Annotated in this window: 56 protein-coding genes; 21 read left to right on the forward strand and 35 right to left on the reverse strand. The window is 57.9% G+C overall.

Annotated features, from left to right (window positions below; genetic code table 11):
- Positions 1-171: 171 nt before the first annotated feature.
- The 7 genes from B3M52_RS09045 to pilG form a co-directional block, all read right to left on the reverse strand.
- Positions 172-1,224 (reverse strand): chemotaxis protein CheB, encoded by a 1,053-nt coding sequence (locus B3M52_RS09045; protein ID WP_036211392.1) that lies wholly within the window; start codon positions 1,222-1,224, stop codon positions 172-174.
- Positions 1,224-8,738 (reverse strand): Hpt domain-containing protein, encoded by a 7,515-nt coding sequence (locus B3M52_RS09050; protein WP_075194697.1) that lies wholly within the window; start codon positions 8,736-8,738, stop codon positions 1,224-1,226. The genes B3M52_RS09045 and B3M52_RS09050 overlap by 1 nt, the downstream gene beginning before the upstream one ends.
- A gap of 11 nt (positions 8,739-8,749) precedes the next feature.
- Positions 8,750-9,649, reverse strand: a complete 900-nt coding sequence (locus B3M52_RS09055) for a CheR family methyltransferase (protein WP_036211386.1) — start codon at positions 9,647-9,649, stop codon at positions 8,750-8,752.
- A gap of 27 nt (positions 9,650-9,676) precedes the next feature.
- Positions 9,677-11,752 carry a methyl-accepting chemotaxis protein gene (locus tag B3M52_RS09060; RefSeq protein WP_036211383.1) on the reverse strand — a complete coding sequence of 692 codons (2,076 nt, stop codon included), beginning with the start codon at positions 11,750-11,752 and terminating at the stop codon, positions 9,677-9,679.
- Positions 11,753-11,843: 91 nt separating this feature from the next.
- Positions 11,844-12,389 (reverse strand): chemotaxis protein CheW, encoded by a 546-nt coding sequence (locus B3M52_RS09065; RefSeq protein ID WP_007154226.1) that lies wholly within the window; start codon positions 12,387-12,389, stop codon positions 11,844-11,846.
- 20 nt (positions 12,390-12,409) lie between these two features.
- Complete coding sequence (pilH, locus tag B3M52_RS09070) at positions 12,410-12,772, reverse strand: twitching motility response regulator PilH (RefSeq protein WP_007154227.1); 363 nt, start codon at positions 12,770-12,772, stop codon at positions 12,410-12,412.
- Between the two features lie 32 nt (positions 12,773-12,804).
- Complete coding sequence (pilG, locus tag B3M52_RS09075) at positions 12,805-13,197, reverse strand: twitching motility response regulator PilG (protein WP_007154228.1); 393 nt, start codon at positions 13,195-13,197, stop codon at positions 12,805-12,807.
- 295 nt (positions 13,198-13,492) lie between these two features.
- Between pilG and gshB the strand changes: the two genes are divergently transcribed.
- From gshB to B3M52_RS09115, 8 genes are all read left to right on the forward strand, one after another.
- Positions 13,493-14,440, forward strand: a complete 948-nt coding sequence (gene gshB / locus B3M52_RS09080; protein WP_075194698.1) for a glutathione synthase — start codon at positions 13,493-13,495, stop codon at positions 14,438-14,440.
- A 39-nt stretch (positions 14,441-14,479) separates the two neighbouring features.
- The gene (locus B3M52_RS09085; RefSeq protein ID WP_075194699.1) at positions 14,480-15,346 is read left to right on the forward strand and encodes an energy transducer TonB; all 867 of its coding nucleotides are present in this window, start codon (positions 14,480-14,482) and stop codon (positions 15,344-15,346) included.
- Positions 15,343-15,909 (forward strand): YqgE/AlgH family protein, encoded by a 567-nt coding sequence (locus B3M52_RS09090; protein ID WP_036211379.1) that lies wholly within the window; start codon positions 15,343-15,345, stop codon positions 15,907-15,909. The genes B3M52_RS09085 and B3M52_RS09090 overlap by 4 nt, the downstream gene beginning before the upstream one ends.
- The gene (ruvX, locus tag B3M52_RS09095) at positions 15,902-16,342 is read left to right on the forward strand and encodes a Holliday junction resolvase RuvX (protein ID WP_041333003.1); all 441 of its coding nucleotides are present in this window, start codon (positions 15,902-15,904) and stop codon (positions 16,340-16,342) included. The genes B3M52_RS09090 and ruvX overlap by 8 nt, the downstream gene beginning before the upstream one ends.
- Positions 16,343-16,374: 32 nt before the next feature.
- Positions 16,375-16,884 (forward strand): bifunctional pyr operon transcriptional regulator/uracil phosphoribosyltransferase PyrR, encoded by a 510-nt coding sequence (gene pyrR, locus B3M52_RS09100; protein ID WP_036211374.1) that lies wholly within the window; start codon positions 16,375-16,377, stop codon positions 16,882-16,884.
- A gap of 31 nt (positions 16,885-16,915) precedes the next feature.
- A complete protein-coding gene (locus B3M52_RS09105) occupies positions 16,916-17,929 on the forward strand; it encodes an aspartate carbamoyltransferase catalytic subunit (protein WP_075194700.1) in 1,014 nt (337 codons plus the stop codon).
- Positions 17,926-19,197: a dihydroorotase gene (locus B3M52_RS09110; protein ID WP_075194701.1), complete on the forward strand. Its 1,272-nt coding sequence runs from the start codon at positions 17,926-17,928 to the stop codon at positions 19,195-19,197. The genes B3M52_RS09105 and B3M52_RS09110 overlap by 4 nt, the downstream gene beginning before the upstream one ends.
- A 321-nt stretch (positions 19,198-19,518) precedes the next feature.
- Complete coding sequence (locus tag B3M52_RS09115; RefSeq protein ID WP_226910031.1) at positions 19,519-20,442, forward strand: putative solute-binding protein; 924 nt, start codon at positions 19,519-19,521, stop codon at positions 20,440-20,442.
- Between the two features lie 41 nt (positions 20,443-20,483).
- On the opposite strand, the gene B3M52_RS09120 is transcribed toward B3M52_RS09115, so the two are convergent.
- The gene (locus B3M52_RS09120) at positions 20,484-20,756 is read right to left on the reverse strand and encodes an HU family DNA-binding protein (RefSeq protein WP_036211361.1); all 273 of its coding nucleotides are present in this window, start codon (positions 20,754-20,756) and stop codon (positions 20,484-20,486) included.
- 290 nt (positions 20,757-21,046) lie between these two features.
- Between B3M52_RS09120 and B3M52_RS09125 the strand changes: the two genes are divergently transcribed.
- Positions 21,047-22,111, forward strand: a complete 1,065-nt coding sequence (locus B3M52_RS09125; RefSeq protein ID WP_075194702.1) for a hypothetical protein — start codon at positions 21,047-21,049, stop codon at positions 22,109-22,111.
- A 25-nt stretch (positions 22,112-22,136) separates the two neighbouring features.
- Positions 22,137-24,197, forward strand: a complete 2,061-nt coding sequence (locus tag B3M52_RS09130; RefSeq protein ID WP_075194703.1) for a TRAP transporter large permease subunit — start codon at positions 22,137-22,139, stop codon at positions 24,195-24,197.
- Positions 24,198-24,207: 10 nt separating this feature from the next.
- On the opposite strand, the gene B3M52_RS09135 is transcribed toward B3M52_RS09130, so the two are convergent.
- Positions 24,208-25,167: an AraC family transcriptional regulator gene (locus B3M52_RS09135; protein WP_036211352.1), complete on the reverse strand. Its 960-nt coding sequence runs from the start codon at positions 25,165-25,167 to the stop codon at positions 24,208-24,210.
- 415 nt (positions 25,168-25,582) lie between these two features.
- Here B3M52_RS09135 and B3M52_RS09140 point away from each other — a divergent pair, with 415 nt between their 5' ends.
- From B3M52_RS09140 to B3M52_RS09150, 3 genes are read left to right on the forward strand one after another with little or no spacing between them, the layout of a single operon-like run.
- Entirely contained in the window at positions 25,583-26,773 is a 1,191-nt protein-coding gene (locus B3M52_RS09140) for an efflux RND transporter periplasmic adaptor subunit (protein ID WP_075194704.1), read from the forward strand.
- Positions 26,770-29,973: an efflux RND transporter permease subunit gene (locus tag B3M52_RS09145; RefSeq protein WP_075194705.1), complete on the forward strand. Its 3,204-nt coding sequence runs from the start codon at positions 26,770-26,772 to the stop codon at positions 29,971-29,973. Before B3M52_RS09140 ends, B3M52_RS09145 begins: the two co-directional genes overlap by 4 nt.
- Complete coding sequence (locus tag B3M52_RS09150; protein WP_075194706.1) at positions 29,966-31,360, forward strand: efflux transporter outer membrane subunit; 1,395 nt, start codon at positions 29,966-29,968, stop codon at positions 31,358-31,360. Before B3M52_RS09145 ends, B3M52_RS09150 begins: the two co-directional genes overlap by 8 nt.
- An 18-nt stretch (positions 31,361-31,378) precedes the next feature.
- Here B3M52_RS09150 and nfsA read toward each other — a convergent pair whose 3' ends face one another.
- The 4 genes from nfsA to B3M52_RS09170 all read right to left on the reverse strand — a co-directional run bounded on the left by nfsA (position 31,379) and on the right by B3M52_RS09170 (position 34,550).
- The gene (nfsA, locus tag B3M52_RS09155) at positions 31,379-32,116 is read right to left on the reverse strand and encodes an oxygen-insensitive NADPH nitroreductase (RefSeq protein WP_041336492.1); all 738 of its coding nucleotides are present in this window, start codon (positions 32,114-32,116) and stop codon (positions 31,379-31,381) included.
- A 124-nt stretch (positions 32,117-32,240) separates the two neighbouring features.
- Positions 32,241-32,858, reverse strand: a complete 618-nt coding sequence (locus B3M52_RS09160) for a PEP-CTERM sorting domain-containing protein (protein ID WP_083637149.1) — start codon at positions 32,856-32,858, stop codon at positions 32,241-32,243.
- A 165-nt stretch (positions 32,859-33,023) separates the two neighbouring features.
- The gene (gene bla, locus B3M52_RS09165) at positions 33,024-33,881 is read right to left on the reverse strand and encodes a class A beta-lactamase (RefSeq protein WP_075194707.1); all 858 of its coding nucleotides are present in this window, start codon (positions 33,879-33,881) and stop codon (positions 33,024-33,026) included.
- On the reverse strand, positions 33,882-34,550 hold the full coding sequence (locus B3M52_RS09170) for a DNA-3-methyladenine glycosylase I (RefSeq protein ID WP_041333014.1): 669 nt from the start codon (positions 34,548-34,550) through the stop codon (positions 33,882-33,884).
- Between the two features lie 81 nt (positions 34,551-34,631).
- Between B3M52_RS09170 and B3M52_RS09175 the strand changes: the two genes are divergently transcribed.
- Both B3M52_RS09175 and B3M52_RS09180 read left to right on the forward strand, forming a co-directional pair.
- Positions 34,632-34,811, forward strand: coding sequence for a DUF2897 family protein (locus tag B3M52_RS09175; RefSeq protein ID WP_036211340.1), 180 nt, complete (start codon positions 34,632-34,634; stop codon positions 34,809-34,811).
- 157 nt (positions 34,812-34,968) lie between these two features.
- Entirely contained in the window at positions 34,969-36,249 is a 1,281-nt protein-coding gene (locus B3M52_RS09180; RefSeq protein ID WP_158498352.1) for an MHYT domain-containing protein, read from the forward strand.
- On the opposite strand, the gene B3M52_RS09185 is transcribed toward B3M52_RS09180, so the two are convergent.
- From B3M52_RS09185 to B3M52_RS09215, 7 genes are all read right to left on the reverse strand, one after another.
- The gene (locus B3M52_RS09185; protein WP_052479407.1) at positions 36,213-36,893 is read right to left on the reverse strand and encodes a hypothetical protein; all 681 of its coding nucleotides are present in this window, start codon (positions 36,891-36,893) and stop codon (positions 36,213-36,215) included. The genes B3M52_RS09180 and B3M52_RS09185 overlap by 37 nt on opposite strands.
- A 23-nt stretch (positions 36,894-36,916) precedes the next feature.
- Positions 36,917-37,402 (reverse strand): hypothetical protein, encoded by a 486-nt coding sequence (locus B3M52_RS09190; protein ID WP_127401941.1) that lies wholly within the window; start codon positions 37,400-37,402, stop codon positions 36,917-36,919.
- 20 nt (positions 37,403-37,422) lie between these two features.
- On the reverse strand, positions 37,423-37,782 hold the full coding sequence (locus B3M52_RS09195; RefSeq protein WP_075194708.1) for a VOC family protein: 360 nt from the start codon (positions 37,780-37,782) through the stop codon (positions 37,423-37,425).
- Positions 37,783-37,786: 4 nt separating this feature from the next.
- Complete coding sequence (locus tag B3M52_RS09200) at positions 37,787-37,987, reverse strand: hypothetical protein (RefSeq protein WP_036211335.1); 201 nt, start codon at positions 37,985-37,987, stop codon at positions 37,787-37,789.
- Positions 37,988-38,032: 45 nt separating this feature from the next.
- A complete protein-coding gene (locus B3M52_RS09205) occupies positions 38,033-38,410 on the reverse strand; it encodes a nuclear transport factor 2 family protein (RefSeq protein ID WP_041333026.1) in 378 nt (125 codons plus the stop codon).
- 117 nt (positions 38,411-38,527) lie between these two features.
- Positions 38,528-39,124, reverse strand: a complete 597-nt coding sequence (locus tag B3M52_RS09210) for a glutathione S-transferase family protein (RefSeq protein ID WP_075194709.1) — start codon at positions 39,122-39,124, stop codon at positions 38,528-38,530.
- 19 nt (positions 39,125-39,143) lie between these two features.
- On the reverse strand, positions 39,144-39,590 hold the full coding sequence (locus B3M52_RS09215; protein WP_075194710.1) for a VOC family protein: 447 nt from the start codon (positions 39,588-39,590) through the stop codon (positions 39,144-39,146).
- A 132-nt stretch (positions 39,591-39,722) separates the two neighbouring features.
- On the opposite strand from B3M52_RS09215, the gene B3M52_RS09220 reads away from it, so the two are divergent.
- Entirely contained in the window at positions 39,723-40,619 is an 897-nt protein-coding gene (locus tag B3M52_RS09220) for a LysR family transcriptional regulator (RefSeq protein ID WP_075194711.1), read from the forward strand.
- Between the two features lie 15 nt (positions 40,620-40,634).
- Here the strand turns inward: B3M52_RS09220 and B3M52_RS09225 are convergent, their stop codons facing one another.
- From B3M52_RS09225 to mutM, 14 genes are all read right to left on the reverse strand, one after another.
- Complete coding sequence (locus tag B3M52_RS09225; RefSeq protein ID WP_269400205.1) at positions 40,635-40,955, reverse strand: HigA family addiction module antitoxin; 321 nt, start codon at positions 40,953-40,955, stop codon at positions 40,635-40,637.
- A gap of 8 nt (positions 40,956-40,963) precedes the next feature.
- Positions 40,964-41,104: a type II toxin-antitoxin system RelE/ParE family toxin gene (locus tag B3M52_RS09230; RefSeq protein WP_228712267.1), complete on the reverse strand. Its 141-nt coding sequence runs from the start codon at positions 41,102-41,104 to the stop codon at positions 40,964-40,966.
- Between the two features lie 190 nt (positions 41,105-41,294).
- Positions 41,295-41,564 carry a type II toxin-antitoxin system BrnA family antitoxin gene (gene brnA / locus B3M52_RS09235; RefSeq protein WP_075194713.1) on the reverse strand — a complete coding sequence of 90 codons (270 nt, stop codon included), beginning with the start codon at positions 41,562-41,564 and terminating at the stop codon, positions 41,295-41,297.
- Positions 41,554-41,775: a BrnT family toxin gene (locus B3M52_RS09240; protein ID WP_075194714.1), complete on the reverse strand. Its 222-nt coding sequence runs from the start codon at positions 41,773-41,775 to the stop codon at positions 41,554-41,556. Before B3M52_RS09240 ends, brnA begins: the two co-directional genes overlap by 11 nt.
- 15 nt (positions 41,776-41,790) lie before the next feature.
- Positions 41,791-42,429 (reverse strand): hypothetical protein, encoded by a 639-nt coding sequence (locus B3M52_RS09245; RefSeq protein WP_075194715.1) that lies wholly within the window; start codon positions 42,427-42,429, stop codon positions 41,791-41,793.
- Positions 42,430-42,501: 72 nt separating this feature from the next.
- Positions 42,502-42,975 carry a hypothetical protein gene (locus B3M52_RS09250; RefSeq protein WP_075194716.1) on the reverse strand — a complete coding sequence of 158 codons (474 nt, stop codon included), beginning with the start codon at positions 42,973-42,975 and terminating at the stop codon, positions 42,502-42,504.
- Between the two features lie 93 nt (positions 42,976-43,068).
- Positions 43,069-44,406: a hypothetical protein gene (locus B3M52_RS09255; protein ID WP_075195803.1), complete on the reverse strand. Its 1,338-nt coding sequence runs from the start codon at positions 44,404-44,406 to the stop codon at positions 43,069-43,071.
- A 107-nt stretch (positions 44,407-44,513) separates the two neighbouring features.
- Positions 44,514-45,236: a hypothetical protein gene (locus tag B3M52_RS09260; protein ID WP_127401940.1), complete on the reverse strand. Its 723-nt coding sequence runs from the start codon at positions 45,234-45,236 to the stop codon at positions 44,514-44,516.
- A 297-nt stretch (positions 45,237-45,533) separates the two neighbouring features.
- Complete coding sequence (locus B3M52_RS09265) at positions 45,534-47,066, reverse strand: phosphoenolpyruvate carboxykinase (RefSeq protein WP_286749434.1); 1,533 nt, start codon at positions 47,064-47,066, stop codon at positions 45,534-45,536.
- Between the two features lie 175 nt (positions 47,067-47,241).
- Positions 47,242-48,096: an Hsp33 family molecular chaperone HslO gene (gene hslO / locus B3M52_RS09270; protein WP_286749437.1), complete on the reverse strand. Its 855-nt coding sequence runs from the start codon at positions 48,094-48,096 to the stop codon at positions 47,242-47,244.
- Between the two features lie 61 nt (positions 48,097-48,157).
- Positions 48,158-48,565: a ribosome-associated heat shock protein Hsp15 gene (hslR, locus tag B3M52_RS09275; protein ID WP_036211307.1), complete on the reverse strand. Its 408-nt coding sequence runs from the start codon at positions 48,563-48,565 to the stop codon at positions 48,158-48,160.
- 41 nt (positions 48,566-48,606) lie between these two features.
- Positions 48,607-49,296: a GMP/IMP nucleotidase gene (gene yrfG, locus B3M52_RS09280; RefSeq protein WP_286749438.1), complete on the reverse strand. Its 690-nt coding sequence runs from the start codon at positions 49,294-49,296 to the stop codon at positions 48,607-48,609.
- A gap of 77 nt (positions 49,297-49,373) precedes the next feature.
- Positions 49,374-49,706 carry a hypothetical protein gene (locus B3M52_RS09285; RefSeq protein WP_007154263.1) on the reverse strand — a complete coding sequence of 111 codons (333 nt, stop codon included), beginning with the start codon at positions 49,704-49,706 and terminating at the stop codon, positions 49,374-49,376.
- Between the two features lie 189 nt (positions 49,707-49,895).
- On the reverse strand, positions 49,896-50,720 hold the full coding sequence (gene mutM / locus B3M52_RS09290) for a bifunctional DNA-formamidopyrimidine glycosylase/DNA-(apurinic or apyrimidinic site) lyase (protein ID WP_286749439.1): 825 nt from the start codon (positions 50,718-50,720) through the stop codon (positions 49,896-49,898).
- A gap of 156 nt (positions 50,721-50,876) precedes the next feature.
- Here mutM and B3M52_RS09295 point away from each other — a divergent pair, with 156 nt between their 5' ends.
- On the forward strand, positions 50,877-52,055 hold the full coding sequence (locus B3M52_RS09295) for a DesA family fatty acid desaturase (RefSeq protein WP_286749440.1): 1,179 nt from the start codon (positions 50,877-50,879) through the stop codon (positions 52,053-52,055).
- 39 nt (positions 52,056-52,094) lie between these two features.
- On the opposite strand, the gene rsmD is transcribed toward B3M52_RS09295, so the two are convergent.
- Positions 52,095-52,700, reverse strand: a complete 606-nt coding sequence (rsmD, locus tag B3M52_RS09300; RefSeq protein ID WP_286749441.1) for a 16S rRNA (guanine(966)-N(2))-methyltransferase RsmD — start codon at positions 52,698-52,700, stop codon at positions 52,095-52,097.
- A 165-nt stretch (positions 52,701-52,865) separates the two neighbouring features.
- Between rsmD and ftsY the strand changes: the two genes are divergently transcribed.
- The 4 genes from ftsY (at position 52,866) to rpoH (ending at position 56,832) form a co-directional block, all read left to right on the forward strand.
- Positions 52,866-54,086: a signal recognition particle-docking protein FtsY gene (gene ftsY, locus B3M52_RS09305; protein ID WP_286749445.1), complete on the forward strand. Its 1,221-nt coding sequence runs from the start codon at positions 52,866-52,868 to the stop codon at positions 54,084-54,086.
- Between the two features lie 6 nt (positions 54,087-54,092).
- Positions 54,093-54,776 carry a cell division ATP-binding protein FtsE gene (gene ftsE, locus B3M52_RS09310; RefSeq protein WP_286749442.1) on the forward strand — a complete coding sequence of 228 codons (684 nt, stop codon included), beginning with the start codon at positions 54,093-54,095 and terminating at the stop codon, positions 54,774-54,776.
- Positions 54,769-55,767 (forward strand): permease-like cell division protein FtsX, encoded by a 999-nt coding sequence (gene ftsX, locus B3M52_RS09315; protein WP_286749444.1) that lies wholly within the window; start codon positions 54,769-54,771, stop codon positions 55,765-55,767. Before ftsE ends, ftsX begins: the two co-directional genes overlap by 8 nt.
- A 195-nt stretch (positions 55,768-55,962) precedes the next feature.
- Complete coding sequence (gene rpoH / locus B3M52_RS09320) at positions 55,963-56,832, forward strand: RNA polymerase sigma factor RpoH (protein WP_041333049.1); 870 nt, start codon at positions 55,963-55,965, stop codon at positions 56,830-56,832.
- Positions 56,833-56,883 lie beyond the last annotated feature (51 nt).

Genomic DNA, 56,883 nt, shown 5'->3' on the forward strand with positions numbered 1-56,883 from the left:
TCCGCCAATCAAGCTCGCCCACCAGCCACTCCGGTGAATGCGCAGCGGGGTCGGAGCTGGCGAAGTCCACCACTTCCGCAATCGACACGTTAGGCAGCAGCAATTGCTTCTCGCTCATCGGTATCATGACGCAGGGCAGGGTTTGGCTGTTATCGTTCATCACTCATTTCCTCAGGCGGAATCCCGTTTTTGCCGGCCCTTGAGCAGGCAGGATTCTTCAATCGTTTTGACGAGTTCGCGGGCGAGCTGTTCCGGTGTACCACAGTATACGGAACACCCGGTTGCTGCCACGGAATCCGGCATGGAACTGTTACCGCAGCTGCCGCTCTCCTGGACCCATATGCGGCTACCATAGGCTTTCAGCAATGGCGCGGCAATGGCACCATCGTTGCCCATACCGGAAAAGATGATGGCATGGCATCGGGCACCGTAATGGTCGCCGATGTTCAGCAGTACCTGGTCAATGGAGGGGCCATAGGGGCCGGGCCAGGGTGTTTCCCTTTCCCTGAGTGCACCGCTGTCGTCCAGAGTCCACTCTCGCTCCACCGGCATCAGCACAACATCGCCATTGTGAACACGATACCCGGTTTCAGCCCGTTTGAGCTGGTAGTGGGCGTGACGGCCCAGCACGCGAGTCAGCACGTCGGTGAAATTGTTGTCGATGTGTTGGGCATAGATAAAACCCACTGGTAATCCGGGCGGCAGGCTGTCCAGAAAGGTTTTCACCGCGGCCGGGCCGCCCAGTGACGCCCCCAGAATCCAGACCTCTTCCGCCGGCAGGTCCGCTGAGGCCGGCTGGATCCAGTGAGGCAGTTTGGGAGAGGTTTCCGATTGCGGTTGTTCGGTGGCCAGCTCTTCAATAGCGGCCGCGGAATCCAGCTTTTCCAGGTGCCCGAGGGACTGCTCCAGCTTGTCCAGCAACCGGCGTTCCCAGCGGAAGTACTCCGTGGTGCCCGGTTTTGGGGCCGGGTCGAGACCAAACAGTACGGGGGCTTCGGTGTTCTCCAACAGGTGGTCAAACAGCACTGGGTGATCGGCTTCGTCTTCCAGGGTAATCAACCACAGGCTGGCTTCCGGGAATTCAGGGTAGCCCTGCAGGCGATCCGGGTCTCCGGAAAAGCAAACGTCCAGGCCGAACCTGGACGAGGCTTCCTGCAGGCGATGACGCTGCAGGACGATATCCGAGACGATACCGACCGCTGGCCGTCCTGGCTGGCCGGTCATCACTGATTCCTGGTCAGCCGCGTGATGGTGTCAAGCAGCTCGGTTTCCTGGAAAGGCTTGCCGAGGTATTCATTGACGCCAATGGCCAGCGCTCGCTCGCGGTGTTTCTCACCGGTACGGGAGGTAATCATGCAGATCGGCGTGTCCCGCAGGTTGTCATCGTGGCGCACAAAGCTCGCAACCTCGAAGCCGTCCATTCGGGGCATCTCGATATCCAGCAGGATAATATCCGGCTTGTGATCCTGCAGCTGTGCGACCGCATCCAGGCCGTCTTTGGCCGTGATCACTTCCATGCCATTACGCTCCAGCAGGCGGGACGTTACCTTGCGCACTGTTACCGAGTCATCCACCACCATCACCACGGTGGACTGCTCCTCACGGCGGGAGGCTTCCTTTGCATTCTCAAGGTTCGCCAGGCGCTGGCGCTCGGAGAGAATATCGGAACGGATCATGGCCGGCAGATCGAGGATCACCACCACGTTACCATCACCCAGAATGGTGGCACCGGACACACCCCTGACCGTACTGAACTGCGGTCCGAGCGATTTAACCACGATTTCGCGGCTACCCATCAGGCTGTCCACCTGCAGGGCCATGGGCTGTTCGGCACCCCGCACCAGGATAACCGGTAACGGCAGGGCCTGACCCTGCAGCTTGGGATGGTGATCACTGTTCAGCAGGCTGCCGAGATACTGCAGGCGGTACTGTTGTCCTGCGTATTCGTACATCGGTGCGTCAGGCTTGTAGTATTCCTCAAGCTCGTAGGTACTGACCCGAACGATGCCCTCAATGGTGTTCAACGGAATGGCGTAGAAGTCCTCGCCGGTAGACACCATCAATGCCCGGTTGACCGATACGGTGAAGGGCAATCGAACGGTAAAGACGGTGCCCTTGCCAACGGTGGAGTCGATGTCCAGGCTGCCACCTAGCTGTTTGATCTCACTGGCAACCACATCCATGCCCACGCCGCGGCCGGAAATCTGGGTAACGGCCTGGGCGGTGGAGAAACCGGGTTGCAGGATGAACTGCAGGATTTCCCGTTCGCTCAGGTCCTCGTCCTTGGCCATCATGCCCTGGCGAATGGCCTTGTCGCGAATGACCTGGGCGGGAATACCCGCGCCATCGTCGATCATCCGCAACACCACGTCACCACCTTCGCGGGTCAGCGACAGCGTCACTTCGCCGGTCTCCGGCTTGCCGTTCTTCTTGCGGTCGGCCGGCTTTTCGATGCCGTGGTCCAGTGCGTTACGCAGCATGTGCTCCAGCGGCGCGATCATGCGCTCGAGGATGTTGCGGTCCATTTCCCCTTCCGGGTTGCGGACATCGAACTCGACTTTCTTGCTGAGCTCGCCGCTGATCTGACGGACAATCCGGCGCAGCCTGGGCACCATGGAGGCAAACGGAATCATCCGGGTCTTCATCAGACCTTCCTGGAGTTCCGTGTTGATCCGCGATTGTTGTACCAGCAGGGTCTCGGTGTCCCTAACCCGGTCGGACAGGGTTTCCCTCAGATCCGCAAGGTCCGACGATGACTCCGTCAGGGCCCGTGACAGCTGCTGGATGGCGGAATAGCGGTCCATCTCAAGCGGGTCGAAGTCGTCGCCGTAATCCGGGCCGTGCTCTTTCTCTGCGCGGAACAGGATCTGGGTCTCGGTTTCGATTTCCATCCGGCGCAGCTGCTCGCGCAGACGCTCGATGGTGGCGGCCATTTCGTCCAGGTTGTGGCTGAAATCGCTGGTTTGCTGTTCCAGTCGACCACGGGTAATACTGGTTTCACCGGCCAGGTTAACCAATTCGTCCAGCAGCGGCGCGGAGACCCGGATGGTTTCCTGGGGCGCACGCTGGGCGGCAGCCGCTTTCGCGGGCGTCTTGGACGGAACCTTGTTGGGTTTGGGCGCGGGTACGACCGGTTTTTCCGGTTTGGCAGGCGCTTCCGCCGCCGGCTCCTGGGTCTTCGGCAATTTCTCTGTTTTTGCGTCCGGTTTGGCGGGTTCTGGAACAGCGCCTGTGTCTTCAAACCGCTTACGGATATCTCCCACCAGCGCCACAATTGCGTCGTGGTCATTGGTGATGGCCTGCCAGGCCTCGTCGCCCGGGGTATTACCGCCCAGGTCGATCAGCCGCGTTTCCAACGCGTGGGCCTGGTCGCCAAGCTCGACAAGCTGCGACAGCCGCGCACCACCTTTAAGGGTATGGAGGGCGCGCTGGGCTTCCTGGTTAAAGTGGTGGTTAGCCGGGTCCTTACGCCAGTCATCCAGTAACTGCTCCAACTGGTCGAGGATCTCGCCGGCCTCTTCCAGGAAAATCTCCAGGACTTCGGCATCGACGGTTTCACCGTCTGCAGAGGGTTCAGCCTGAGTGGCGGGCTCGGACAGCTCGTCACCGGAGACTTTGTGGGCGTCGTTCAGTGCTTCAACCAACACCATGTCCGCAGTGGGCTTGTTGCCCTCTTCCAGGCTGGTGAGCATGGTTTTCAGTGTGCCATGCGCTTTTTCACTGAGTTCCAACAGGATTGACTGATTGCTGGAACCGGCGATCAGAGGGTCCAGGGCATCAGACCAGGCCTCGGCCAGATCGGCAATCGGGTCGACATCGGACAGACGAGCGCCACCCTTGAGGGTATGCAGCTCCTGCTGCAACTGGGTAACGCCAGCCAGTTCTTCAGGCTCGTCGCGCCACTGGGCCAGGCATTCGCCAATGGCTTCGTGAATCTCCAGGCCTTCGTCGAGGAAGATGCCAACCAGGTCATCGTCGGAGGCCTTTGCAATAGCCTCTGTGACGGATGCCGGTTGTTCGTCGGCTGTGGGTGCCTCGTCGACGGGTTCCGGTTCTTCCGCTGGGTCTTCAGGTTCCGCGGATGGTATTGGCTTGCCAGAGAGGATGGCTTCAACCTTGGCCACCAGTTCTGTTGCCGGCGGGCAGGGTTTCTGGGTGGCAACCTGTTCAACCATTTGCGCCAATCGGTCGTGGCAGGCAAACAACAGATCGTTCATGTCGCTGCTGGCGTTCAGTTGGCCTTCGGCGACTTTCTCGAACAAATCTTCAAGTACGTGGGTCAGGTCGCCAATGGCATCGACGCCCGCCATCCGGGCACCGCCTTTGAGCGTGTGCACATCGCGTTGCAGCTCTGCCGCCACATCGCGATTGTTGGGGTCTTCACTCCAGGTATGTAACGCGCTGCCTGTGGAGTTGATCAGGTCGTAGGCTTCTTCCAGGAAGATGCCGATCAGTTCCGGATCCAGGTGAGACAGATCGGTGGCGTGTTCCTCTTCAGGTTCCTCCACCGTGGTTTCTGGCTCTTCGGTATCATCCTCTTCCAATTCGGCCAGCGGAATCTCGTCATCATCTTCCGATTCAGCGTCCTGCTTTGTGACATCGGTCACTGGCCTGGAGCCCGTGGCGCTGTCCATGTAGGCGTGGATTTCACTGATCAGGTCCGGCGCCGGGCGCGGTGGCTCCTGTTGCTCAAGGGCATCGACCATACCTGCCAGTCGATCATGGCTGCGGAACAGCAGGTCGGAAAGCTCACCGGTAACGGCAAGCCGTTGCTCGGTCAGTCCTTCAAACAGGTTCTCCAGCTCATGGGAAAGATCGCCCACCGGTTGGATATCCGCCAGGCGAGCGCCGCCCTTGAGGGTATGCAGGTCCCGTTGTAGAAGGCGTAAAAGATCCAGGTTTTCGGTGTTGTCGCTCCAGCTCTGCAAGGCATCGGCGGTACTGTCGATCAGGTCCCGGGCTTCCTCAAGGAAGATCTCCGCCAGTTCCTGGTCCATGTCTTCATCGGTGTCCGCCAACGGTGGCTGCTCGCCATCGGGTTCCGGGGCATCTTCCGCCTCGGCTTCCAGGCTGCGATCGATCTCTTCCAGATCCCCGGTGAACTCCTGCTCAAACGCATCCGGCTCATTGTCTGCGGGCGTCGCGGGAGCGAGGGTGTCCAGCTCGGCAATCAGATCGGCATTGGCCTCGGTGGCCAGTCCGGCCGCGACCTGATCCATCATGTTGATCAGGTGTTCATGGCCTGCACGCACACTGTCGTAGAAAGGCGAATCGGGAACAAAATCGGGGTTTGAGGCACGCTCGTAAACCTGTCTCAGAGCACCTGACAGCTCAGCAACATCGGCCAATCCGGCGTCCTGTGCGCCCTCAGTGAGCAGGTGCAGCTCCTTGCGCAGGGTGTCCAGGGCGGAGGTTGCTTCGGGATTTTCCGACCACTCATCAAGAATCCGGTCGGCATCCAGCAGGATATCCAGACCTTCGTTCAGGAACAGCTGAACCAGTTGCGGTCGTGCGCTTTCTTGCGGTTCATCGGTTCGGGAACCATCGCCACGCAGGGTGGCATTGCTGACCTGCTCCAGTTTTGCCAGGAAGGTTTCGGTGCCCGGCAGGTCCGCCTGGGGATTCTCCCGAATTTGGCCAAGGCCCTGGGTCAGGAAATGACAGGTATCGCCAATCAGGCTTATAACGTCGCGATCGGCCCGTTTGTTTTGTGCCCGGGCTTCCTTGACGAAGCGTTCCAGGGGCGTGATCACCGCGGCAATAGGTGCGATACCGGCGGTGTGTGCGCTGCCTTTGAGGGTATGAAGCGCGCGAGACAGGTCATCGGTATAAGCAACGCTCGCTTTGTCGCCTGCGGCATCGAGGAAATCCCGCAGGGTTTGCAAGTGGGTTTCGGTTTCACTTTCGAAAATGTCCAGCAGCACTGGGTCGACGACGGTGTCGTCTTCCTCTTCCGCTGCTGTCAAATCTGGCTCGGCTTCTCCGTTCGTCGCTCCTGACTGTGGCTCAGACGGAGGCATGGTGCTGGCATCGGGAATTTCGCCGTTTGCCAGGGCGTTGGCGCGTGCTTCCATGCTCGATGTGTCGCGGGAAGGGGGCTGGCGTTTCTCGAAATCGTCAACCAATTCCGGCAGGGCCGCGGTAACGTCTTCCAGCAGCGCCGCAATGTCGTCGTTCATGAAAATGCTGCCGTCAATCACGCGGTTCAGCATGTTCTCAACAGACCAGGCCAGTTCGCCGACAACCAGCGCACCCACCATCCGACCACTTCCCTTCAGGGTATGGAAAGCGCGCCGGACTTCCGAGAGCGCCGTGCGGTCGTCGTGCTGACGTAGCAACATGGGCAGGTATTCGCGAACGGTATCCAGTACCTCACCGGCTTCCTCGATAAAGATCTCGAGAATTTCATCGTCGATAAGGTCATCGTCAAACTCAACTTCAGCTGCGGACGGTTGCCCGGTACTGACAGCTTCGCCATCGTTGCCACTGTCGATTGTGGGTAGCTCATCATCCGCTGAACTGCCGTCTTCCGATGCGGTGTCGATGTCAGTTTTTCGCGTGGTAGACAGAGCTTCAGCGCGTTCAATCAGCTCTCCAACCTCGCCATCGGCCTGTCCGTCACGGAAGTCGTTGATCAGCGCAGGAATTCGACTGTTGACGTCATCAATCAGGCTGAACATGTCATCGGTGGGTCGTAGCGTCTGGTCGATCACCCGGTTGAGCAGGTTTTCCACGGACCATGCCAGTTCACCGATGCTGGTTGCGCCCACGAGCCGGCCACTGCCCTTGAGGGTGTGGAACGCGCGGCGGACTTCAGTCAGTGCGTCGCGATCGTCGTGGTTTTGGCGCAGGCGAGGATAGAATTCATTGATGGTTTCCAGGACTTCTTCGGCTTCCTCAATGAAAATGCCGAGGATCTCATCATCCAGCAGTTCTTTATCGGAGCTCTTGGATTCGGCTTCTACCGATTCGACGGGTACTTCCGAATCAATAACCGGCACGTCGTCAGCTGTTGGATGCTGCCAGGTAGGCTCCTCGCCAACCGGGAAGCCCAGGGAGTTCAGGCTGGCCTCGGCAACCCCGAGTACGCTCTCATTGTCGCTGATGCCCTCGGCGAGCCGCTCCAGATAGTACTCAATACTGGTAATAGCGTCGGCCAGCGTGTCGAGCTGTTTCCAGTCGGGAACCTGCTTGCCCCCCAGCAGTACGTCGGTGATGTAACGTTCGGCGGAGGCGAGCATGTCGGCCACGCGGTCAAGGGGAATCAGGCTCAGGCCACCACGGATGCTGTGCAGGAGGCCGGGGACGTGTTCGATTTCACCGGTTTCCCATTGGGAAGCGATGAAATTGACGATGGCCGTTTTTACCTGCTCCAGCGTATTGCGGGACTCCCGCAGCAAAGCGCTGCTGGCTTCACCCAGTTCGCGGGAGCCAAGGTTGATGGTTTGGGTGTCGTCGCCGATGGCATCCGATTCCGACTGTCGGTCACTGTCCAGGCCAGCCAGACTGGCTTCGACGTAGAGCAGAGCGCCGGCAATATCCATCAGGGTGCCGTCATCCACCGAGTCAGACTGGTTGGCCAGCTTCTCCACCAGTTCGATCTGTTCGGTAATGACCTTGCGGGGTATGCCCAGGCCCAGCACCGCCAGGGTATTGGCGACCTGGCGCAGGCCCGGAAGCAGTTCTTCCAGTTCATCGTTCTGGCGTAGCTCGGAGCGCACAAACAGATCGAGCTGGTCTTTGAGTTTGGCCAATTCTTCGTTGAGGGCGCTGACCACCGAGTGGATGGCGTCACGCCCTGGGCCCGAAACCCGGTTCTTGGCGGCGTCCACATCATCGTCGGAAGGCAGTGCGTGATCGAGCCGGTAGCTGTCGCGCAGTTCCCTCACGAGTGGTGTATCGAGATCGCGAGCACGAGCAACGTAGTAGAGCAGATGTTTCAGGAGAGCTTCTGGAACCGCCTGCTGCAGGATATCAATGTGCTCGTCTGTAAGACGGCGAATTTCGGCGTCCAGCTCGCGCAACAGGGACTTCACGGCTGTATTGACCGGGTTCGCATGCTGCTGGAGCGTTTCCACGAATGCTCCGGCTGCTTTCCAGAGTTCGCCCCGAGGCGTTTTCTGGCACAGGCGGATCAGCCGCTGGATCACCTTCTGCATGTAATCGAAATGGGCGTCCAGGTCGGCCTCGCGAATCACGCCAGCGAGGGCGAACTGATACATCTGGCGCAATTTGCGGATATGTCCAAGTACCTTCGGATCCTGAAGGCGCTGGGACACATTGGCGGCAGCCGTTGCCCTTGAGGGCGACAGGTCTGGCTTGAACAGCGATGTATCGGACAGCAGGGACTCACCCCGTGCAGCACGGAGATCGTTCAGCAATGGTAGTAGCACCATCGGGAAATCGTCTTTGCTACTGGCCAGGTGCTCCAGATACTGGGGCAGTTGCAGGATGGCCTGCATCAGCACATCGACGGCATCGTCCACACTGGCGACGGTTTCGTTCAGGACCGCCTGGGTCAGTTTCTCCATTTCCTCGGTCAGCAGGGCCGCGCCGTAAAGCTCGACCATCTGCAGGGTACCGTGAACCTGGTGGAGATAGTTCAGGCAGAAGCGCAGGCGCGCGGTGTCGTCACGATTCTCGACATACGCTTCCAGTGCGTGCTGACCCTGGGTCAACGTGTCCTGTATTTCGCCCCGAACCCAGTCCAGGGCGATGCTGTCATGGTGATTGCCCATAACCACTCCGGTTATTCTTCGTCAGTCTGGCGTTTGATCCACGCCAGCACATGTTCCGAGGGTACCCTCTGTAAGCCAGGGGGCTGCCAGTCGGTCAACTCTCCCTGGCCCAGGACCAGCAACCCCCCGGGCGCCAGCCGCTCTGCAAGCCTTTTCACGATTTCCCGCCGGCGCCAGCGCCGGAAATAAATCAGCAGGTTCTGGCAGAAGATAATATTCATTCCATGCATCGGAGCGTGTTTCAGATCCAGCACATTCAGTCTGGTGAAACACACCCGCTCCCGGATGCTTTCTATAATCTCGACGTTGTTCCGTTCCGCCGGCCGGAAATACCGGGCTTTCATGGCGTCATCCATTCCCATCAGCTTGCGGGCACTGAACAGGCCGGACTGGGCCTTGTCGATGGCCGGTTTACTGATATCGGAGCCGGTAACGCCAAACAATGGTTGTAGCGACAACCCCTCCATACTCTCATTCAGCAGCATGGCCAGCGTGTAGGGTTCCTCGCCGGTGGAACATCCCACACTCCAGGCCTCCAGAGGGCGCCGTTTCAGCGTCTCCCGGGGCCGGGTAAGCACATAGTCAGACACCAGCCGGAAGGCATCCGGATCCCGGAAGAACCGGGTTTCCTGAACCGTCAGACGATCCACCAGGGTGGACCATTCAACGACAGCGTCCGGGCCGGATACGATCTTCTCGTAATAGGCCTGATAACTACTGCAACCAATCTCCCGCATGCGAATCCCGAGGTTGGTCTCGAGAAACGATTTGCGCCCGGAAGACAGGGTAATGCCGGTACGATGTTCAAGCAGCGTCTGCCACTGGTTGAACTGCGCCTCGTCCATATCGGGAAGTCGGCGCAGTGACCAGATGCCTTCGGCAGGTGACAGATGGTTGCGTGTTTCAGCCATAAACTGTCAGCAGCCTCGGAGCGGTTGTCAGCTCACCACCGGTACGTCGCTGTCTTCCTCTTCTTCCTGATCGGCCGACTCTTCTTCGGGCAGTGTGAAGCCCGCAACAGAGGACCGCAGTTCAGACGCCATTTCTGCCAGGTTACCGATAGACTTCGCGGTCGCGTTGGTACCGGAGGACGTCTGCGAGGTGATTTCCTGGATGACGTTCATGGTGTTGGAAATGTGCGCCGCAGAGGACGACTGCTGACGGGCGGCGTTGGAAATGTTCTGGATCAATTCCGCCAGGGACATGGATACGTTCTCGATTTCCTCGAGCGCAATACCCGCGTCCTGTGCCAGACGTGCACCACGGACCACCTCGGCGGTGGTGTGTTCCATGGAGATAACGGCTTCGTTGGTGTCTGACTGGATCGTCTTAACCAGTGCCTCAATCTGCTTGGTTGCTGCAGAGGAACGTTCCGCCAGTCGCTGAACTTCGTCCGCAACCACCGCGAAGCCTCGGCCTGCGTCACCGGCCATGGAGGCCTGGATCGCGGCGTTCAGGGACAGGATGTTGGTTTGGTCGGCGATGTCGTTGATCAGGGATACGATGTCACCGATTTCTTGGGAAGATTCACCCAGACGCTTGATCCGTTTGGAGGTTTCCTGGATCTGCTCACGGATGTTGTCCATGCCGCGGATGGTGTTCTGTACCACTTCCGCGCCTTTCTTCGCGATCGCAACCGACCGTTCCGCAACCGCGGAGGATTCAGCCGCGTTGGAAGATACCTGGTCGATGGACACGGCCATCTCGTTCACAGCGGCAGAGGCGCCGGCAATTTCCTGGGCCTGGTGCTCGGAAGCATCCGCCAGGTGCATTGCTGTGGCCTGGGTTTCCTGGGCGGCTGACGCTACCCGTACCGCAGTACCACGGATCGCCTGTACCAGTCCACGCATCTGGTCGATCGCGTAGTTGATGGAGTCGGCGATGGCGCCGGTAAAGTCCTCGGTAACCGTGGCCTCCGTGGTCAAGTCACCGTCCGCCAGGTCAGCCAGTTCGTCCAGCAGTCGCAGGATCGCGTTCTGGTTCTGCTCGTTCTGTTCCTGGGTCGTTGCCAGACGCTCCTGGGCTTCGCGGTAGAGCACCACACCGATCATCACAACGATACCGACCATCGCGGCCAGGATGATGAATGCTAGCGTGGGGCTGACGAAACGGGATCCGGCCTGGCCGGTGAATTTCTCGGACAGAACCGACAGTTCGTCCAGCAGAACCTGTGAGTTCTGGAAGATGTCGCTGGCCGCAGTACGCACCTTGAAGAGGTCGGGAGAGGCTTCAAGGATGGCGTCTACGTTCTGGGAAACGAATTCAAACAGTTCGCCAACGGCTTCCAGGCCGTAGATGGCATCTTCATCGTTTACCTGGGAGATGCCCATGGCCGGGTTGCCATTGACCTGGCCGTCTAGAACCCGGCCAAACAGGCTGGCGTCGCGGCCAAACCGGTCAGCGGCGATAACCGCGTCTTCGTCACCGGAAAGTACGTTGTTAACCGAGCGCACAATCCGTTCCGCCAGCAGGGACTGGCGCTGTGCCAGTGCGATCTGTTCAGCGGGTGCGTTGTTATCCAGCAGGATCTGAACGATGTCGTCGTATTCCACCTGCAACTGCGGAATGGTTTCGTTCAGGGTCCGTGCCACTTCGTGGAGGCCGAGTACCGCGTCCTGGGTGGACAGGATGCTGTCGGCGTTGTCACGAACCGATTCCCAGGTCGCCTGCACGTTGCTGTCCTGTGCAACCTCGCTTGGGGGCAGGCCGGTTTCCGGATTACCGTCAACTACATAGCCCCACAACCGTTCGAACTCGTCACGGGAACGTCGCAGTGCGTCGAAAGCTGACGCGGTACCACCGGCGGCTTCCGTCGCGTTTTTCGCGATTTCCTGAGACAGCACCCTCAGTTCGGCTGAGTGAGCGATGTATTCCTGATCGTTCTGGCTGTCCCGATTGATAATGAACAGCACCGCAACGAGCAGGACGGTCAATGCGATCAGCGCGGCAATCAGGCCGGCAACCAGTTTGTTGCCTCCCTGTCCCATACTGAGTCTTCCGGCTCTATTTTTCATTTTCTGGCTCCCGGCCTCTTCGTAATAGTGGCAAGTTTGTTTCTGCGGGCGTTGGGCAGGCGGGAAGATGTTCCTGCCAATGTCACCACCCTTACCATTGCGCTACATCCAGGAAGCGTTCGTCACCGAGAAGCTCGGCGGCGGAAAACACTTTCCAGACTTCCTCGTTACGCTCGTAGCCGCCATTCACAAACGGCTGAACGCTTGCAGGCACATCCTGTGGCGATGCCACGAAGCTGTCCACTGCGAAATACTGCATGCCTGAGACGCTGTCGACCACCAGGCCACTGAATACGTCCCCCTGTTCGACAACCAGCACCCTGCGTTCGCGGGTGCTGCGAGAAGAACGGGGAACTTCAAAAAAGCCGGCAAGGTCGACCAGTGGCAGGAGGCGGCCACGCACGTTGGCAGCGCCCATCATAAACGGATGAACCCCCGGTATGTGGGTATAGCGGGGGACATGGAGAATTTCAGTGACTTCACCCATGGGCGCTACGTAACGCTCACCCGCCAGAACAAATCCGATTCCGTTCCAGAGTTCAACGGCTTCCTGTTGTTCCGGCAGACCGGCAGCCATGGCACGGCTGCGTCGGGCGATATCCGTCAGAACGGCAAAAGGGGCGGCCTGGGCGGACATGCTTACTCCACGGTTGGGGATCAGGCAATCAGGCTATTGATTGTTTTGATCAGGTCGTCTTCAACGACAGGTTTGACGAGGTAACCCTTTGCACCCTGGCGTGTTCCCCATACGCGGTCTGTTTCCTGATCCTTGGTGGTGACAATCACCACCGGAATGGAAGCGGTTTCCGGGGCGCGGGTCAATTGACGAGTTGCCTGGAAGCCGTTCAGGCCGGGCATGACGACGTCCATCAGGACCAGATCTGGTGTTTCAGCGCGTGCCTTGGCAACGCCGTCGGCGCCGTTGTCAGCGGTCAGCACTTCGTGCTTGTGCTTTTCCAGAATGGTCGAGATTTTCTTAACCTCGGTCGGGGAATCATCAACAATCAGAATGCGGGCCATGGTGTCCTCAATAGTTCTTTGCTGCAGCAGTTTTATTGTTCCGCCTGGGGAACATACTGGCGAATCGTGTTTAGAAGCTCGTCCTTGCTGAACGGTTTGGTCAGATACTGGTCTGAACCGACAATCCGGCCTTTGGCCTTGTCGAACAGTCCGTCTTTACTGGAGAGCATGATGACCGGCGTCTTTTTGAAAGAGGAGTTGTTCTTGATCAGTGCGCAGGTCTGGTAGCCGTCCAACCGGGGCATCATGATATCGACGAAAATGATATTGGGTTGGGAATCGGCGATTTTCGCCAGAGCGTCAAAGCCATCCGTTGCGGTAATGACTTCGCAACCGACTTTCTTAAGAAGGGTTTCGGCGGTGCGACGAATGGTCTTGCTGTCGTCGATCACCATAATCTTCAGATTCTCGAAGTTGTCATCCATTGTCCAACTGCCTTGCGCTCAGCGACTGTCGTTATTTTCAACCGGGGTTTTTAACACAAACATTAACGATGTTCTATAAATCCCGCTCATTTATAGAGTATTGGCGGCCGGATAAAAAGTATAACTTTGTGACCAAATGTACTTCTGCCCGGAAAGTCACGTAATTGATACGGGATTTCTCCGGATGCATTCGCGGCTCGGGTACAATACCATCTGTGTCCACAGCATAGCACTTATTCCCAGGATCGCTCTGCAGACCGGTTCGTGTTTTCAACCTTTTACCTGGCGAGGCAATATGACAGTCCGACTCGGCATCGTGATGGACCCCATCGAAAAGATCCATTTCAAGAAAGACAGCTCTCTGGCCATGTTGCTGGCGGCGCAGAAGCGGGGCTGGGAAATCGAGTACATGGAGCTACCGGACCTGTACCTCAAGGGCGGACAGGCGAGGGCGCGAACCCGTGACCTGACCGTACACCTGGACCCACAAGACTGGTTCGGTTTCGGTGGCGCCCAGGACCGGGCGCTTGGTGATCTTGACGTCATCCTGATGCGTCAGGACCCACCGGTGGACCGGGAGTTCCTGATGGCCACGTTCATTCTGGAAATTGCCGAGCAGCAGGGCGCCCTGGTGGTCAATCCGGCTTCCACGCTGCGGGATTGTAACGAAAAGCTGTTCGCCGCCCAGTTTGAGGACTGCACGCCGCCGTTGATCGTTACCCGCTCGGCTGAGCGACTCAAGGAATTCTACGCCGAGCATGGTGATGTCATCATGAAACCGGTGGACGGTATGGGCGGGCGCTCCATCTTCCGGGTCAAGGAAAACGATGACAACCTTGGGGTGATTATTGAAACCCTGACCAACTATGGCGCCCACCAGGCCATGGCGCAGAAATACATACCCGAGATCAAGCAGGGCGATAAACGCATCCTGCTGATCGACGGCGAGCCGATTCCCTACGCGCTTGCGCGTATCCCCTCGCAGGGTGAAAATCGTGGAAACCTGGCCGCTGGCGGGCGAGGAGAGGGTCGTGAACTCACGGTACGCGATCGGGAGATCTGTGACCGCGTGGCGCCAGTGCTCAAGGAAAAAGGGCTCATTTTTGTCGGCATCGACGTCATCGGTGACTACCTCACTGAAATCAATGTCACCAGTCCCACCTGTATTCGGGAACTGGATGCCGCCTACGACATCGATATTTCCAGCCAGTTGCTGGATGCCATCGAGCGCCGTCTGAAATAATGACCTCCAGCCAGGTCTAACCGAGGGTAAATAGCAGGAATGGCAGTACAGGTCAGCGATTTTGATCGGTTTTCGTTCACGCTCTTCATGGCGCTGGCGCTCCACGCCATCGTGGTGCTGGGTATTACCTTTGCGCCCGAGTCTCCGCGCTCCTCGGCTCAGACCATGGAAATCACACTTTCCCAGTTTGACGACGAAACCGATCCGGAGGAGGCTGATTTCCTGGCCCAGACCAGCCAGAAAGGCAGTGGTACCGAGGATGAGCCGGTGGAAATGACCACGCCGCAGCCTTCCGACGTCAGCCAGCCGGAGTTCGCTGAGGTTCAGCCGGAACCTCCGTCTCGTGTTGAGCCCAGGCAAGAACAGGAACAGCCGGTGGTGCAGACACAGGCTCAGAATGAACGCCAGGTATCAGAGCCCTCGGCAGCGGAACCAACATCGGAAGAGCCGCTACCAGTGAAGGAAAAGAAAAGCCTGATGGAGCGCAGCCTGGAAATTGCCAGTCTGGAGGCGCGGTTTGATCAGCAGCGCAGGGCCTACGCCAAGAAACCCCGGGTCATGCGGGTAACCGCGGCCTCGACGTTGAAATCGACCAACGCCTGGTACGTTCAGAACTGGGTCAGCAAGGTAACCCGTGTCGGCAATATCAACTATCCTACCGAGGCCAGGCGAGCCGGAATCTATGGCACTCTGCGGATGCTGGTTTCCATGAGGGAGGATGGCACAATAAAGGAACTGGCTATACTCGAATCATCTGGCAGTAGTGTGCTTGATGATGCGGCAATACGCATCGTGAGAATGGCAGCACCTTTCGCGCCTTTCCCGGATGAGATGCGAGAGAATGTCGATGAACTGGAAATTATCCGCACCTGGGTATTCGAACGGCGGGGGCTGACATCGGGATGACAGCATCAAAACACTCTCCACACAGTCTGCGGCACCAGTTTCTGGTGGCGTCTCCTTATTTGCAGGATCCACGTTTCCACGGTGCAGTGATCTATCTGTGCGAGCATTCGGATGAAGGCGCCCTGGGGCTGACGGTGAACCACCCTCTGGACATCCACCTGGGGGAAATTCTGGAGCAGCTGGACATGGAGGGTGGCGAGCTCGACGTGCCAGTATACGGAGGCGGCCCGGTTCAGCCCGAGCGCGGGTTTGTGCTGCATTCCCCGGACGCAGGCTGGCAGAACACTGCGCAGGTGGCTGACGACGTCTTGCTGACCACCTCCCGTGACGTGCTGTCTGACATTGGTGCAGGCAGGGGGCCGAAGAATTACCTCGTGTGCCTGGGCTATGCCGGCTGGAGTGAGGGACAGCTGGAAGAAGAGCTCTCCAGCAACGCCTGGCTGACCTGCCCCGCCACCGCCGATATCCTGTTCAGGACACCCTGGGAAGACCGGTATCAGGCCGTGCTCAAGCTTATTGGCATTGATCTCAACCAGCTCAGTGAGTTTGTGGGCCATGCCTGAGGCTGGCAACCGGCGTGTAATGGCGTTTGATTTTGGTACCCGCCGGATCGGTGTGGCCAGTGGTCAGGAAATTCTGGGGACTGGCAAGCCTCTGACCATGCTGCCGGCCCGTGATGGGGTTCCCGACTGGGAACAGATTGGTCGGCTGTTGAAAGAATGGCAGCCGGACCGGGTGCTGGTCGGCCTGCCCCTGAACATGGATGACACTGAAAATGACATGTGTGCACGGGCGCGGAAATTTGGCAAACGCCTGCATGGTCGCTTTCACGTCGAGGTTGAGATGGTGGACGAACGTCTCACCAGTTTTGAGGCCAAGGGCGATGTAATGGCGTCCGGTGGCAGCCGTGATTTCGGTCGCGATGGCGTCGATGACCGCGCCGCCGTTCTGATTCTGGAAACCTGGTTTCACCAGCAGGAGTCTCGTTCGTCCTGACCGGGCCCGGGCTGCTGACTATGGGGATTTAAATGACTGCATTGCTTGAAATCGACCGGCTGCTGGATGACCTGGAAGCTGGCCTGCGCAAGAAACTGGAAGAGCGGGGCGTAACCTCCCCGGCGCTCATTGGCATTCGTACCGGTGGTGTCTGGCTGGCGGATGTCATGAGTAAACGCCTGGGTCTCCAGGAACCCTGGGGGGAACTGGATATTTCCTTCTACCGTGACGACTTCAGCCGCATAGGGCTGAACCCGAAAGTGAAGCCCTCCAGCCTGCCGTTCAGCACCGAAGACCGAGACATTATCCTGATCGATGACGTGATCATGAGCGGCCGTACCATTCGCGCGGCCATGAATGAAATCTTCGATTATGGCCGGCCGGCGAGTATCATCCTCGCCACGTTGGTGGATCTGGGCGCTCGGGAGCTGCCCGTTCAGCCAGATGTAACCGGACGGGTGCTTGCCCTGCAGTCGCATCAGCGTGTCAAACTGCGCGGGCCGGACCCACTGCACATAGAACTCCAGGAAACAGGCCACTAATCAGCGAACGCATAACATCAACAGGCGACCCATGACGGCAACCGATCCCTCACAAACCTCCCTGCAGCTGACCGCGGACGGCCAGTTACGCCATTTCCTGACCCTCGACGGTCTGAACCGCGCGCTGCTGACGGAAATCCTGGATACCGCGGATTCGTTTATCGAAGTGGGGGAGCGCAGCATCAAGAAGGTGCCACTGCTGCGGGGTCGCACCGTGGTCAACCTGTTCTTCGAATCCAGTACCCGCACCCGCAGCACCTTCGAACTGGCTGCCAAACGGCTGTCAGCCGACGTGCTCAATCTGGACATCAACACGTCCGCAACGTCCAAGGGCGAATCCTTGTCGGACACACTGCTGAACCTGGAAGCCATGGCCAGCGATATGTTCGTGGTGCGCCATTCCCAGAGTGGTGCCCCCCATTTTATCGCCGAGAGCGTTACCCCTGGAGTTGCCATTATTAATGCCGGCGACGGCCGCCACGCCCACCCAACCCAGGCCATGCTGGACATGCTCACCATTCGCCAGCACAAGGGCGGATTTGAAGGCCTGAAAGTGGCGATTGTCGGTGATGTGCTGCACTCGAGGGTGGCCCGTTCCCAGATTCGTGCCCTGAATGAACTGGGCGCTGCTGAAGTGCGCGTTATTGCGCCCGCCACCCTGCTACCAAGGGACGTTGAGAGCCTGGGGTGCACTGTGGAATATGACATGACCCGGGGTATGAAGGATCTGGACGTGGTGATCATGCTGCGCCTTCAGAAAGAGCGCATGGAGGGTGCACTGCTGCCCAGCGAACGCGAGTTTTACCGGCTCTACGGCCTGAATCAGGAGAAGTTGGCGCTGGCCCATCCTGAATGCATCGTCATGCACCCGGGGCCGATCAACCGGGGTGTGGAAATCGAGTCCGCAGTCGCCGACGGGCCACAATCCGTGATCCTCAATCAGGTCACTAACGGTATCGCCATTCGTATGGCGGTGATGTCCATGGCCATGGGAGGTCAGATGGCCGAGCGCAGTCGCAAACTGGCGGGGAGGGCCCGGGGATGAGCAGCCTTAAGATTATCGGTGGCCGCCTAGCCGACACCAACGCTGAAACCACCGTTCTGGTCCGTGACGGGCGAATCGCCGCCCTGGGTGAAGCGGCCGAAAAGGAACCCGCCGACCACGATTTCGACGCCACAGGCTGCCTCCTGACACCCGGATTTGTGGATCTGTGCTGCAACCTGCGTGAGCCGGGCAACGGCCAGAAAGGCAATATTGCCTCGGAAAGCCTCGCCGCCGCTCATGGCGGCTTCACAACCCTGTGTGCCTCACCGGACACCTCGCCGGTCAATGACTCCGGCGCGGTGACCAACCTGATCCTGGACGTGGCCGCGAAGCGCTCTTCGGTGCGGGTATTGCCGGTTGGCGCAATAACCCGTGGCCTGGAAGGCGAACTGCTCAGTGACATGGCCGGCCTGGCCGGTGCTGGCTGTATCGCACTGGGCAATGGAGCCCGCCCGGTGAAAAATGCCAGAGTGTTGCGCCGTTGTATGGCCTATGCCCGGACATTTGGCCTGACGGTGATGTTCAGCCCCGAGAACCAGGCGCTGGCAGCGGACGGCTACGCCCACGACGGCCTGGTGGCTTCGCGGTTGGGCCTGCTGGGTATCCCGGAGGTGGCGGAAACCGCCGCGATCATGGAAATGCTGTTGTTGGCGGAGGAAACCGGGGTTCGACTGCACCTTGGCCAGCTTTCCTGTGCCCGCAGCGTGGAAATGCTGGCCGATGCCCGCAAACGTGGCATTGCAGTGACCGCCGATGTGGCCATGCACCAGTTGATGTTCACCGAGGACGCCCTGTCAGGATTCGACAGCCGCTATCACGTGCGACCGCCACTGCGCTCTGAAAAAGACCGCCAGGCGTTGCTCGGCGGTGTGCGGGATGGCGTGATCGACGCCATCACCAGCCAGCACCAGCCCCACGATTCCGCTGCCAAACAGGCGCCTTTGGCGGCGACGGAACCGGGCCTGTCCACCATCGAAAGCACGCTGTCTATGGGGTTGTTGCTGGTCGAACGTGGCGAGCTGGACATGGCTAGCCTGATCCGCTCGCTGACTGGTGGCCCGGCTGAAGTGATTGGCCGTTCTGCCGAGCTCCGGCAGGGTGCGGTTGCAGACCTGTGTGTGTTTGACCCCGATGCCACCTGGGTTCCCAACGACAGCAGCCTCAGCTCTGTTGGGCGTCATGTGCCGCTGCCAGGAAAGGCCCTCCCGGGCGTTGTTCGCCTGACTCTGTGCGATGGGCGGCAGGCGTGGCCTCAATCTGACCTGTAGCTCCCGCCTTCATATCGCTTCATATTGGCAAAGTGTGGCAGAGGTTGCGTAACCTCTGTCGAGCCCGTCACAGTTCCTTACCTTTTTGCCCCAGAGCCCTTGAAGACAGGCACCTGTGCCAACGTATTCTTACCATCGCCGGCATAGTCTCGGCGAAGGAATGCGGTGACCTGTGCACATGTGGATGTGCCGTCGCCCAACAATAATAATTCAGGAGTCATCCCCGTGAAATCAGTCAACCTCCCGCGAAAGGCCACTGCGGTGGCAGCCCTGTGTGCCACTCTTGCGTTGTCGCCGTTCGTCCAGGCGGAATCAGACATCATGGAGCGAAGCTTCTGTGTGTTTGATCCGGTCGGTGCCAACGGTCCCCTGTTTGCCATTACCAAAACCTTCCAGCCGGTAGCCCTTAAGGAAGGTATCAAGCTGGACCTGCGTGCTTATACCGACGAGAAAGTCGCGGCCGAGGACTTCAAGGCCGGGCAGTGCGATGCGGTTTTGCTCACCGGTACCCGTGCCCGCGAATTCAACAAGTTTACCGGTACCCTGGAAGCCATGGGCGCTGTGCCCGGTGAAGAGGAAATGCGGCTGCTGTACAACACCCTCAGCCAGGAAAAGGCACGCCCGTTCCTGATTGACGGTGACTACGAAGTGGCTGGCGTATTCCCCGGTGGCGCGGTGTATCTCCACACCCGGGATCGGGCCATTGATTCAGTGGAAAAACTTCAGGGCAAGCGCATTGCCACGCTGGATTTCGATACCGCGTCCGTGCGCATGGTGCGCCACGTAGGGGCATCTGTAGTGGGCTCCAACTCCGCCAACTTTGCTGGCAAATTCAACAACGGCAGTGTTGACCTGGCCTACGCTCCGGCGGTTGCTTATTCGCCCCTGGAACTCTACAAGGGCGTGAACCCGAACGGTGGCGTATTCAAGTACGCCCTGGCCTATATGAACTTCCAGGTGATCATCCACCGAGACCGCTTCCCGGACGACGCCGGCCAGATGGTGCGTGACCAGGCCATCAAGCGTATTGACGAGGCCTATGAAATCATTGCCGAAGCCGAAGCCGGTATCCCCGACGACATCTGGATGCATCCGCCACAGGAAGACGTTGCCGAATACGACAAGATGCTGCGCAAGGTGCGGTTGTCGTTGCTGGAAGATGGTGTCTACGACGAGCGTGCGATCAGTCTGATGAAGGCGATTCGCTGCCGGGTGGACGGTGCCCGTTCCGAGTGCGCCTCCTGAGCCGACAATGAAAGGGGCCCGGGCGGGCCCCGGTTATCGCTTTAACGGATGGAGTCTTTCAGTGCCTTACCTGCCTTGAAGCCGACAGTTTTGCTGGCGGGTATCTTGATGGTTGCACCCGTTTGAGGGTTACGGCCATCCCGAGCCTCACGGCTGCGGATGTTGAAGGTGCCGAAGCCAATCAGAGTGGTGTCTTCGCCACGGGCCGCGGCGGCGGAAATCTGGTCAGTAACAGCGGTAATGACTTCGCTGGCTTTGTCCCGGGACAGTCCGGTTTTATCCGCAACGGCGGCGGCAAGTTCAGGTTTGCGCATCAGGTACTCCTTTTTGTCGTTTTTGGTCACTGGCCGACGGATGCGACGCCGTCGGCTGATCAAAGCTATAGCGGTTTGCGGGCCAATGTGCAAACCGGCAATTGAAATGCATTTGAAGCGCCGTTTCCATTTGCGGGATGTGTCTCATAAAAACAGGGAGTTGTCGGCGATAATGCCGATTCGGTTACAAACCGTAACAGATTGTGAGTGCGGCCCTGGCCTGGTGACACTCCGGTTCTGAACCAACGCTCCGAACAACAAAAACGCAGAAGAGTAGAAGGTACAACGTTATGACGAGTATTCAGAAACCTGTCAGTCAGGCTCATCGGGGCAATACACGTTTCCGTAGTGCAATGGCCGCTGTGCTTGCCAGTGTGGTTTTGAGTGGTTGTGGTGTCGTCAACAACATGATCTATAAAACCACCGGCGACGTGATGCAGGGCTTTTCCCGCAATCACACCGTGCCCTATCTACTGGAAAGTGACGACCTCGCCATGGGGTGCGCCATGAGTGAGGCCACCGCGCCCCTGCTGATGTCTTTTGGCCGGGTTACCAGTGAACCTGACCAACTGGCGGTGATGCTGTACCTCTCGGCTGGCGGGTGTGCAGAGGAGCAGGCACGGGAACACGAACTGGATGGTCTGGCCGCCCTGCGTGCGATGGACGCGGAAGAAGCGGAAGACGCCATGATTCGCCAGAAGCGCGCGCTTTCCCTGGCCGCCAAACGCTATCACCGGGGCTGGAAGCACCATAACGCCTTCTATGGCAAACCCGATGCAGGTGAGTGCCCTGATTTCGATGACGACCTGGGCGAGTTCATCTACATGGCGGGCTTGTTGTCGGGCTTGCAGGCCCTGAACGCTGAAATTCAGTCCACCTCGTCCATTGGCGTCCCCAAGAACATCGGCTCCACGGTTTCTCGCGCGACCCGTTGTCTGGAAAACGACAAATGGTGGGGGGCTCCCATGGCACTGCGTGCGACGGTCTGGGCAATGATTCCTGGAGCACTGCCAGAGGGCGAGGATCCTTTTGAGCGGCTGGAAATTGCCGACGCGCAGGGCGAGGAAGCCGGTGTCAGGATCAGCCACGTGTTCCACGCCATCGCGGCCCAGAACAAAGGTGACGAAGAACGCCTTCGCGATGTGATCCGTAGCCACGCTCAGGCCATCGAGGAAACACCAGCGAACGAGGAGTGGGTCTTTGTCGATGCGATGGCCACGGACATGATTGTGGCGATCTCCGATCGGCTGTGGATGGAAAATACCGGGCACCGGACGCCCATGGGGCAACTGGGTACCTTCTGGGACGACGAGAAGGAAGCGGTCGAAACCATGGATCTGGACGATCTGCTGTAAATCAATGTTCCCAGAGTGAGCTGTTATGTCCCAGGGTGGTTTTCGACGTAATGGGTTGGAGTGGTTGTCCTCTCTGCCGGCCTGTCTGCTTTTGCTGTCGGTGGTGCTGTTCTCCACCAGTAGCGACATCCACAATCAGATGCTGCGTGGCGGCGAGCAATTGTGGAGCGGCTACTACAAGCTGAGAGTCGACCCGGTACAACCCACCTGTGACCCGAACGTGGACATCGACGCCGCCGTTCAGGAAGAGTTGGCGAAAGAGGGCTCCGACAATCCCATGGCGGCCCTGCTGGGAGAGTCGGAAAAGGACCCGGATGAAGTTCGCCTGGCCATTGAACGTTCGGTGGCGGATTGCCGCCAGAGCTACCAGAGTTACGAGAACCTCAAAGACAAGCTTACTCCCGGCGTAAAAGCCTACCGGGCAGTGGAGCTGTTTGTGGCCGACCTGATTGCCTTCGGCCTGGAGTCCCAGCGCTACATACTGGTGATCCTGGTAATGCTGTGCGCGGTGACCGCCACCCTGACTCGCCACCACATTGCCATGCGGGCCATGGAAACCCGCCTGGACTACATGGTTTCCCACACGCTGCAGACCGTCGCCAATGCCATGCTCCTGGGGTCCAGCGTGATCTTCCGCCAGTCTAGTTTTGGCGCCGACACCACCATGTCGTCCGATGAGCTGTTGCTCCATAACCTGTGGATTACCGGTTTTGCCGCATTGACGCTCACCAGCCTGTATCGGCTCGTCAGGGTGCCGGATGACCTGAGGGAAGGCGGCGATCTGAACAAGGCCTTCCTGGCGGTGCCTCTCTATACCGTCATGTGCCTTATCTCGGGGACTTACTTTGCGCTGATTGGTCACGCCTCCGGTATCGGTATCTATCTGGGCAAAATGATGGAGCTCTCCGACATGTTCCTGAACGTCGGGCTTTACGTGTGGGTAGGCATGATGCTGAAGCAGACGCGCCTGGCCACCCTGGTGTTCAATGTCTTCCGGCCCTGGCGCATGCCACCTGAAATGCTTGCTGTTGTAGCGGTGTTGGTGGCTGCGGTGCCCACTGCCTACACTGGCGCGTCGGGGATCTTTGTCATTGCGGCCGGCGCGGTTATTTACAGCGAACTACGCGCTGCCGGCGCCCGCCGTCATCTGGCCCTGGCGGCAACCGCCATGTCCGGGTCCATGGGTGTGGTCCTGAGGCCCTGCCTGCTGGTGGTGGTCATTGCCTACCTGAACCGGGAAGTCACCACCGACGAGTTGTTTGGTTGGGGTATATGGGTGTTCGTGCTCACCGCGACCATGTTCACGGTGGTGGCCCTCACGGTGAACCGTCAGAGCAAGTTCAATCTGGCTCCGGCCTCCACGGCCTTTCCACCCATGATGTCAGCGTTGAAGCATCTGATCCCTTATGCGCTGGTCATCGCTGCGGTGGTACTGCTGTACCGTTTTGCACTGGATGTGCAGATGGATGAATTCTCTGCCCCTCGGCTGTTACCGGTGATCATGCTGGCCATCCTGCTGTACGAACATGTCAGCCTGAAAAACCGCAAAGGCCGGGCCAGTGGCGAGATCAATCACCAGGGCCTGGAACGCAGCTTGCGCTCGGCCACCAACGACACCACGGCGGAAATCGGCGCGCTGTTGCTGCTGCTGGGTTTGTCGGTCAGTATCGGCGGGGTGATCGAACGCTCCCATATTATGGGAACCTTCCCCCAGGCATTCGACAGTGCCTGGTCTGCCATGCTGCTGATGGTGCTGATCCTGGTGGTGTTGGGCATGATCATGGACGCCTTCGGCGCCGTTATCCTGGTGACCGCCACCGTGGCCACCATCGCCTACAGCAGTGGCATACACCCGATTCACTTCTGGATGGTGACCCTGGTCGCCTTCGAGCTGGGTTACCTGAGCCCGCCGGTGGCGCTAAACCACCTGTTGACGAGGCAGGTTGTCGGGGAAGCGGAAGTGCTGGCAGCACAGCAGGAAGAGGGCACCTTCTACCAGCGCCACGAGCGTATCATCATGCCACTGATTGCCATGGGCATTTCACTGGTACTGGTAGCGTTTGTGCCACTGCTGTTCTACGCCTGAGTGTGAGGGGTCAAACTGGCTCTGCGGTCCGGTGTTCGCCACGCAGAAGCGTAACGTCGGCCCTGGGCGGTGCACCGAACAGGCGGCTGTACTCGCGGCTGAAATGCGAAGGGCTTTCGTAACCCACCCGATAGCTGGCGGTGGCAGCCTCAAGCCCCTCGGTCAGCATCAGGCGCCGGGCCTCATGCAGACGCAGCTTCTTCTGGAACTGCAGTGGCGACATCCGGGTCACCTGCTTGAAACTATGGTACAGGGTGGATTCGCTCATATTGGCCGCTTCCGCCAGTTCACTGATTCGTAGCGGTTCGGCGTAATGATCCTTCAACGTCGAGATAACCGTGGAAATGCGGTGTGCCTGGGAATCAGCGGCCGCAAACTTACGCATCCGTGACCCCATCTCGCCAATCAGAGCGCGATAAATGATTTCCCGCCGAGCCAGGGGTGCCAGAATAGGAATATCACCGGGCGAATCCAGCAGGCTGAGCAGCCGGTAGAGCGCGCTCTGCATCCGTTCATCCATCGACGACATACACAGGCCGCATTGCACCTCCGGGCAGGATTCGGTCGGGTGCAGCGGGGGTGCCTTGTCACCCAGTTCGAGCACCAGCTCCGCCACTTCCTGAGGGTCTACCTTGAGCTTTACCGCCAGATAGGGGTGTTCCTCCGAGGCATCAACAATTCGCCCCAGTACAGGCAGGTGGACTGAACTGGCCAGATAGGACAGGGGCTGGTAGGTGATCTCGCGGTCACCCAATTGGATGGTCTTGGTGCCCTGAATCACGAAACACAATGAAGGTTCATAGACACTGGAACCGCAGCTGGACGGTTCGTTGCAGCGTATCAATTCCAAGCCATCAATGGCTGAACCCTGAATGCCCTGGTGTGTCGTCCATTGACTGGCGACACGGGCGAGCTGTTGCTGCAGATTGAGCGTGAGATTTCCGGAAATCTCAGGAACGTTGGCAGTCATCGGTGGGTCTCCCTTTGGCGGCAGTATAATCCTTCATAACCTGAACTGTACGGGTTCTCAGGCATTTTCTGCAGGATCAGGCAATGACCACGCAGAAATTGGCAACCCGGCCTCTCCGGCATAAACCATGCCGGCAGAATCGGGCAAGCTTCCCGCAGTAACCCGATACCGCTTTATGCCTTCCACTGGATATTGTTGTGCTCCCGTTGGGTAAACATTACCCGATCCGATTAACCGGCGCTATGTCGCCCATAGCCAGCATCTCGATTCAAGGTTATTGACCTCAAGTTAACTTGAGGAAATAAGCTTCGTGTCGAATTCGTTTTACCCCAAGCGACTTAACAAGCGATCCAACCGATTACTTGGCAAAAACGGGAACGCCCACAAGGTGAACCCGATAGCGGAGCGAGAAACCATGGAAAGTCTGACTGCAAAACCGTTCAGAGGGTCTGGCCGTTTACTGGGCCTGGCTGTAGCGATCACTGTTTTATTGACCGGCTGCGAGGCGCAAAGCGATGAAGCTGCAAGCATGCCGCCTCCGCCGGAGGTGGATGTGGCGGAAGTGGTCGTGGAACCGGTCACTCTCTGGGAATCATTCACAGGCCGTGTGGCATCGCCGGAAACGGTGGACTTGCGGCCTCGCGTCAGTGGCTACATCGACAAGGTGGCCTTTGAGGAAGGCGAACTGGTGCAGGCCGGCGAGCTGTTGTTCCAGATAGATCCACGTCCGTACGAAGCCCAAAAGCAGGCGGCGAGTGCCGAACTGGCGCTGGCCAACAGCCAGCTTGATCTGGCCAGAAGTGAAGCCGGCCGGGCCAAGACGCTGCTGGAAAGCCGGGCAATATCCCGTGAGGAATACGATCAGCGCAATACCGCGTTGATGAGCGCCCGGGCCCGTGTACAGGCTGCCCAGGCCGCGCTGGATACCGCCGAGCTGAACCTGCAGTACACTCGTGTAACTGCACCCGTCAGTGGCCGGACTGGCAGGGCCCTGGTGACCCAGGGCAACCTGGCGAACGCCGACCAGAGCCTGCTCACCACGGTAGTTTCGGTAGACCCGGTGCACGTGTATTTCGAGGCCGATGAGCAATCGGCGTTCAGTAGCCAGCAGCTGCTTGCCAATGGTCAGCCCAGGGATGTGCGCATTTCACTGGGTGGCGAGGATGGCCGTCAGTACCAGGGCAAGCTGGATTTCGTCGACAATCACCTGAATCCGGGGACCGGCACCCTGCAGTACCGTGCCGTGCTCAACAACCCGGACGGCCTGATTAAACCCGGCCAGTTTGCCCGTGTGGAAATGCCCGTGGCCGAGCTGGACCAGGCACTGCTGGTCAACCGCAAGGCGGTGCTGACCGATCAGGACCGTCGTTTCGTCTACGTGGTGGATGAACAGGATCGGGTTGCGCCCCGGCAGGTCACTACTGGCCGTCAGGTGGATGATCTCCAGGTGATCCGTGAAGGTCTCAACCATGGCGATCTTGTGATCATCAATGGTGTGCAGAAGGTGTTTGGCGCTGGTATGCAAGTCAAGCCGCAGCTGGTTGCCATGAAAGAATCCGACCAGGGAGAAGGCACCGTTGCCGTCGCCCAGGAGCTGGCGCAATGAATATCTCCCGATTCTTTGTCGACCGGCCGATATTTGCGGCGGTGCTGTCCATCATCATCTTTGCCATCGGGTTGATTTCGATTCCGAACCTGCCGGTCAGCGAGTACCCGGAAGTGGTGCCTCCGTCGGTGGTCGTGCGCACCGTCTACCCTGGCGCCAACCCCAAGGAAATTGCCGAAACCGTGGCCACACCGCTGGAAGAAGCCATCAGTGGTGTCGAAGACATGATGTACTTCAAGTCTGTGGCGGGCTCGGACGGCGTTCTTCAGATGACCGTCACCTTCCGGCCAGGCACCGACGCTGAGGAGGCCACCGTGCGGGTGCAAAACCGTGTCAGCCAGGCCCAGGCCCGGCTGCCGGAGGAGGTTCGGCGCCAGGGTGTGACCACCCAGAAGCAGTCGCCCACGTTCCTGATGGTGGTGCACCTGACATCACCGAACGGCACCTACGATACGCTCTACCTGCGTAATTACGCGCGGTTGCATGTGCGCGACCGACTGGCCCGGATTCAGGGCGTTGGCGACGCGCAGATATTCGGTGGCGGTGATTACGCCATGCGCGCCTGGCTGGACCCGGACCGTATTGCGGCCCGTGGCCTGACGGCGAGCGATGTCGTCCGCGCCATGCGTGAGCAGAACGTACAGGTGTCTGCCGGCCAGATTGGCGCGGAACCGGTGCCGGACAGCGACTTCCTGACACTGATCAACGCCCGTGGCCGACTTGAAACCGTGGAAGAGTTTGGTGACATCGTGCTCAAGCGCGGTGACAACGGCGAGATTCTGCGCCTGGAAGACGTGGCCCGGTTGGAAATGGGGGCCGGTGACTACACCCTGCGCTCGCAACTGGATGGCAAGGATGCGGTGGCCCTGGGTGTTTTCCAGGCGCCGGGCGCCAACGCCCTGGAGATCCGCGACGAAGTGATCGCCACTATGGATGAACTGTCTGCCCGCTTCCCGCAAGGGGTGGAGTATGAGGCGGTTTACGATACTACGATCTTCGTCAGCGATTCCATCAAGGCGGTCATTGCCACCCTTCTGGAGGCGGTGTTGCTGGTGGTACTGGTGGTCACGCTGTTCCTGCAGACGTGGCGGGCGTCGATTATCCCGTTGCTGGCGGTACCAGTGTCGGTCATTGGCACCTTCGGCGCGCTGTACCTGTTGGGCTACTCCATCAATACCCTGACGCTGTTCGGCCTGGTGCTCGCGATCGGTATCGTGGTGGACGACGCCATCGTGGTGGTGGAGAACGTCGAGCGTAACATCGAGGAAGGCCTGAAACCGCTGGCGGCGGCTCATCAGGCCATGAAGGAGGTCTCTGGCCCTATCATTGCGATCGGTCTGGTGCTGTGCGCCGTGTTCATTCCCATGGCGTTCCTCTCCGGGGTTACCGGCCAGTTCTACCGGCAGTTTGCGGTGACCATTGCCATTTCCACGGTAATTTCCACCATCAATTCGCTGACCCTGTCGCCGGCGCTGGCGGCGATGCTGCTGAAACCTCACAGCGCCCCCAAGGATCGGCTGCAGCGTGTGATCGACGCGTTGTTTGGTTGGCTGTTCCGGCCCTTTAACCGCTTCTTCAACGCCAGCGCCGAGAAGTATCAGGGTGGCGTGTCCAGCTCCCTGCGCCGGCGCGGTGCGGTGTTTGTGGTATACGCGCTGTTGCTGACGGGTACCGGGCTGATGTTCAAGGCGGTGCCGCCGGGCTTCATCCCCATCCAGGACAAGCTCTATCTGATGGCGGGCGTGAAACTGCCGGAAGGGGCCTCCCTGGAGCGTACCGATCAATTGCTACAGAAAGTCACCGACATCGCCATGGAAACCGAAGGTGTGGCCAACGCCGTGGCATTTCCCGGCCTGAACGCACTGCAGTTCACCAACACCTCCAACACCGGTGTGGTGTTCTTTCCCCTGAAACCGTTTGACGAGCGCAGCCTCAGTGCCGGGGAGATCAACGCCCAGATCAACCAGAGAATCAGTGGGCTGAAAGAAGGCTTTGCCTTCTCCTTCATGCCACCGCCGATCCTGGGCTTGGGTAATGGCTCCGGCTATCAGTTGTTCATCGAGGACCGTGGGAATCTCGGTTACGGGGCCCTGCAGAACGCGGTGAACCAGTTCCAGGGGGCCATCAGCCAGACACCGGGCATGGGGTATCCCATCACCAGTTACCAGGCCAATGTGCCGCAACTGGATGCGGAAGTGGACCGGCTCAAGGCCAAGGCCCAGGGCGTGCCCCTGACTGAAGTGTTCGACACCCTGCAGACCTACCTGGGGTCCACCTATGTCAACGACTTCAACCGGTTTGGCCGTACCTGGCAGGTCATCGCCCAGGCAGACGCCCCCTACCGCGACAGCGTGGAGGACATTGCCCGCCTGCGCACCCGTAACGACCAGGGCGAGATGGTGCCGATCGGCTCGATGGTGAACATTCGCCAGAGCTTCGGACCGGACCCGGTATTGCGTTATAACGGCTACCCCGCAGCGGATATCGCCGGGGAGGCGGACCCAAGGGTGCTGTCATCGGCCCAGGCCATGGATACGCTGACAGCGCTGGCGGACCAGGTGCTGCCAGCCGGAATGGCGTTTGAATGGACCGACCTGAGCTATCAGCAGGCCACCCAGGGTAATGCCGCGCTGGTGGTGTTCCCGCTTGCCATCCTGCTGGTGTTCCTGGTTTTGGCAGCGCTTTATGAGAGCTGGACCCTGCCGTTGGCGGTGATCCTCATCGTGCCCATGTGCATGCTCTCGGCATTGATCGGCGTGTGGTTTAGCGACGGGGACAACAATATCTTTGTCCAGGTGGGTCTGGTGGTGTTGATTGGCCTGGCCTGCAAGAACGCCATCCTGATCGTGGAATTTGCCCGCGAACTGGAGCTTCAGGGGCGGAGCATTGTGGAGGCGGCGCTGGAAGCCTGCCGGTTGCGGCTGCGGCCCATCATCATGACCTCCATCACCTTTACCGCTGCGGTTGTGCCCCTGGTGCTGGCCACCGGCGCGGGCGCCGAGGTGCGTGAGGCTCTGGGCACGGCCGTATTTGCCGGCATGATCGGGGTCACCCTGTTTGGCCTGTTCCTGACTCCGGTGTTCTACGTGGCGCTGCGCAAGCTTTCTGGAAGCCACCCGCTGAAGAGCCATCATACATCCACACTGTCTTCCGATGACGGCGATAGCGAAGACGCATTGCCAGGAGGTAGCCATGCTTAAAGTCATCACCATGACGGGGGCTCTGGCCCTGTTAACAGGATGCGCCGTGGGCCCAGATTACCAGGCCCCGACGACGCCGGAACCGAATGCGTTTTCGGAAGGGCGAACCATGGTTGCCGGTGGAACCGATCAGCAGCGTTTCTGGCAGGGATTTGATGATCCTTTGCTGGCACGCCTGATTGATGATGCCCTGGCCGCCAACCTCAGTCTGGAAGGCGCCGTCGCTCGCTATGAGCGCGCGGCCGCCCTGCTGTATGGCGCCGAGCGGGATCAATGGCCCAGCGTCACGGCCAGCGCCTCTGGCGCCGAACAGTATCTTGCGGATATTGAGCAATCTCCCCCCGGTGCCGGGCCAGAACGGGTGCAGCGTTACCAGGCTGGCGTTGCCGCCAGTTGGGAGCTGGATCTGTTCGGGCGCCTTCGCCGTGCGACGGAGGCCCAAAGGGCGGAACTGGAGGCAGCCGGTGCCGATCTCGGTGCCGTTCAGGTAGCCATCGCGGGCCAGTTGGCCAGCAGCTATTTTGAGCTGCGAGGCCTTCAGCAGCAGTATCAGGTTGCCCTGCAGAGTGTGGCTTTGCAGCAGCAGTCACTGGACATCGTGGAAGCCCGGGTAAAGGCCGGGCGTGGTACCGAGTTTGATCAGGTCCGTGCCCGTGCCCAACTGGAACGGACCCGGGCCGAATTGCCCACCCTGCAGGCGGGGATACGAGGGGCCATGCACCGCATTTCCGTGCTGACGGGCCAGCCGCCGATGGCGCTTGTCGATACGCTGTCACCTCGTGGAGCGCTGCCGGAAACCCTGCCGACGATTCCCGTGGATAGCCCGGGGGAAGTTCTGCGCCGCCGCCCGGATATCGCCGCTGCTGAGCGACGCCTGGCGGCCTCCACCGCCCGCATTGGGGTGGCCACCGCTGACTTGTTCCCTCGCTTTACCCTGAGCGGGCTAATCGGTTCCGTTGCCGGCGACACCAGCGATCTGTTCACCGGTCCGGCGGAAACCCGACGCGTTGCCCTGGGCATTGACTGGACTTTCCTGGACCACGACCGGGTCAAATCCCGTATCGAGGCGGCAGGAGCCGATAGCCGTGCGGCATTGGCCAGCTACCAGCAAACGGTGCTGGAGGCCCTGGAAGAGGCAGAAACGCGGCTGGTGCGTTATCAGCGAGCGCAACAGCGGGAAGAGCGGCTGGAACAGGCGATGAATAATGCCGAGCACGCCGTGGAACTGGCCCGGGCTCGCTATGAAGAAGGGTTTATCGGCTATTTCGAGGTGCTGACGGCGGAACAGGAGTTCACCGCCACCCGGGATGCGGCCGTGCGTAGCCGCACAGCGGTCACCCTGGCGATGGTGGATGTCTACCGCTCGCTGGTAGGTGCGCCGGGGTAAGTCTCCCGGCGATCCTGATTACTTCATCTCGAAGCCCTTGCCGCGCAGGAAATCCCGCATGTGGGGGCGCAACTTGGATGTAAACAGTGGTTTCAGCTGTTGCGACCAGTTGGTGTCCTTGGTGCCCCCGGTGCGGGCCTGGTAATAGGTGTTCATGGTGGTGTCGAATTCCGCCACCAGTTCCGGATCGCGTTCGCTTTGGTAATAATCCTCTTTGAGGATGGACGCCAGTGGCAGTCTCGGTTTCACCTCGGGTGCCTGGTCCGGATACCCCAGGCACATACCGAACACCGGATATACATGCTCCGGCAGACGTAGTAGCTCGCTCACCTCCGCTGGGTTGTTACGTATGCCCCCGATATAACACAGGCCCAGCCCCGCCGATTCTGCTGCGGTGGCAACGTTCTGGGCCACCAGGGCAGTATCGATGCTGGCCACCAGCAACTGCTCGGTCATCCCGCGGACTACCTCGGCACCTGCGCGTTCCGCGGCATCCGTGGCCCGTTTCATGTCTGCGCAGAACACCAGAAAATCTGAACTTTCCGCCACATAGCGTTGGCCGCCACTCAACTCCGCAAGGGCCTCTCGGTTGTTCGGATCGACCACATGGATAATGGAGTAAGCCTGCACATGACTGGACGTAGCGGCGCTCTGGCCAGCCCGGATCAGTTCCTCGAACAGCTCGCGGGGAATCCTGCGGTTCTGGAACTTGCGGATTGAACGGTGTGATTTAAGAAGCTCAATGGTGGGATTCATAGCGCCCTTCAGCATGACAACGGAAAGCGCTTATCCTGCCATTGGCAGGCGATGATGGCAAAAAGGGCCCCGCAATCATCATTACGGGGCCCTTTTAGAGGTCGAGCGTTTTTTTAGCCAGCGACTAGCGGCGACGGCGAAAGCCCAGGCCGAGCAGACCTAGCCCCATCAGCGCCAGCGTGCCCGGTTCAGGGACCTGTGCGGTTACTCTTACGTCGTCGAGGAAGTTGCCGACGGTGCCATCCGGGCTCACGGAAGTGAACTTGATGGTGGTTTCCAGAGCGCTGGCAATGAAGCTTCCTGAGAAGATGCTCCAACCACTCGTTACATGATCATTCAGCAGCGAATCGGCACTGTTTCCATTGGAAATCAGGGACAACATGAAGCTTTCAGAGTTGTTCTGGCGAGCGCGGTAAGCAAAGCTCAGGTCATAACGCTGGCCAATGGTGGTATCAATGGTCTGGTAGATGCCAAATGGGCCATCCATGTCCGGGTGGGCATTCAGCTCGGCAAACTGGCTGCCGTCATAAGCGTTCACGCTGTTGAAGCCACTCTCCCAGATTTCAATGTTGCTGCCGGTCCAGCCAGCGACCTGGTCAGATGTAAAAAACTGCCAGGTGCCCGTAGTCACGTTGGGGTTTTCGAAGCTGCCATTCTCGATCAGGTTAGCGGTTGCCGGAGCGGCGAATGCGAGGCCTGCGGCAAGGATGCCCAGTGTGGCGATACGGTTGATAATGCTCATGTGGCCTTTCCTTAATGGTCATCAGTGTTGATCTGCACTGATAAAGGCAACATGTGGGCCACTGTCAAAAATTCTCCTTGAATTCAGATGCCACGATGATTTTTGAGCGCAACCTTGAAGGCAGTGTGTAAAGAATTCTGACAGGCCGGCAGCTGTTGCTGGCGATCAGAAGTGCTTCACAATAGCGCCCCCGAGGTCTCTGATAGCGCCATTACGTTCATCAAAAGACGCACCGGTTTGCGTTATATAGATCGCGATCACCAGAGGCGGGCGATGGGGTGGCCATAGCACGGCAGTGATTGAACGGGAGCCGTGGCCGCCGGCTCCAGAGCGGTCTCCGATTGTCCAGTCCGGTGGTATCGCTGCCCGGAGCAAGTTGTCACTGACACGGTTGCCTTTGAGCCAGGTAACCAGAGTATCCCGGGAACCTTTGGATAGCGCCTCACCAAGTACCAATTTGCGGAGGTTCGCGACCATCGCCTTGGGACTTGTGGTATCTCGCAGGTCGCCCGGCGTGGCCTCATTGAGTGAGGTTTCCGTCCGGTCCAGCCGCGTAACGGTATCGCCCAGATCGCGTGCATACGCGGTAACGCCGTCGGGGCCATCAATGGCCCCCAGTACCAGATTGGCGGCGGTGTTGTCGCTGGTGGCCATGGTCGCTTCACACAGCTCCCGCAAACTCATACCTGCCTCTTCCCCTACACGTGTCTCAGTGACCGGTGAATAGGTCACCAGATCGTCCTTGCTGAAGATCACTCGCCGATCCAGATCAACAGTGCCGTTATCCACCTTTGCCAGCAACGCCGCACAGGCCAGGGTTTTGAAGGTGCTTGTGATGGGGAAACGGTCATCGCCGTGATAGTCCCAGGATTCTCCAGTCCCGGAATCATAGAGGGCGATGCCCACGCGTGCGTCCAGGCGCTGTTCCACGGTTTTCACCGCCTCAAGCAACGGGTTGGCGTGGACCAGAGAAAGCGTGGAGGTCATCAACCAAAGGGCGAGCATTAACAGGGCGGAACGCATCTAATCTCCCACTGAGTAAGACAGAATTCGCGACAGGTGGCTGTAGGGCAGGCCAGTTTCCTTATGCCAGTCGTTGAAGGCCTGCTGTGCCTGCATCAAGGCCTTTTTGCTGCCGGGGCTGGCATCCAGCCGTTCCTCCCGATGCAACCCGGCGGCCACATCCGACGACAGGATAAACCCATCCCAGCCTACCCGACGCAGGAAATATTGGGCGGTGTTGCCGCCGAGGCGGGCACCGTGGCGTTTGAACCACATCAGCAAGCCGACCTGATCGTGCGAAGGCCACTGGCTCAGGAAGGCTCCAAAGCCACCGTGCTCACGGGCGCCATCCACAATCATCCGGGCGTTGTCCGGCACCGTGCGAATTTTCTGCATGTTGCGCACAATGCGTTCATCCTGTGCCAGATCCTCCAGCACTTCTGGCGGAACCTGCTGCCAGTACAGCGGCACGAACCCCTTGAAGGCATCTTCAAATCCCGGCCACTTGTTCTCGATCACTCGCCACACGAAACCGGCCTTGAAGACGCAGCGTGTGACCTCGGACAGGTAGCGGTCGTCACCCATGGCTTCAAGCTCACCGGGCGCCGCAACCCGGGGCAATATGGCGCGTAGCTCGACTTCGCCGCCTTTGCGGGCGGCTGCCTGATTGTAAATTCTGGAGAAGGACATCGTAATTTCCGGAATCCGGTTGTCGGGTTGAAGGCGTGTGGTCCACTATAAGGTAAATGGGTTCAATGAAGGAGCCAAGCCATGCCACTTATCGGATGGGTTTTTGTCATAGTCGCGCTGGCCCTGGTGGTCGGCAGCCTCTTCGTGCTGCGGGACAGCGCCAACAGTATGAAGATCTCTGACGAAAAGATGAAAAAGATCCAGGAACGCAAGGCCGAGGTAGAAGCTGAGGAAAGTGCGGAGGACCGGGAGCAGTGGTAATTTGCTGTCCCCGTTAGACATTTCACGAAAATTCACATTGTCGATGAAACGGTAGCGCAAGAGCCCCGTATCTCTGATGAATTTCTCATTTCACGGCAGTTTGGCCATTGGCGAAACCGGTCGTGAACAGTGTTCATCCAGAAAAACGGGTTTCAGAATGACGGGATATTACGATTACACCCTGGTGGCCGCCTCCTTTGTGGTTGCGGTACTGGCATCGTACAGCGCGCTCTACTTCGGCGCACAGCTTGCTACGCTCGAACAGGCAAAAGCCAGGCTATGGCTGGCGCTCGGGGCTCTGACGATGGGAACCGGGGTCTGGGTCATGCATTTCGTAGGCATGCAGGCCTATGTGATGCCGATGGAAATGAGCTACGACCTCACCATTACCCTGATTTCCTGGGTTGCCGCTGTGGGTGCTTCGGGACTGGCCCTGCATATCATCGGCAAGGACCGCGCGGGCCCGCTGCAGATCGTTATCGGCAGCCTGTTCATGGGCGGCGGTATTACGTCCATGCATTACGTCGGCATGGCGGCCATGGAGATGGAGCCGGGGATGCGCTACGACCCGGTTCTGTTCAGTGCTTCCGTTGTCATTGCGGTCGGGGCCTCGGGTGTGGCCATGTTCATTTGCCGCCGCTTGCAGTCAGTACAAGGCCTCAAAGGAACCGCCCTCCAGCTCGGCGCCGCCCTGGCCATGGGCGTGGCTATCTGTGGAATGCACTACACGGGCATGGCTGCCATGATCTATCCTGAAAACGCCATGCCCGCTGCAGACAATCTGCTATCGGGTGATTGGCTGGGTGCCCCGCTGGCCCTGTTCAGTGGCGTATTGATCCTGGTCGCTCTTTTTGCCTCCGCCAATGACGTCAAGCAGCGCCGGAACGCTGAAATCCAGGCGCTGGAGGAATCCCGGCGTGTCGAGCGCAAAGCACTGTACGATTCGACCACAGGACTGCCCAACCGGGCCAGCCTGGCGAATCATCTGGTCAAGGAACTGGCAAGGAGTGAAACCGACAAACACGAGTTCGCTGTGCTCTACCTGGAGGTTGCCAACCATCGGGAGATTCCCGACAACCAAGCTGAAGACGCAATAGCCGCCCTGGCCAGAACCGTGAGGACAGCCTTCGATGAAGGAACCTACCTGGCACGCCATTCAACCAGTGCGTTCGTGTTGCTCGTGACAAACCCCGCAGACGACAAACACAAAGACCTGTATCAGCGCCTTCGGAATCTTCCGACGGAAACAGAAAGTGGCGTTACACTTGAACTTCGAGCCGGGCAGAGCGTGTTCCCCAACTCCGGGCGTAATAGCCGGATGCTGATGAAAAAAGCGATGGAAACCTCAGAGCTTCGAAAGCTGGGGCTCGCCAGCATGAACGAAGAGGTAAAATCGGCGGATTACTTCGAGGCGCGTTCAGCATTGCCGGAAACATGATGCTGGCGGGTCAACGACGCCAGTTCATTTTGCAGCGGATCCAGCAACCGGGCCCTGACGGTAGGATGCACTCGCGATTCCGGGTAGCAAATGACCAATCGAATGTGGGATATGTGTTCGTCCTTCGGGAAAACAATATTCTCAACGTACTGGCCTGATTGGCTGGCTTTCATCAGGTTGCGCTCAGGCTTTTGATCGGACCCAAGCCGGTCGCCCTCTGAGAAAAAATTAAGGCACCTGAAGACGTTGGCCGGCGCCTTGCGGGGGTTGAATCCCCATTGGGCCGGCAACGTTCGGCCCAGGCCGCCTGCCGCAATGGTCACAACCAGGTCGACTGTGATGTCACGCCGGGCGAGTTCACGTGCCACCTTGATCGCCTCGAAACCGCCCTGACTATAGCCGACGATGGCTATTCTGCGGTTGGCGCCAGCTGCTTCGCTTAAATCGTCCGCGATGGCTTTCGTGGGATGCATATGGCTGTACATCGTTGTGTCGTGGTAACCGGACTCCTTCATCATGCGAAGCAGGTGTTTCCGCATAAGGTCATGGCCCATAAGGCCGTGAATCGCCGCCACCTTTGGTCCATTGAAACCAGGTTCAACTGCCGGGTAGTCCGGTGCCTGGGGAAAAGGAATTCGTATCATCGACTGCTTTTCTCTCTATTGGGCTATTGGGAGGAGCTTTGATCCACCAGCCGAATCGCAACACCGGCATGCTTCGCCCCGGCTTTAGTTTGGTGATGGGATTCGAAAAGACTCACCCATTGGCCTGCTTCCAGTACCAGCGTCCCCTGGCCCGCGAGGTTGCCATCACGGGTTGTGTATTCACTGGCATAGGTGAGCTGGAATGAACCAGAGGGCTTTTCCACCGGGCTGATCTCATATCCCATGGAGAGTGCCCGCGAAGCAACAAAGTTACTGTGTTCGGTTGTGACTGCTCCCACCCTTAGAACCCTTGACTCATCCAGAAACTCTGGCAGCACATCGCCTGGGGCGCCGTTAGGGGTGGTGGCACGACACTCACAGTAGCGGATTTCGAGAAGCAAAGGCTTGCTGCCGAGGTAGTCTGAAGCCGTGGGCTGGCCGGCTAACGTCAGGTCAGGGAGGGTGGAAAGTGCTAGCAAGCTGATATTGCGCAATGTCTTCCTTGGCATTTGGGGCTCCTAAAGATTGTTTACACCACTGGCTCTGACCAAACGGCATACTCATTGCCATTGGGGTCCGAGAAATGAAAACGGCGACCGCCCGGAAATGAAAAAATGTCCTGCACGATGGCACCGCCCGAGGACGTCACTTTTTCAAGGGTGGCTTCCAGGTCGGCACTGTAGAGGACTATCAGGGCACTTCCGTTGCTGGTGGTGGCGACCTTATCCGATTTGAAGAAGCCACCGTCCAGCCCGGCATTCTCAATAGCAACGTATTCCGGCCCGTAGTCTACAAACGACCAGCCAAACGCGCTGGCAAAGAACCGTTTCGTGACGTCAAGATCCCGTGAAGGGAGTTCAACATAGTTGATCTTTCCGGTTTCTCTCATGTCCCTAATCTCCCTCGACGACGGCTTCCCGTTCCCTCTCGTACTCATCGTACGATTTGTTGGAGCGCGCCATACACTCTTCGTACTGAGCCGGCGGAACCGTATTACATTCCTGTCGGTTGTTGTGCTGGATGTTGTCGTAAACGGCCTTGTTGCTGCATCCAGCTACCGAAAAAATGAAACACGCCATCAGAACTCTGTGCATGATTTTTACCGTCCCTAGAAGGTAGCTTTGGCGCAGCTACCATTTTCAGTTGGCGGAAGGCAGGTTGCCTCCCAGCATGTTCTCAACCACCGCCGCATTGTAGAAGGCTTCAACGGTCTGGATCTTATCGTTGCGCACGCGGAACCAGACGGCCAGCCGCACATCCCCAATCGGTTCAAAGTGGGTCTGGTAATCCAGAATCGCGAATACGTGCTCCCCGTCGGCACTGAGCTGCCGGAGGACGAGGTCTTTCTGGATGGCGGCCATACCGAACTGGTAGGACAACATGTCATCCGGACTGAGGAAATGCATGTTGGGCCCAACATATTCAAACCCGTCGGCAACCAGCCACGCTTTTGCCTCATCAAAGCGATGAGCACGGGTATCGGCGATGAACTGCTCCACGACGTCTTTTGGCTGCATGTACAGACTCCATTCCAAGACAGGACGATTTAAGTGCCTGGATCTGCGTAGATTGCATTGTTCTGCCACCCAGATCAAAGCATAGCGATTATTGTTATCGTCGTGGAGTCTTAAACCTTATTTAATCCCTGGCATCCCGATGTATCCAGGCAGCGATTTTATACGGTCGATCCAGGCCTGGATGGCTGGGTATCGCTCGAGTGTTACGCCACCTTCCCAGCCCGTTGCGACGTAAGGAAACACGGCACAGTCGGCAATGGTGGGCCGGCCCAGTGCCAGCCATGGATGTTCGCTGAGATGTTTCTCGATCAACGGAAGAACTTTAGCACTGACTTCCAGTGCGCGCGCCTTGTCCAGCGGGTACCCGAACTTGTCGATCAAACGGGCGGCGTTCGGGCCAGCGTGAATCTCGTTGGCGGCGGTCGACAGCCACTGCATGACCTCGCCCTGCTGTGCTGCGCCGTCTGGCCACCATTGGTTGCCGCCGTATTGGCGAGCCAGATACACCAGAATCGCCTGAGAGTCGCGCAGAACAACGCCATCATCGGCCAATACCGGCACCTGGCCCCAGGGATTGAGTGCGATAAACGGTGATTGTTTGTGATCGCCACCCGGGAGATCCACCGGTTCCAGTTCCAGATCAATGCCTGCTAATGCAGCAAACAGACGAACTTTGTAGCAGTTCCCGGACAATTCCAGATCGTATAGTTTCATGGCATGTGCTTCCTGAGCGTTAATGGTTGTTGCTGGTGGGTGTGCTGGCAGGCCCTGATTCAGGCAATAACTGGTTGAACTCCAGTACGTTCCTGTCGGGATCACGGATAAACAGCGTGATCCGGCGTGGGCCGAGACGATGAATGCCTTCGGTAATGGCAATGCCTGCCCGATCAAGCCAGTCTTTCAGTGCGTAAAGATCATCGACCACGAAGGCGGGATGGGTTACACCGGGTAGCTTGACCGGCTCATCCAGCAACACGTTCCGGCCGTGAGGCAAACGCGTAGCGTTGAAGATCAGGTTGATGCGCACGCCGTCTGGCGTTTCCATTTCATTGGCTTCGTACTTGTCGAAGCGGCGTACCTCCTGAAACCCGAGTTGTTCATAGAAGGCCACGGCCTGTTGGCGGTCGCTGACCCGGATACCGACGTGATCGTACTGACGAATCGGCTGAGGTTGTTTCATGACGGACTCCGAATGAATGACGTTGTGCCACCAGTAAACGCCTCAACGCGGATTCAATAAATGCCGTCCACCTGTTAGGATTATTCAGGTTTTTGCACAAATCCCTGCCACACGCTGTGACGGTGCCCGCCGATGGACAAACTCAAAGCCATGAGTACCTTTGTCGCCATTGTGGATCAGGGCAGCCTCTCCGCAGCCGCTGACAAACTGGACCGATCCCCGGCCGCTGTCGTGCGAACCCTCGCCAGTCTGGAGCAGCACCTTGGTGTTCGCTTGCTCAATCGCAGCACCCGCCGTATCGCGCTTACTGATGAGGGGCGCGAATACCTCGATCACTGCCGCCGTATTCTGGCGGACATCCAGACCGCAGAGTTCCAACTGGACAGCCGGCGCGCCGACCCCGCTGGCAAGCTGACGATCACTGCGCCTGTAACGTTTGGCCGTCTGCACATCGCACCATTACTGAACCAATGGCTGAAACAGAACCCCGCCATGAGCGCGGAACTGATCCTGCTCGACCGCATCGTCGATGTGATCGAGGAAGGTTTTGATCTGGCCCTGCGCATTGGTCACCTGGCTGACAGCTCACTGGTGGCGAGACAGGTCGGCAGTACGCCCTATGTACTCTGTGCGAGCCCTGAGCTCATCGAACAGCGCGGCCTGCCCAGTCATCCCGAGCAGCTATCAGACTGGCCGACCGTGGGGTTCACGCCTGCCGGCGAGGTGTGGCAGTTTCAGGTAGAGGGAGAGCTGTGGGAGCAGCGCATTCATCCCGTAGTCAGCGCCAACCAGATTGACACCGAACTCGCCGCCGCCCGGGATGGCCTGGGCATATGCCGGGTGTTGGGCTACCAGGCGCAGGAGGATTTTAAGCGCGGCACTTTGGTACCCGTGTTGGCGGAATACAATGCCCCGGCGTTGCCGGTGCAGTTCGTGTTTCCGCACAGCCGTTTGCTGTCACCGCGAGTGCGGCAATTTCTGGATGCGGTGGTGGGACCGTTGCAGGAACGGTTGAGTGGGACGTACTGATTCATAGCGCCGTTGTTATGCAGTATGTAGCGGCTTGATTCGATCCACTTCTTCCTTGACCGACTGAGCGGCCGTCCAAAGATCAACAGATCGCTGCGCATTCAGCCAGAATTCCGGCGAATTACCAAACAAACGGGCAAGCCTGAGCGCCATTTCAGGACTGACAGCACGACGTTCGCGCAGTAATTCATTAACTGACTGGCGAGAAACACCCAGAGATTCAGCCAACCCGGCAACGGAAAGGCCATAGTCCGGAAGGAAATCCTCCCTCAGCATCTCGCCAGGGTGGGTCGGCTTGCGCTGCATGCCGGCAGTATTAAGAATAGCCATAGTCATCACCTCACTCAGTGGTAGTCACACACTTCGACTTCATACGCATCGCCATCTTCAAAACGAAAACAGATACGCCACTGATCATTGATTGAAATTGCGTGCTGCCCCTGCCTGTTTCCCGACAGCGGGTGAAGGCGATTGCCAGGCGGCACTTTCAAATCCTCCAGCTACACGGCCAGATCCACGTATTCAAGTTTTCTAGCGGCTCTCGGTGCAACATCCGCAGGAAATTTCTTTGACTTGCCCTTGGAGTAAAGTTCTTGGGTTCGTTTGTCAGAGAAGGAGTGTATTGTGCCACGTGACGCTTGTCAGCGTGACATGGCAATGCTGCATAACGCTCCGCTAATGTGCGCCGCCTGTGGCGTCACCATAGAGCGGTTTATTAGCAGATTCTGCCTGCAAACGCTCCACCAGCCACACCTTGATGATCGATTGGCGGGTAACGCCAATGCGTGCAGCCTCACGATCCAACGACTCGACAACCCAAGCCGGGAAATCGACGTTGATTCGCTTTTGTTCCTGATTAACGCGGCGAGCAGAGGACAGGTCCAGGTCATCGATGATATCTTTCTGACCTTCTTCAAATTTTTTATCGAAGTCTTTAGCTTTCATAGAGCTCAACCTCCTTCTTGCGGGAACGTCTGACTGAAATCAGACGAATACGAGCATCCCTGTACGTGACGACAGCCGACCAGTACTTTTCACCAATCTTTCCTATCAGCAAACCCCTCTGTTCATCCTCTGATTTTGCGCGGATCTCCAGCAGGTACGGATCTTTCCACAGCCCTTGGGCGGCCACGAAATCGATACCGTGCTTGCCCAGGTTGGCCTGGCATGGTTAGATTTGCCCGGTTTTCAGCACCTCACGGCTCTTTTTCTCAATTGGGTAACGGCAGAGCGACATTCTCAGTCTTGATACCGTGGGCATTTTGCTCAGAACCAGCTTTTCTAAATAGTGAATAGCGTAGTCAGCATGACCTGCAGCACGATCAAGTTCAGTCGCTATTGATTCAAAATCATCCGAATCTCGTTGCGAAGGCTTTTTAACAGCCCCCGGTGAGCGGGAGCTGTCCTCGGTAAACGTACCCTTCAAATCAAGAACTCGATCTTCAACTATTGAAAAGCTTATTCTGAAAAGATGTAGGTGGGCCGCAAGTGACACATCTACATCCAGCAACCGAACCATCTCAGCTTCAAAATAAGGTGATATTTTCGGCCTACGCAGCGATAGCTTTTCAGCAAGCCATCTCGGGTATTTCTCGTCAGATACATTGCTATCGGCAGCAAGAGTGTGCAAATTTTGAGCCGCTGTAACAATGGCTAGAAGATCAGAAAACACTAACATAGCCGCCGTCCGCCGCTCCCTGCGGGTTTGCGCTAGAGCAACTATTAGAGCCGCGATTAATGCAATGAGGCCTCCAAAAATCGCCCCCAACATTGTTTGCCAATGATCTAGCCATTCAATAATAGCGGCCATGAACAAAGTGCCTCGTAAAATCTAACGCGGAGCGCACCGGCGCACTTAAGTGAGTCAGAGTGACGCGAATTGTTATAAATGTTCTCGGACAAACTGCTCAACACTGAGATGCCGTCCCTTGCTTTGGTAGTACCCATCTAAGGCATAGGCCATCTTTTCTAGCGGAGCGTTATCATACCCAAAATCTTGAATCTCTCGAATGTAGCGTTCTATGAATCCTTGGGGAGCGAGCTCTCGCCATTGCACCACATGAACCAACTCATGGAAGTGAAGCCGAAGCTCGTTTGCGGCCTCTACCTTTATGTAATAGGTATCGTTGTAGGTGATACCTCCGACGTTCATGTCGATGAAGTCGCCTAGACCTGCTTCTCGGAGTTCTGGAAAATCAGGCTTCGGAATTTCGTCGGTAACAACGAAAAACGCTGTTTTGAGAAAATCAGGCGAGTAAAAACCACTGAAGTATTCTTCAAGGACGGAGCAAGACCGACGCACTTTTTTATGCGAGGAGTTCACCTGATGTATCCATTCCTCGATCCCTTCGATCATTACTCCTCCTATTTATAACGCCCGGCTCATCACGCGCCGGTTTGGAGCCGCGAAGCGGCGGAAAATCGGTCGCTGTGCAGCCGATTGTTATATTTATTCGGCTTTGAGCACGGAGCCTTCAAATATCTTGTGATACTTCGATGGCGAATAATCTGGGTTGAGGTAGAACTTGGGATACCTTTCCCCCTCGATACTTGCGTATCCATTTAGCTTGTCTTTGAGCTGCCCCATTTTTGAAGGAATAGCAAGCTCCTCTAGGGTCCGTTTTATAAAAACTCGATACCTCTTACCAACGAAGAACTGCTTATAAAAGGCGCTGGGTAACGAGCACTTCAGACTAGCAGGATCACCATTGACCCCAATACCTAAAAGGGTAGTAGGAGGGGAAAGCGTGATGTACCGTTTCTCTAACCCCTTTTCGATTAAGATGTTCTCCCCGATTTTTTCAATATCGGCTTTTAGTTTCTGAGCAGGCCTAATATCACCTGACGCGATGCCATTATTCACTTCTGACAGCATTGATCTGAGCGATTTAACGTCACTCTCATCTCTCATCTGCTTGAGCACATTCATAAAGTCCGAACCATCCTTGGATTCTTGGATCAATAACGGCAAGAGGCTATGAATGGTTAGTGTTGATGATTCGGGCGATAGCCCCAGATCTTCAATGATGGCAGGTAATTTGCCAGAGAATCTGGTGACACCCTTCGTAAATACTCGCGAGAATTCAGAAGCGTCTGTAGCGCCGCACTTTATTCGACCCATAAAGTCGGCTGCGAAGAAATCTCTCAAGGGGTGTGGCATGTAGCTGTGACCATTCTCAGCAGCCATTACTTGGTGCCACACATATTGGTTACCAAGCCACCCAAGAACGGTAAGCATCCTCTTAACGTGTGGGGCAAGGCGTTTCCATTGAACGGGAGCCCCATCAGTACCTCGGATATTGAGCCTTGGGCCCGTTAAGGAATCCACATTTTCAGCTAAGACAGCCTCTATAAGGGGGTTAGCCTTATCGATTCCTAGCGCACGAAAAACCAAGAAAAACTCTGAACTAGAGTGTTCCCAGAGGAAGTGGCTAAATGCCTGAACCTGCTGAAAATAATGACTAAATAGACCGCTATCTTTTTGGGCTTGAAATGCTTCAGTCCAGGTTTCCGACAAGCCCGAAGCTGTTTCAATGTATTCACGGTCTTTTTGACTTGGAATCTGTGCAAAACTAACCGATGGATGCTCTAGCAGATCTTTTCTCTGCTTGGAAAATTCTTCTTTGTAATTGTCAGGAACGACCAGTTGATCATGGAGCAAAAAGGCCTCTACGAAACGACCAAGCGCAACATGCTCCATATCCAACAGGTTTGGCTCAGAGATTGGGACGAATCCCAACGCACGTTGAACGCTCGATATTGTAGAGTTATCAATTAAGGTCGCCATATGCTGTTAACTCCCCAAATATAACGCAGAACTTTGCGGCAATTATGGAACCGCGAAGCGGCGGGAAAAATTGCCCGACAACAGTGACTTGTCAGCTGAAACCGATCCTAGTTTGAAGGCCACAAGGCTAGGATTCTTCCTTTGTTCATCACGACAAAACTATCAGGATCACTCTTGTATACCGCGCGTCGTTTCGTTTCCCACGAATAATAACCTTTCACTTCCCATTGCCGCGGAGCTCCGAGTGCATCTTCCAGTTTATTCTGTAAAAACTCATTACCAAATTTGTGATTAAACCCAAGTCGATACATTATGTGGGATATGGCTTGATCGTCTTTAGAATTATCAAAATAGTATATTGTACTTTTGAAGATTGAGTGTTCCAGATTTACCGTCCAGTAACCTTTATCTGTCTTTTCAATTGTTTCGGGCGAGAATGTATTTTCAAGCTCCTTTCGACTACTGCCCGGCCGAATATCTTGTAAACCCTGTGGGAAAGGATTGTTCTTGCCAAACAACGACTCTGTTTGGAGTTCGTAAAGTTGATCGCGTATTGAGCGCAACTGTTTATTTAAAGACTCAACCTGAGACGTTTTTGATGAGACTTCGCCACGGAGCTCTATCGCTTCTCTAGTAACGTTTCCCAACTCCTTCTCAAGATCTGCCGTTCGGACCGGTAAAATCACTTCATTGAAGAGTAAAAGCATAAAGCCAACTGTACTGGCGACAGCCACTGCCGCAACAGCAATTGGGTGATTTCCCGGACCGGATTCTGGTATTTGTAAGTTTATCTGAGGAGCTCTGGGGTCCAGCAATTTTCCTTTTCTCAATTCAACCTCTCCGAGTGAACATGCACACAGCTAACAACAGTTCGATAGCGCTCAAATTGATCACACAGATTTGACCGCTTCATGATTCCATCCAATCACGGTGTGTTCGTGCGTCAACGATCAAGGTAAACAACAGCTTAGCCTACACCTCACCGTGCTGCCATGTAGTATCGAGGCAGTCACCGTTCTCCCAATCATATCGGCCTCACGCTCATGGTTCAGCGGCAGGTTGGCTGTCCGAGCACAAAAAAAGCGCCGTGCTCATAGAGCAGGGCGCTTTCTTCAGTAAAGGCGGGCTTACGCTTTCGGCCCTGCCTCCACGATGGCGTCGGAAACATCAAACTTCTTGAAGTTTTCCACGAACTGGCCAATCAGCTCGGCGGCCTTGGCGTCGTAGTCTTCCTTGCTGGCCCAGGTGTTGCGCGGGTTCAGCAGCTTGTTGTCCACGCCCGGTACGTCAACCGGCACGTTCACGTTCAGGGTGGGCAAGTGCTCGGTTTCGGCATCGTCCAGGTCACCGTTCTGGATGGCGGCGATGATGCCACGGGTGGTGGGGATGCTGAAACGCTCGCCCACACCGTAGGGGCCGCCGGTCCAGCCAGTGTTTACCAGGAAGACCTTGCTGCCAAACTCATCCATGCGCTTCATTAGCAACTCGGCGTAGACGCCGGCCGGGCGCGGGAAAAACGGCGCGCCGAAGCAGGTGGAGAAGGTGGCTTTCAGCTTGGAAGAAGAGCCCATTTCGGTGGAGCCCACCAGCGCAGTGTAGCCACTCAGGAAGTGGTAGGCCGCGGCTTCCTTGCTGAGGATGGACACGGGCGGCAGCACGCCGGTCATGTCGCAGGTCAGGAAGACGATGTGTGACGGCTCGCCGGCGCGGTTCTCAATAACGCGCTTCTCAACGTGCTCCAGCGGGTAGGCGCAGCGGGAGTTTTCGGTGAGGGAGACGTCAGTGTAGTCCGGTTCGCGGGTTTCCGGGTCGATGGTGACGTTTTCAACGATGGCACCGAAGCGGATGGCGTCCCAGATAATGGGTTCGTTCTTCTGGCTCAGGTCGATGCACTTGGCGTAGCAGCCGCCTTCAATGTTGAATACGGTGCCGGGGCCCCAGCCATGCTCGTCGTCGCCGATCAGGAATCGATCGGGGTCGGCGGAGAGGGTGGTCTTGCCGGTGCCGGAGAGGCCAAAGAACAGGCAGGTTTCGCCGTCTTCGCCAACGTTGGCGGAGCAGTGCATAGGCAGCACATCTTTTTCCGGCAGCAGGAAGTTCTGTACGGAGAACATCGCCTTTTTCATTTCGCCGGCGTAGTGCATGCCTGCCAGCAGTACCTTGCGCTTGGCAAAGTTGATGATCACGCAGCCGTTGCTGTTGGTGCCGTCGCGCTCGGGCACGCACTCGAAATTGGCGGCGTTGAGGATCTGCCACTCCTGCTTGTCGGCCGGGTTGAAGCCGTCCGGGCGGATGAACAGGTTCTGGCCGAACAGGTTCTGCCAGGCGGTTTCGGTGGTCATGCGTACCGGCAGGTAGTGTTCCGGGTCGGAGCCAACGTGTACCTGGCTTACAAAGCTGTCTTTCTCGGCGATGTAGGCTTCAACGCGATCCCAGAGGGCATCAAACTTGTCCGCATCGAACGGGCGGTTGATGGGGCCCCAATGGATATCGTCAGAGGTACTGGGCTCTTCGACGATGTAGCGGTCTTTCGGGGACCGGCCTGTACGTTCACCGGTCTTGACCACCAGGGAACCATTTGCGGCCAGTTGGCCTTCGCGTCTTTCCAGTGCCAGCTCAACCAGTTGTGCTGCACTCAGATCATTATAAGTGTTACTCACTTCGACCTCGCCCTCGGGATGTGATCGTGATTACTCAGGCCGTCCCCCCTAAAAATTGACGGAAATCTGAGCAATCGGGTCAATTCAGGCGCGCTATTATGCCAGAGACGCCGGTAAAAAACGACTTCCCCGGAAACCGCTCTACGACTGGCTTCCGGGCCATTCAGCCGGGTATTCAGTGTAACGTATGGCCGGTGAAAAGGTGATCAATATCATTTCTATCGAAGCGATAGTGTTGATGACAGAACTGGCAGTCCATTTCGATGGAACCCTGCTCGTCGAGGATACTGTAGCACTCCTCCTTGCCGATGGATTCCAGGGCGCCCAGCGTTCGTTCCCGCGAGCAGCTGCAGCGGAAGGCGACGGGCTCGGCATCGAACAGGCGCACAGTTTCTTCGTTGAACAGGCGGTGGAGCACGGTTTCGCTGTCCAGGGTCAGTAGTTCCTCGGCTTCCACGGTGCTGGCCAGGTGGTTAAGGCGATCCCATAGGTCGGAATCCTGTTCGGTGTCGCCGGGCAGCTTCTGCAGCATCAGGCCGGCGCTGCAGTTTTCATCGGCAAACAGGAAGAAGCTGGTGGGGATCTGCTCGGAGCGTTCGAAGTATTCTTCCAGGCAGCCGGCCAGACTTTCCTCTTCCCGGGGCACCACGCCCTGGTAACGCTGGCCTTTCTCCGGGGAGATGGTGATGGCCATGCGGCCCTCGCCAAGCAGCGCATTCAGGGAGTCCTCGGTCACGGCGTGTTCGTCGTAACGGGCCAGGCCACGGATGAAACGATCATGGCTGCACTCCGCCATCAGCGTGCGCAGCGGGCCGTCGCCCTGGGCTTGCAGGGATAGGGTGCCTTCAAACTTGAGCGTGCTGCTCATCAGCACGCTGGCCACCAGGGATTCCCCCAGCATGCGCCGCACGGAGGCGGGATAGGGGGCCTGGTTGCCAATTTCACTGTAGCTGTCGTTCAGCTTCACCCAGGCTCCCCGGACCTGGCTGTCTTCAAAGATAAATCGCTGGAACTGGTCCCGGGATGCCATTGGTATTTCTCCTGAGCCTTAAAGTCGGAAACGGTAATCATTGGGGCGGGAAACAGGAATGCTAGAGCCCGTTCTGTTCCCGGAAGCGTTGTATATCCCGTCGGTCTTTCTTGGAAGGCCGTCTGGCCGGGGGGAGCTGCGCCGCCTGCATGGTTTTGCGCTGCCACGAGAGTTCTTCCCGGCGTTTCACGCTGTCGTCGGTTTCGTGATAGAGCTTCTGGGCTTCGGGGGCGCCCCGGCGACGGTCACTGATGTCGTCCACCACCACAATGCATTCCTGCCAGCCCAGCCGCAGGGTAACTTTGGCGCCGGGCTCCACCAGTTTTCCGGGTTTGGTTCGCTGGCTGTTGTAGTGAACCTTGCCCCCTTCGATGGCCTGCTTGGCGAGGTTGCGGGTTTTGTAGAAACGTGCTGCCCACAGCCATTTGTCGAGTCTTACGCGGGTGTCGTCAGTGGTGGTTGCCGTCATGTCTCCTCACCTGATGAGCGTATACGCATAGTATAGCTGGCTCACTGGCCGGATGGCAGGGGTCGGCGCTGACGCAGTGCCGGCAGGATTTCATCAAAATGGTGAATCGAGGGAATGTCCGGGTGTCGGTCGCGGGCGGGCTGCCTGCTGTCTGGTGTCAGAATAGCAAGGCACTGGGCGATGCCAGCGGTGCGGGCGCTTTCCAGTACCGGGAAACTGTCGTCCACCATTAATGTGGCGGCAGCCTGATAGGCTTCAAGGCCGGCGAGGTCCTGCCAGAAGGCGGGGTCTTCCTTGGGTTTGCCCAGCTGGTGGCTAGAGATGATGTTGTCCACCCGGCTGTCCAGGCCGGTGCGCTGAAGTTTCAGGCTGAGCGGGTCCGGATGGCAGTTGGTGACAATCACGGAGCGCAGCCCGGTATCACGGACGGCATCGAGAAAATCCGTCACATGGGGGCGGTAGCCAATGCGTTCGCCCACTTCGGCCTTGAGCCCGGTGATGTCCATGTCCAGCCGGTCGCTCCAGTAGTCGGTGCAGTACCAGTTCAGGGAACCACGTTCGGCCATGATCATCGGGATGATGGTGTCACGGGCTTCTTCCGGGCTGAGGTTGTTGTACTCGGCGTAACGCCTGGGCAGGTGCTCAAGCCAGAAATGGTTGTCGAAATGCAGGTCGAGCAGTGTTCCGTCCATATCCAGGAACACCGTCTCAAGGGAGTGCCAGTTCACCATAAACAAAAACAGCCTGAAGTTGGTTAAACGTCAGGCTGCCGAAGAATGCGCAAATTGGCAAGGCGGGTTTTTACGGATCAGTTACCGCTTTGTTCAATGGGCTGTTGTTTCCTGCCGGTGCGAGTACAACCGAGGCAGCGAACAAAGGTGGCTTTGGCCGGGCCAACAACCAGAACCTCGCCGGCTTCCGCTGCGTTACCGCCCAGTGCGGAGAACGGCAGGGACACCAGGTAAACTACGCTTCCCACGATGGTGGTGGCAAACAGGGCCGGGCGAACAAACAGCGCATCGCCTGTCATTGCCAGTGCTGAGGGCTCTTCGTCAATGGCTTGGGCGTGGCCGACGGAGGAAAAAGCCAGCAGGCATACCGCTACGGCTGTAATAACGATGTGGGAAATCTTACCGGTCATTTCTTGTTTCTCCTGAGCTTACCTTAGCTTGTCGGCATTTTGATTTGGCCGATGGTCGCCCTGCCTTTAATGGCTGACGATACATATACCGCACATTGTAACTTACGATTATGGATACTCTGTTAACTATGAATCATATTTGCGTATTTTCAAACGGTTTTTCTGTTTCATTAGTTGTCTGGCCACCGTTCAGCGCTGGCATTTTCCGCAGTAAACCGTCGAGCGCTGGTTCATCCGGATTTCCTTCAGCGGATGTCCGCATTCGCGGCAGAACTCACCATGTCGGCCATACACCAGCAGCGACTGGGCAAAATAGCCCGGTTTGCCGTCGCTGTTCACAAAGTCCCGCAGGGTGGTTCCACCCATGAGGATGGCCGCACTGAGGGTTTCGCGGATGGCTTCCACCAGGTGGTTGTAGCGGTCCAGGCTGATGCGGCCGGCAGCGCGACGGGGGTGGATGCCGGCCTTGAACAGGGCTTCGTTCGCATAGATGTTGCCCACACCCACCACCACATGGTTGTCCATGATGAAGGACTTCACTGGAGTCTTCTTGCCCCGAGAGAGTCGATAGAGCAGTCGCCCGTTGAATTCCGGTGCCAGGGGTTCTGGCCCCAGGCTGGCGAGCAGTGGATGCTGGTCCGGTGTTTCGGACCAGAGCCAGCAACCAAAGCGGCGGGGGTCGTTGAAGCGTAGGCGAATGCCGTTGTCGAGTGTCAGTTCCACGTGGTCATGAAGTAGGGGCTCGCTCTGATCGGTGATCACCCGCAGGCTGCCGGACATGCCCAGGTGCACGATCAATGTTCCGGCAACGGTGGCCGAGCTTACGCCAATCAGCAGGTATTTGGCCCGGCGGTCCACGGTGTGGATCACCGAGCCTTCGATCAGTTCCGCGAGGTTGTCCGGCACGGGCCAGCGCAGGCGCCCGTCGCGCACGGTTACCTGAGTGATGGTCCGGTTTTCACAATGGGGGGCGATGCCGCGTCGGGTGGTTTCTACTTCGGGCAGTTCGGGCAAGGGGGCTACTCCAGCGGCACGGGCGGTAACGGATAAGTGTAATCGGTAACAAATTCGCATCCAAATGCGGTTGTTCGGGCTAACAACTGTACGCTAAAGTGGCTCAATACGGCTGTTGGGTAGTGCCGGATCCTGATTTCGAACGAGGAAAGCTCTATGTGGTACAACGGTCTTCTGGACCTTTCGGTGATGCAGCTGATTCTGGTTGCGCTGGGACTTACCCACATCACAATTATCAGCGTTACCCTTTACCTGCATCGTCATTCTGCTCACAACTCGCTGGATCTGCATCCGGTGCTGGCGCATTTTTTCCGCTTCTGGCTATGGCTGACCACGGCACAGAATACCAAGCAGTGGACGGCCATTCACCGTAAGCATCACGCCAAGTGCGAAACCGAAGAAGACCCTCACAGCCCGGTGGTCCTTGGTGTTCGCAAAGTGCTGTTTGAAGGTGCCGAACTGTACGACGAGGCCGGTACGCCAGAAACCCTGGAGCGTTATGGCCAGCGCACCCCGGAAGACTGGGTCGAGAACAACGTGTATAGCCGCTATAAACTGCTGGGCATTCAACTGATGGCGGTGATTGATCTGCTGCTGTTCGGTGTGCACGGTATCTGGATCTGGGCGGTGCAGATGATGTGGATTCCGGTCTGGGCGGCCGGCGTGGTCAATGGCATCGGGCACTTTATGGGGTATCGCAATTTCGAGTGCAGTGATAATGCCCGCAATATCTCGCCCTGGGGCATCCTGATTGGTGGCGAAGAGCTGCACAATAATCACCACACCTATCCCAACTCCTCCAAGCTGTCTCGCCGCTGGTATGAAGTGGATATTGGTTGGGGTTACATCCGCCTGTTCCAGTTCTTTCGGCTGGCGAAACCCAAGGGCTTCAAGCCGATTGCGCATTATGTGCCCGGCAAGAAGGAAGTGGATGTAGAGACGGTTCAGGCCATTACCAACAGCCGGTTCGATATTATGCGTCAGTATCGTAAGCGGGTGATGGAGCCGGTGTTGCGCCAGCAGAAGGCGGTGATGGATGAGGAGATTCGTCCGCGTTATCGCAGTCTGAAGCGGTTGCTGTCCCGTGAGGTGACGTTGATCAAGCCGAAGGAGAAGGAGCACCTGGAAATTGCTCTGGAGAGCAATGCGGTGCTGCGGCAGATTTATGAGAAGAGTAATGAGTTGCAGGAGTTGTGGCGTCGCCGTGGTTTGAAGCCGCAGGAGAAGTTGCATGCGCTGATGGAGTGGTGCCGGGAGGCGGAGGCCAGCGGTATTCGCTACCTTGAGGACTTTGCGGCGCATTTGCGGGCTTATTCTCTTCGGCCTTCGCCGTGATTGCCCTTGTAGCCTGCTGATTCTGGCGGGCTGGTCTCCTCAGTTGGTTGCTTCTGACGCTTCCACTCTGAATAAACAGTAGGTCACCTGGCCTGCTGTTTTTTGTCTGTGCAGGGTCCAGTTGGCAGGCGCTGAGGGCGTTGGGGTGCCGCTTTCGTGTTCTGCGTAGATCCACCCGCCGGGTTTTACCCAACCATTGTCCGCGATCATCGGGAACAGTTTTTCCAGCCAGCCCTGTCTGAAGGGTGGGTCCATGAACAGGATGTCGACGGGTTTGGCCGGTGTCTGGGCCAGGTAGGTGTCGACGGTCTGGCAGGCCACTTCTCCGTTTTCTGATTTCAACAGGCGCAGGTTGCTTCTCAGGGCCTGGGCGAGTGTGGGGGTGTGATCAACGAAGATGGTGGTGCCAGCGCCTCGGGAGAGAGCTTCCAGACCCAGGGCGCCGGAGCCGGCGAAGAGGTCGAGGCAGCGACTGCCGGCGAGGTGGTGCGTCAGCCAGTTGAACAGGGTCTCGCGGGTGCGTGCCGGTGTAGGGCGTACGCCGCCGGCTTCGGGGAAGCGCAGTTTGCGGCTGCGCCAGTCGCCGCCGATGATGCGGAGTTCGCCGCCGTTGCTGGCTGGCCTGGGTTTCTGGGTGCGCGCCATGGGGATGAGGCCTCTCGAGCATGGTTTGGTACGCCTGCCGGTGCAGGTTGCGCCATGTTACGAAGGTTTATTGGGCGAGTCACCTACGGCCATCACTTAGGCCGGTCAGTCTGCTAGAATACCGCCTTTCTTGTATCCCGCGAATCGACGACCAATGGTATGACTATGACGGCAGAGTGGATTGCTATCGGCCTTCTGGCCCTTCTTGTCCTTGTGTTTGTTCTGGATGTGGCGGCAAACCGTCAGCGTATACCCCGGCCAAAGCCGGTGCCCCAGAAGAAGCCGGAGGCTCCGGAAGGTGCTACCCCGAAATCCGGGTCGGAGGAGAAGGCGGAGCCCAAGCCCGATAGCGCGCCGGTCGCGGAAGCACCTGAAAAGCCTGTTGTTGAGGAAGCGCCCGCCGAAACCCCGACAGCGCCGGAGCCTGAACCAGAGCCAGAGCCGGAAGCGCCTCAGGTCAGTGTTTTCGAGCGTATCCGCAAGGGGTTGGGTAAAACCCGTGCCAATCTGACCGGCGGTTTTGCGGATCTGTTTTCGATCAGCAAGAAGGTGGATGAGGATCTGCTCGAGGAAATCGAGACCACCTTGCTAATGGCGGATGTGGGTGTGACCGCCACGTCGGAAATCATTGAGTCGCTGACCGACAAGTTGGAGCGCAACCAGCTCAAAGACGGCGAAGCTCTGCGCAAGGCTTTGAGGGACGAGCTCCATGGCCTGCTGGCGGATGTGACAAAGCCCCTGGAGATTGATGCGGGCAAAAAGCCTTACGTCATCCTGATGGTAGGTGTGAACGGTGTTGGTAAAACCACCACGATCGGCAAGCTCACCAAGCTCTTTCAGCGGGACGGAAAGTCGGTAATGCTGGCGGCGGGGGATACTTTCCGTGCCGCTGCGGTTGAGCAGTTGCAGGTGTGGGGCGAGCGTAATGACGTTCCCGTCGTGGCCCAGCATACCGGCGCCGACAGCGCATCCGTCATCTTCGATGCTGTTCAGTCTGCGCAGTCCCGTGGCGTGGATGTGGTGATTGCGGACACCGCCGGCCGCCTTCAGAACAAAGACAACCTGATGAGCGAGCTGGAGAAGGTTGTGCGGGTCATGAAGAAACTGGATGAGTCCGCGCCCCACGAAGTCATGCTGGTTCTGGACGCCGGCACTGGCCAGAATGCTTTGAGTCAGGCCCAGGTGTTCCAGCAGGCAGTGGGGGTCAGCGGCATTACCCTGACCAAGCTGGACGGCACGGCCAAGGGTGGTATTGTGTTCGCCATCGCCCGGCAGTTGCAGCTACCCATCCGTTACATTGGTGTGGGGGAGCAGGTGGATGACCTGCGCAGCTTCGATGCCCGCACCTTTGTGGATGCGCTGTTTGATGAAAGCCCGGATAAGTAACCTTCAATGATCGAGTTCCGCCAGGTCACCAAACGTTATGACAGCGACCATACCGCGTTGCGTCAGGTCAATTTCGGCCTGGAGCGCGGTGAATTGGCGTTTCTTACGGGGCATTCCGGCGCTGGCAAAAGTACGCTGCTGAAGCTGATTATGGTGATGGAGCGCCCCAGTGCCGGCGAGGTGATTGTGGGCGGGCAGGTGCTCAATACCCTGCCGCGCCGTCAGGTGCCTTACATTCGCCGCCACATAGGTGTGGTGTTCCAGAATCACCAGTTATTGTTTGATCGCACCGTGTTCGACAACGTCGCCATGCCTTTGGAGGTGATGGGCACCCCGGCCCGAGATATCGGTCGCCGCGTACGGGCCGCTCTGGACAAGGTGGGGCTGTTGAGCAAGGAAAAGATGAACCCGATGCAGCTGTCGGGGGGTGAACAGCAGCGGGTGGGCATTGCCCGAGCGGTGGTGAACAAACCCCCGGTGCTGCTGGCGGATGAGCCAACCGGTAACCTGGACCCGGAATTGTCGGCCGATATCATGCGGCTGTTCGCGGAATTCAGTCAGGTCGGGGTCACGGTGCTGATTGCTAGCCACGACATTGCACTGATCAACGATCTCGGTCGCCGTACGTTGACGCTCGATCATGGTCGGCTGGTGACAGGTGTTGGCGTCAAGGGGGGGCTTCATGGCTAACGACCCCCGACGGCAGCCTGCCCGAGGCGCCAAAAGTGCCCGTTCACCCTGGCGCCAGCAGGCCGAAAGTTACCTGAGTCATCATCGCAAGGTGGCCCGGGACAGCGCGCAGCGTCTTTGGCACTCACCAGTGGCGAGCATGATGACCTGGACGGTGATGGGCGTGGCGCTGGCGCTGCCAGTGGCGCTCATGCTGTTGCTGGCCAGCCTGGAAGGCGTCAGTGCCGGCTGGGAAAGCTCGGCAAGGGTGACGGCCTATCTGAGTGACTCTGTGTCCATCGAAGATGCCCGGTCATTGAAAGCCGAAGTGACTGATGATAGCCGGGTGGCGGAAGTCGAGCTGATCGACCGTGAGACTGCTCTGGAAGAGTTCCGCGCTTCTTCCGGCCTTGAAGACGCTCTGGATTACCTGGACGGAAACCCGCTTCCCCATACTCTGCTGGTCACACCCAGTGAAGGTTCCCGCACCGCTGACGGCGTGGAAATGCTGCTGAAGGTCATTGAAGGGCTGGACGGTGTTGACCGGGTACAGGTGGACCTCGGCTGGTTGCAGCGTCTGAACGCCATGACCGACCTGTTGGGCCGTGCCGTCTGGGCGCTGGCACTGTTACTGGCGGCGGCCGTGGTACTGGTGATTGGCAATACCGTGCGCCTTGCGATTGAGAATCGCCGCGACGAAATTCTGGTGGCAAAGTTGGTGGGTGGCACCGACGCTTTCGTGCGCCGGCCGTTCCTCTATACCGGGGCCTGGTTTGGCCTGGGAGGTGGGATTGTGGCCTTTATCCTGCTCCAGGTGTCGCTCTGGTGGCTCAGTGGCCCAGTGGAGCGGCTAGCTGGGTTGTACCGCAGTGAGTTTTCCCTGAGCGGGCTGAGCGTCGATGGCGCGCTGGCGTTGATAATTGCAGCCATGCTGTTAGGCTGGTTAGGCGCCTGGGTTGCCGTCAAGCGCCATCTGGATGACATTGAGCCGGGGGAAATTGCCGGCGGATGATCTCCGATCTCGGAAATACCGTATTGAAGCCAATACAGGTTTCGGCGTAGCTTGAAGATAGAATTCGAAGGCAGCCAGATTTCCAGTTTGTTGATTTGAAACGGTTTAGATGGAAATTTGGGTTATTTGCAGAGTGCTTGGCGGGCTGAATTAGAGTTGCTATATTTATCGGTCGTCATGTTCGGAGGGTAAGACATGGGTACGAGTTTACAGATCATCGACAGACTGGTTCCGGGTGCCAACCTTGAGTCCTATATCCAGGCGGCCAGCCGCATTCCGGTACTGTCTGTCGAGGAAGAGCGCAAGCTCGCCGAGCGACTGCATTACGATGGTGATGTGGAAGCCGCGCGTGAGTTGGTTCTTTCGCATCTGCGCTTCGTGATCCACATTGCCCGCAGCTATGCGGGTTATGGGCTGTCCCAGGCAGATTTGATCCAGGAAGGTAACGTAGGCCTGATGAAGGCGGTCAAGCGTTTCAATCCGGAATACGGTGTTCGCCTGGTGTCCTTTGCAGTGCACTGGATCAAGGCCGAGATTCACGAGTTTATCCTGCGCAACTGGCGCATCGTGAAAGTGGCGACCACCAAGGCGCAGCGTAAGTTGTTCTTTAACCTGCGCAGCCAGAAGAAGCGTCTGGCGTGGTTGAGCCATGATGAGGTTAATGCCGTGGCCAGTGATCTTGGGGTTGAGCCCAAGGTTGTGCGGGAGATGGAAGGCCGTCTGGCTTCCCACGATACGGCGTTCGATGGCCCCCAGGATGATGACGACGACAATGCTTATCAGGCGCCGGCGTATTATCTGGAAGACAAGCGCAGCAATCCGGCCACGCAGTTGGAGCAATCAGACTGGACGGACGATTCCAATGGTCGTCTGATGGCGGCGCTGGGGCAGTTGGATGAGCGTAGCCAGGATATCCTTCGTGAGCGCTGGTTGTCGGATAGCAAGTCGACACTGCATGAGCTGGCTGACCGATATGGTGTTTCCGCTGAGCGTATTCGTCAGTTGGAGAAAAACGCCATGAAGAAGATTCGTCTGCATATGACAACGGAAGAAGAGGCGGCTTAACCCTTAGTTGACTTGGGGTTTGTCAGAACGCCACCACCCTTTGCGGGGTTG

Origin of the sequence: Marinobacter sp. UBA2688 (assembly GCF_002352785.1) — a bacterium.
Taxonomy (GTDB): Bacteria; Pseudomonadota; Gammaproteobacteria; order Pseudomonadales; family Oleiphilaceae; genus Marinobacter; species Marinobacter salarius.

Coding starts and splice junctions, on each gene's coding strand:
- B3M52_RS09045 (WP_036211392.1), bottom strand. CDS start 1,224: ATGACCGGCCAGCCAGGACGGCCAGCGGTCGGTATCGTCTCGGATATC.
- B3M52_RS09050 (WP_075194697.1), bottom strand. CDS start 8,738: ATGGGCAATCACCATGACAGCATCGCCCTGGACTGGGTTCGGGGCGAA.
- B3M52_RS09055 (WP_036211386.1), bottom strand. CDS start 9,649: ATGGCTGAAACACGCAACCATCTGTCACCTGCCGAAGGCATCTGGTCA.
- B3M52_RS09060 (WP_036211383.1), bottom strand. CDS start 11,752: ATGAAAAATAGAGCCGGAAGACTCAGTATGGGACAGGGAGGCAACAAA.
- B3M52_RS09065 (WP_007154226.1), bottom strand. CDS start 12,389: ATGTCCGCCCAGGCCGCCCCTTTTGCCGTTCTGACGGATATCGCCCGA.
- pilH (WP_007154227.1), bottom strand. CDS start 12,772: ATGGCCCGCATTCTGATTGTTGATGATTCCCCGACCGAGGTTAAGAAA.
- pilG (WP_007154228.1), bottom strand. CDS start 13,197: ATGGATGACAACTTCGAGAATCTGAAGATTATGGTGATCGACGACAGC.
- gshB (WP_075194698.1), top strand. CDS start 13,493: ATGACAGTCCGACTCGGCATCGTGATGGACCCCATCGAAAAGATCCAT.
- B3M52_RS09085 (WP_075194699.1), top strand. CDS start 14,480: ATGGCAGTACAGGTCAGCGATTTTGATCGGTTTTCGTTCACGCTCTTC.
- B3M52_RS09090 (WP_036211379.1), top strand. CDS start 15,343: ATGACAGCATCAAAACACTCTCCACACAGTCTGCGGCACCAGTTTCTG.
- ruvX (WP_041333003.1), top strand. CDS start 15,902: ATGCCTGAGGCTGGCAACCGGCGTGTAATGGCGTTTGATTTTGGTACC.
- pyrR (WP_036211374.1), top strand. CDS start 16,375: ATGACTGCATTGCTTGAAATCGACCGGCTGCTGGATGACCTGGAAGCT.
- B3M52_RS09105 (WP_075194700.1), top strand. CDS start 16,916: ATGACGGCAACCGATCCCTCACAAACCTCCCTGCAGCTGACCGCGGAC.
- B3M52_RS09110 (WP_075194701.1), top strand. CDS start 17,926: ATGAGCAGCCTTAAGATTATCGGTGGCCGCCTAGCCGACACCAACGCT.
- B3M52_RS09115 (WP_226910031.1), top strand. CDS start 19,519: ATGGAGCGAAGCTTCTGTGTGTTTGATCCGGTCGGTGCCAACGGTCCC.
- B3M52_RS09120 (WP_036211361.1), bottom strand. CDS start 20,756: ATGCGCAAACCTGAACTTGCCGCCGCCGTTGCGGATAAAACCGGACTG.
- B3M52_RS09125 (WP_075194702.1), top strand. CDS start 21,047: ATGACGAGTATTCAGAAACCTGTCAGTCAGGCTCATCGGGGCAATACA.
- B3M52_RS09130 (WP_075194703.1), top strand. CDS start 22,137: ATGTCCCAGGGTGGTTTTCGACGTAATGGGTTGGAGTGGTTGTCCTCT.
- B3M52_RS09135 (WP_036211352.1), bottom strand. CDS start 25,167: ATGACTGCCAACGTTCCTGAGATTTCCGGAAATCTCACGCTCAATCTG.
- B3M52_RS09140 (WP_075194704.1), top strand. CDS start 25,583: ATGGAAAGTCTGACTGCAAAACCGTTCAGAGGGTCTGGCCGTTTACTG.
- B3M52_RS09145 (WP_075194705.1), top strand. CDS start 26,770: ATGAATATCTCCCGATTCTTTGTCGACCGGCCGATATTTGCGGCGGTG.
- B3M52_RS09150 (WP_075194706.1), top strand. CDS start 29,966: ATGCTTAAAGTCATCACCATGACGGGGGCTCTGGCCCTGTTAACAGGA.
- nfsA (WP_041336492.1), bottom strand. CDS start 32,116: ATGAATCCCACCATTGAGCTTCTTAAATCACACCGTTCAATCCGCAAG.
- B3M52_RS09160 (WP_083637149.1), bottom strand. CDS start 32,858: ATGAGCATTATCAACCGTATCGCCACACTGGGCATCCTTGCCGCAGGC.
- bla (WP_075194707.1), bottom strand. CDS start 33,881: ATGCGTTCCGCCCTGTTAATGCTCGCCCTTTGGTTGATGACCTCCACG.
- B3M52_RS09170 (WP_041333014.1), bottom strand. CDS start 34,550: ATGTCCTTCTCCAGAATTTACAATCAGGCAGCCGCCCGCAAAGGCGGC.
- B3M52_RS09175 (WP_036211340.1), top strand. CDS start 34,632: ATGCCACTTATCGGATGGGTTTTTGTCATAGTCGCGCTGGCCCTGGTG.
- B3M52_RS09180 (WP_158498352.1), top strand. CDS start 34,969: ATGACGGGATATTACGATTACACCCTGGTGGCCGCCTCCTTTGTGGTT.
- B3M52_RS09185 (WP_052479407.1), bottom strand. CDS start 36,893: ATGATACGAATTCCTTTTCCCCAGGCACCGGACTACCCGGCAGTTGAA.
- B3M52_RS09190 (WP_127401941.1), bottom strand. CDS start 37,402: ATGCCAAGGAAGACATTGCGCAATATCAGCTTGCTAGCACTTTCCACC.
- B3M52_RS09195 (WP_075194708.1), bottom strand. CDS start 37,782: ATGAGAGAAACCGGAAAGATCAACTATGTTGAACTCCCTTCACGGGAT.
- B3M52_RS09200 (WP_036211335.1), bottom strand. CDS start 37,987: ATGCACAGAGTTCTGATGGCGTGTTTCATTTTTTCGGTAGCTGGATGC.
- B3M52_RS09205 (WP_041333026.1), bottom strand. CDS start 38,410: ATGCAGCCAAAAGACGTCGTGGAGCAGTTCATCGCCGATACCCGTGCT.
- B3M52_RS09210 (WP_075194709.1), bottom strand. CDS start 39,124: ATGAAACTATACGATCTGGAATTGTCCGGGAACTGCTACAAAGTTCGT.
- B3M52_RS09215 (WP_075194710.1), bottom strand. CDS start 39,590: ATGAAACAACCTCAGCCGATTCGTCAGTACGATCACGTCGGTATCCGG.
- B3M52_RS09220 (WP_075194711.1), top strand. CDS start 39,723: ATGGACAAACTCAAAGCCATGAGTACCTTTGTCGCCATTGTGGATCAG.
- B3M52_RS09225 (WP_269400205.1), bottom strand. CDS start 40,955: ATGACTATGGCTATTCTTAATACTGCCGGCATGCAGCGCAAGCCGACC.
- brnA (WP_075194713.1), bottom strand. CDS start 41,564: ATGAAAGCTAAAGACTTCGATAAAAAATTTGAAGAAGGTCAGAAAGAT.
- B3M52_RS09245 (WP_075194715.1), bottom strand. CDS start 42,429: ATGGCCGCTATTATTGAATGGCTAGATCATTGGCAAACAATGTTGGGG.
- B3M52_RS09250 (WP_075194716.1), bottom strand. CDS start 42,975: ATGATCGAAGGGATCGAGGAATGGATACATCAGGTGAACTCCTCGCAT.
- B3M52_RS09255 (WP_075195803.1), bottom strand. CDS start 44,406: ATGGCGACCTTAATTGATAACTCTACAATATCGAGCGTTCAACGTGCG.
- hslO (WP_286749437.1), bottom strand. CDS start 48,096: ATGGCATCCCGGGACCAGTTCCAGCGATTTATCTTTGAAGACAGCCAG.
- hslR (WP_036211307.1), bottom strand. CDS start 48,565: ATGACGGCAACCACCACTGACGACACCCGCGTAAGACTCGACAAATGG.
- yrfG (WP_286749438.1), bottom strand. CDS start 49,296: ATGGTGAACTGGCACTCCCTTGAGACGGTGTTCCTGGATATGGACGGA.
- B3M52_RS09285 (WP_007154263.1), bottom strand. CDS start 49,706: ATGACCGGTAAGATTTCCCACATCGTTATTACAGCCGTAGCGGTATGC.
- B3M52_RS09295 (WP_286749440.1), top strand. CDS start 50,877: ATGTGGTACAACGGTCTTCTGGACCTTTCGGTGATGCAGCTGATTCTG.
- rsmD (WP_286749441.1), bottom strand. CDS start 52,700: ATGGCGCGCACCCAGAAACCCAGGCCAGCCAGCAACGGCGGCGAACTC.
- ftsY (WP_286749445.1), top strand. CDS start 52,866: ATGACGGCAGAGTGGATTGCTATCGGCCTTCTGGCCCTTCTTGTCCTT.
- ftsE (WP_286749442.1), top strand. CDS start 54,093: ATGATCGAGTTCCGCCAGGTCACCAAACGTTATGACAGCGACCATACC.
- ftsX (WP_286749444.1), top strand. CDS start 54,769: ATGGCTAACGACCCCCGACGGCAGCCTGCCCGAGGCGCCAAAAGTGCC.
- rpoH (WP_041333049.1), top strand. CDS start 55,963: ATGGGTACGAGTTTACAGATCATCGACAGACTGGTTCCGGGTGCCAAC.